Source organism: Allobosea sp. P4_E12 (assembly GCF_056401655.1).
The window spans coordinates 1-56,333 of record NZ_JBFUIY010000028.1; the positions used below are offsets into that span (position 1 = coordinate 1).

Below are 56,333 nucleotides of genomic sequence, written 5' to 3' on the forward strand. Positions count from 1 at the left end.
GCGATGTCGTCGGCCAGCGAGATCACCCGCGACGACTTGATGCCCGGCGCCGGCTCAAGCTCGTACAGCGTCACGACCGGGCCGGGACAGGCCTGGACGATCTCGCCGCGTATGTTGAAATCCTCGAGCACCCCTTCGAGCAATCCCGCATTCTGCTGCAGGGTCTCGGTCGAGACCGCCGCCTCGGGCTGCGTCTTCGGCTCGGCAAGATAGCTCAGCGGCGGCAGCTCGAAGACGCCCGTCTGCATGAGGGGTGCGGGCGCAGGCAGCGCCTTGCGTCGTCTTGCCTGACGATCGACACCGGCAGGTTCGTCGGCCTCGCCATTCCGGGTTGGCTCAGGCTCGCTTTCCAGCTTGGCTGCAGGCAGAACGGCTTGCGCCACGCGGGGCTCGGCATGCGAGCGGCTTTCGCCGGACGCCTGCACACCGGGCGCGATGTCGCTCTTGGACCATGCAGCGCCTCCGAGTTGGAGGTTGACCGTATAGGTTTGCGACCAGCTCAAGGCCGGAGCGGAACTGGGAATGACGTTCAGTGCTAGGTCGCTAACCGGAAGAGCAAGGACCGCATCAGCGTCCCCGCTCTCGACTGAGGATGGAGCGTCTTCGGCATAGTCCCGGTGCAGAGGCGTCGCTGGCTCCTCCCACGGCGCCTCAGGCGCGGGGCTGGACATGCCTTCGGCAGAGATCGACCCAAGATCCCAGAACGCATGGTCCGAGATATTCGCGTAGAGCTCGAGTGCGCCATCCGCCTCGCTCTCAGCGGGAACGATCTCCATGACTTCCCGTGCGGCTACTTCCGGCGTGGCTTCTTCGAAACTCACATGGTCTTCGTCCGCAGGCGGGATCGCATCGCATGGATCGATCTCGACCTTGGCCTCAACGACCGCGTCGACGTCCACCATGGGTGTCGTCGTAGCCTCCAGCCCACCCCACACCTTCCGCAGGAGATGGTCCGGCGTCCTTGTGTAGCGCACACGACTGGGCGCCGCGTCAGGGTCCGGCGCTCGGTGCACGGGAGTGATGACCGCGGAAACGGGCAGCTGAGCGCGCAGACCGTGAGGGACCTGCCTCGCGGCCCTCTCGTCAGAGCTGCCGGGCATGGATGTCGGGCAATGATCGTCGTTTCCGTCGATACGTTGCGGATAGAGTTTCAACTTACGCATCGACAGTTACGGCTACTATTTTGGAAGGGACGGTGGTGCTGAATGCGTATCGGGGCAGGGTTAACGCCTCGTGAAACTCAAGCCGGACGGAGCGAGCCACGCAACGCCACAGCTTCCCTCACCGTCGTTAGATACGGGGCCTGCCGCAGTGCTTGCCGAGGGGGCTGAGCGTCGGACGCGCCAAAGGGTCGCACTTTGAAAAACATGATTCAGCTTCATTCATGATTAACCAAGCGCGCGCTTAATCAAGATCGAACACAGTTAGGGTTTCCCAGCACTGAAGATCGGGACAGCAAGCCGACCCGCTTGCGGCTCATCGTGATGAGTCTGCGTGAGCGGGGTGGGTGTTGGCGCGCGTCGGAGGCGGGAAGAGTACCAGAGTATCCCGAGAGTACGACGCATGAGTTTTTCGTCCGGTCCGACTGCTGGCCTCGCCCCTCGTGCGCGCAATCGCCGACACAGGATCCGTTTCTCCCGAATTGCCTTCGTCGTCGCGACCCTGGGTCTGAGCGCGGCAGCCGGCTTCTGGGCACAGAAGGACGGTCAGCCGATCGTCTCTGCCGTGCGTGAGCTTGCCCCCATGCTGGAACCGATCTTGGTCGCTTCCAGCCGACGCTACGATCCGCTCCTTGATCCCGACTATTCGCTGGGGCCGGCTCCTCTCACCCTTGGCGAAAGCTCTCCCCTGGCCGCCGGCTTCCAATCCGCCGCGGCGCCCCCTGCCGACCCCGTCGAGCTGCCGGCTCCGGCCGTCGAACCGGAGATCGTTGCGCCGGTGCCGCAGCCGCAGGACGCGCCCAAGCTCGCTCAGATTACGCCGCTTCCGGTGCCGCGCCCGTCCGAGCTTCGCCTTCCCGCCGATCCGGAGGCTCCGCGCGTAGTCGAGCGCCAGACCACCCGGCGGACACGGACCGCCGCCGTCCCGCCCGCGCCGACGGCAGCAGATAACCGCTCGTTCTTCGAGAAGATCTTTGGGGTGCAGCGCTCGTCGGGGCCGGCTCTCGCCTATGCAGCGCCGGAGGACGACGTCGTCGACAGGAGCCGCGGCAGAAAGCTCAGCCCGACCTTGCCGGCTTCGGCGGGCGTCTCGGCCCAGGCGACGGCCATCTACGATATCTCGGCGCGCATGGTGTACATGCCAAATGGCGACCGGCTCGAGGCGCATTCTGGGCTCGGCGACAAGATGGACGACCCACGCTTCGCGCATGTGAGGATGCAGGGTGTCACGCCGCCGCATGTCTACGATCTGAAGGAGCGCGAGGCTCTTTTCCACGGTGTGCGGGCTATACGGCTCCACCCGGTCGGCGGCAGCGGCGCCATCCACGGACGCGCCGGCCTGTTGGCGCATACCTACCTCCTCGGACCGCGAGGGGATTCGAACGGATGCGTTTCGTTCAGGGACTACGACAAGTTCCTGCAGGCCTATCTCAGGGGTGAGGTCAAACGCCTGGTCGTCGTAGCCAGCATGTAGGCCGGACTTCGCGGCCCGCGTCCGAGGCCGCTTTTCCTCCACTGCGCAACGAATCCAATCGGTCGCTGCATTGCGCCGACCCAGGCTGGCCGCTTTTCCTGGAGCAGGGGGAAGCCTATCGGCATCAAGAACAGCGCTGGCCCTATGGGAGCATGTCCATAGGGCGCGAAGATTGAGCCGGGCTGAAGCCTCGCCGCGATAAGCTTGGCCAGCCTCTTCCCTGAAGCGAGAGCACGCCGAGGGTCAGCCCTCGGCGTCGGCCTTGGTCTTGGCCTTCGACTTCGGCGCAGCCTTGGCGGCCGTCTTGCCGGCAGCCTTCTTTGCCGGCGCTTTGGCTGGCGCCTTCGCCGCGCTTGGACGCTTCGTCTTGGCGGCTGCCTTCGCTCCGCCCTTCGCGCCTCCGGCTTCGGCCTTGGCGTTGACGAGTTCGACCGCCTGTTCGAGCGTCAGGCTCTCCTGCGTCATCGCCTTGGGCAGGGTCGCGTTGACCTTGCCCCAGTTGACATAGGGGCCGTATTTGCCGGCGCGCACGACGAGCTTGCCGCCAGCAGGATGCTCGCCGACCTCCCGTCCTGGCACCGCCGCTCCACGACCGAACCGTCCTCCGCCCGCACCGCTCTCCTTGGCGACGATAAGGTCGATGGCGCGGTTGCCGCCGAGCGCGAGGACATCGTCGTCCTTGTCGATATTGGCGTAGGTCTTGCCGTGCTGGACGTAGGGGCCGTAGCGACCGATGCCGACCAGGATCGGCTCGCCGCTCTCCGGATGCTTCGCGACTTCCTTGGGCAGCGCAAGCAATGCCAGCGCCTTGTCGAGATCGACGGCAGCCGCGCTCATGCCCTTGGGCAAGCTCTGGCGCTTCGGTTTCTCGCCCTCGCCGAGCTGGACATAGGGGCCGAAACGACCGTCACGCAGCGTCACATCCTGATCCGTGACCGGATCCTTGCCAAGGACCCGCACGCCGGGCGCGCCCTGGCCACCCTCGGCCGTGGCCTCGCCGTCATTGGCCGGAACGGTCAGCGGCCGGGTGTAGCGGCATTCCGGGTAGTTCGAGCAGCCGACGAAAGCGCCGAACTTGCCAAGCTTCAGCGAGAGCTGACCGGTGCCGCAGGTCGGGCAGGTGCGCGGATCGCCGCCATCGCCGCGCGCTGGGAAGATATGTTCTCCCAGCACACCGTTCAGCGCTTCCAGCACCTCGGTGACGCGCAGGTCCTTGGTGCCGGCGATGGCCTGGGTAAACTCTTCCCAGAACTCGCGCAGCAGCGCCTTCCAGTCGATCTCGGCATTTGAGACACGGTCGAGCTTCTCTTCCAGGCTGGCCGTGAAGTCGAACTCGACATAGCGTCCGAAGAAGCTCTCGAGGAAAGCGGTGACCAGCATGCCCTTGTCCTCGGGCACCAGCCGCTTCTTCTCGATGCGGACATATTCGCGGTCGCGCAGCGTGGCCAGCGTCGCGGCATAGGTCGAGGGTCGGCCGATGCCGAGCTCTTCCATGCGCTTGACCAGGCTCGCCTCGGAGAAGCGCGGCGGCGGCTCGGTGAAGTGCTGATCGGCGGCGATGGCGCGCTTTTCCAGCCCGTCACCCGCCTTCATCGGCGGCAGCTTCTTGCTGTCCTCATCCTCTTCGTCGTCGCGGCTCTCCTGATAGAGCGTCAGGAAGCCGTCGAAGAGCACGACCTGACCGGTGGCACGCAGCTCCAGATGACGCGAACCGACCTTGGCGGCGACGTCCACCGTCGTGCGCTCCAGCGAGGCCGATTCCATCTGGCTCGCGATGGTGCGCTTCCAGATCAACTCGTAGAGTTTGGCCTGTTCGGGCTCGAGATGGCGCACGACCATCGCTGGCAGCCGGCCGAGATCGGTCGGGCGGATGGCCTCGTGGGCTTCCTGCGCGTTCTTGGCCTTGACCGTGTATTTGCGGGGCGCGCTCGGCACATAGGCCGCACCGAACTCCTTGCCGATGACGCTGCGGGCAGCCGTGATGGCACTGCCGTCCATGTCGACGCCATCGGTTCGCATATAGGTGATGAGACCGACGGTCTCGCCGCCGATGTCGACGCCTTCATAGAGCCGCTGCGCAACCTGCATGGTGCGGGCGGGTGCCATGCCAAGCTTGCGCGAGGCTTCCTGCTGCAGCGTCGAAGTCTGGAAGGGCGGGTAGGGGTGGCGCTTGACCGGCTTGGCCTCGACCTGCGCCACGTTGAAGAGAGCTGTCTCCAGCGCCGCCTTGAATGCTTCGGCCTCCGCCCCGGTGCCGATGTCGAGCCGGGTGATCTTCTTGCCGTCGGCTCCGACCAGGCGAGCCTCGAAGGTCGCGCCGGTATCTGTCGCGAGCGTCGCAACCAGCGACCAGTATTCCCGGGCCCTGAAGGCTTCGATTTCGCGTTCGCGCTCGCAGACGAGGCGCAGGGCCACCGACTGGACGCGCCCGGCCGAGCGGGCACCGGGCAGCTTGCGCCAGAGCACCGGAGACAGGGTGAAGCCGACGAGATAGTCCAGCGCGCGGCGCGCCAGATAGGCGTCGACCAAGGCCTGATCGATCTGGCGCGGGTTGGCGAGGGCCTTCTGCACCGCATCCTTGGTCACGGCGTTGAAGGTGACGCGCTCGACCGGAATGCCCTTGATGGCGCGCTTCTGGTTCAGCGCTTCCAGCACGTGCCAGGAAATCGCCTCGCCCTCGCGATCCGGGTCGGTTGCGAGAATGATCTTCTCGGCACCCTTGGCCGCCTTGGCGATCTCCGCGACCTGCTTGGCGCCGCGCCCCTCGATTTCCCAGAGCATCTTGAAGTCGTCTTCGGGATCAACCGAGCCGTCCTTCGCGGGCAAGTCGCGAATATGCCCGAACGAGGCGATGACCTCGTAATCGGAGCCCAGGTACTTGTTGATCGTCTTGGCCTTGGCCGGCGACTCGACGACGAGGAGCTTCATGGCAGCTAAAGTCTCATGACAAAGGGGCAGGGCCAGCACGCATCGTGCCGGTCCGGCCTGGCTTGGCGCTGGGCGCCCGGGGTCAGGTTCGGAATTGCGCGCGAAAGTGGTTCAGCACGACAGCGCTGTCAAATAGGGATTGCTGCGCGAATGCAACAGTGGCGCGGCGATCAACTGTCGCTTTCCGGCCGTTCCCCGCGCGGTCGCTCCGGCCCGCCCTTGGACGAAGCGCTGGACAATGGCCATCTCGCCGCTTGCGCCGTCTTGAGTCTGTGCCTAAACAACCACCTTCAAATGACATCGCCAGCCCCGACCTATCCGCACCGCCACCTCCTCGGCATCGAGGGCCTGTCGCATCTGGATATCGAGGCTCTCCTCGATCGCGCCGAGGACTATGTCGCGCTTTCGCGACAGGTCGAGAAGAAGACGGCGACCCTGCGCGGCCGCACCCAGATCAATCTCTTCTTCGAGCCATCGACGCGCACGCAGGCCTCCTTCGAGCTTGCCGGCAAGCGCCTCGGCGCCGACGTGATGAACATGTCGGTAGCATCCTCTTCGGTGAAGAAGGGCGAGACGCTGATCGACACGGCCGCCACCCTGAACGCGATGCGCCCCGATATTCTGGTGGTGCGCCATCACGCCGCCGGTGCGGTCAACCTGCTCGCCCGCAAGGTCGACTGCTCTGTCGTCAATGCCGGCGACGGTGCGCATGAACACCCGACCCAGGCCCTGCTCGATGCGCTGACGATCCGCCGCAACAAGGGCCGGATCGCCGGGCTGACCGTCGCGATCTGCGGCGACATCGTGCATTCGCGGGTCGCCCGCTCCAACATCATCCTGCTCAATGCGCTTGGCGCAAAGGTCCGCCTGATCGCCCCCTCGACCCTGCTTCCGGTTGGCATCGAGCGTATGGGCGTCTCCGTCTTCACCGACATGAAGAAGGGACTGGAAGGGGCTGATATCGTGATGATGCTGCGTCTCCAGCTCGAGCGCATGCACGGCGCCTTCGTGCCGTCGCCGAAGGAGTATTTCCGCTATTTCGGCCTTGACCGCGACAAGCTCGCGCTGGCCAGCCCGGACGCGCTCGTAATGCATCCCGGCCCGATGAATCGCGGCGTCGAGATTTCCTCGGAAGTCGCTGACGGCGCTCAGTCCTTGATTCGCGAGCAGGTCGAGATGGGGGTCGCCGTCCGCATGGCGGTTCTGGATGCGCTGGCCCAGCATCTGCCCAATGGCTGAGCGCGGCCGAGCCATTCCCCGGCCGGTTGGAACACAACACTGAAGGCGAGACCGAGCGAGATCATGTCCGAAATGCGCGAGCTTGCGATCGTCAACGCCCAACTGGTCGATCCTGCATCGGGCCGGCAGGGGCCGGGTGCGCTTCTGCTGCGCGATGGTGCGATTGCGGAGATCGCCTGGGGCGCCGCTCCGGCGACGGGCGAGGGCGTGCAGCGGGTCGATGCGGGCGGCCTAATCCTCGCGCCAGGGCTGGTCGATCTGCGCGCCTTTCTCGGTGAACCGGGAGCGGAGTTCCGCGAAACGCTCGGCACGGGCTCGCAGGCCGCCGCGGCCGGCGGGGTCACCACGGTCGTCTGCAGGCCGGATACCGATCCGCCGATCGACGATCCCGCCATTATCGATTTCATCAAGCGCCGTGCCCGCGACAAGGCGGTCGTCAACGTGCTGCCGGCTGCTGCCCTGACCAAGGGGATCGAGGGCCGGGAGATCACCGAGTTCGGCCTGCTGCTCGAAGCAGGCGCAGTCGCCTTCACCGATGGCTCCCGGGCCGTGCGCAATCCGCAGGTCATGCGCCGCGCCATGATCTACGGCCGCGATTTCGATGCGCTGCTGATGAACCATCTCGAGGATCCGGACCTGCGCGGCGCCGGCGTGATGAACGAGGGTGAGTTCGCCAGCCGCAAGGGCCTGCCGGGCATTCCGATCGAAGCCGAGACCGTCATGCTGGAGCGGGATATCCGCCTGGCGCGGGCGACCGGCGCGCGCTACCACGCCGCGATGATCTCCTGCGCCGAATCCGTCGAACTCGTGCGCCGGGCCAAGGCCGATGGCGTGCGGATCACCTGCGGCGTCTCGATCAACAATCTGACGCTGAACGAGAACGACGTCGGCGACTACCGCACCTTCTGCAAGGTCTCGCCGCCACTGCGCCATGAGGACGAGCGGCTCGCCATGGTGGCCGCGCTGGCCGAGGGCGTGATCGATGTCGTCGTCTCCGACCATGACCCGCAGGATGTCGAGACCAAGCGCCAGCCCTTCGCCGAGGCCGCCAATGGCGCGCTCGGCATCGAGACGATGCTGTCGGCAGCGCTGCGCATGGTCCATGCAGGGCAGACCGATCTGCCGACACTGCTGGCGGCGCTTTCGACGCGCCCGGCCGCTCTGCTTGGATTGTCGTGCGGGCGCCTCTCGGTCGGAGCTCCGGCCGATCTGATCCTGCTCGATCCCGACGCGCCCTATGTCGTCGACAAGCGCAAGCTGAAATCGCGGGCCAAGAATTCGCCCTTCGACGAGGCGCGGCTCGATGGGTTGGTACGCACAACCTTCGTTGCCGGACGAGTGGTCTACGAGGCGGACGCAGTCTAAGCTCTTGCGGCGATGGCCTGGGGAAGCGGGGGCGGAATGCCTGAGATGATGAGTTTGGGCCTGCCCGGGTCTTCGGCACTGGCTGCCGTGGCCATCGGTTATCTGCTGGGCTCGATCCCTTTCGGTGTCGTTTTGACGCGCCTCAGCGGCGGACCTGATCTTCGCAGCATCGGCTCGGGCAATATCGGCGCCACCAATGTCCTGCGCACCGGCAACAAGAAGCTGGCGGCGCTGACCCTGGTGGGCGACATGCTCAAGGGCACGGCGGCCGTGCTCGTCGGGCTCTATCTGATCGGCGGCCGGGATGCTGCGCTCCTCGCCGGGCTCGGTGCCTTCCTCGGGCATCTCTTCCCGGTCTGGCTGCGCTTCAAGGGCGGCAAGGGCGTCGCCACCTATCTCGGCATTCTGATCGGGTTGAAATGGCCGATCGCGGTGACCTTCGCGGCAATCTGGCTTAGCGTCGCCTATCTCAGCCGCTATTCATCGCTTGCTGCGCTGCTCGCCAGCCTGCTGACGCCGCTGCTGCTCTGGTTCTGGGCGAACGAGCCGCGCATGGCCGTGCTGATGGCCGTTCTGACTGTGCTGCTCTGGTTCATGCATCGCGAGAACATTGCCAGGCTGCTGGACCGCAGCGAGGGCAAGATCGGCCAGAAGGGCTGATCAGGGATGGCTGGCATCGCACTCACCGATCGCCAGCGTCTCGACTGGCTCCGGCTCATCCGCAGCGAAAGCATCGGCCCACGCACCTTCCGCGCTCTGATGAATCGGTTTGGCGGTGCCGCGGCTGCGCTCGATGCGCTGCCAGAACTGGCACGGACCTCGGGCCGCAGCATCCGGATTTGCTCCGTTGCCGAGGCCGAACGCGAGATCGAAGCGCTGCGCCGGTGTGGCGGCCGACTGATCGCCCTCGGAGAGCCCGACTATCCGCGGCCGCTGCAGGCGATCGATTCCGCGCCGCCGCTCTTGCTCGTGCTTGGTCGCGGCGAGGTCCTGCTGCGCCCCTGCGTCGCGTTGGTCGGCTCGCGTAACGCCTCGGCGGCCGGCCTCAAATTCACCGCCAGGCTGGCGCAGGATCTCGGCGAGGCCGGTTTCGTCGTGGTGTCGGGGTTGGCGCGCGGCATCGATACCGCTGCCCATGGCGCGAGCCTGGGCACCGGCACGGTCGCCGTACTGGCAGGTGGGCTCGACGAAATCTATCCGCCCCAGAACGCTCAATTGTTCGAGCGACTGATCATGTCGGGAGCGGCGATCAGCGAAATGCCGATGGGGTGGGCCCCGCGCGGACGCGACTTTCCGCAGCGCAACCGCCTAGTTTCCGGGCTTGCGCTCGGCACTGTCGTCGTCGAGGCGGCACGCAAGTCTGGGTCGTTGATCACCGCCCGCTTCGCCAATGAACAGGGGCGCCAGGTCTTTGCCGTACCGGGCTCGCCGCTCGATCCGCGCGCCGAGGGCGGCAATCACCTGATCCGTGAAGGCGCGACGCTATGCGCAGAGGCCGCGCATGTCATCGAGGCGCTCGCACCGTTGCTGGGCCATGGCGGCGCCCTGCCGACAGGCCTCGCACAACCACGCGCGGGCTATGATCCGGAATCAGAATACCTCTGGGACGAACTCGATCTGCCGGAAATCTCCCCGGCGCCGAGGACGGTTCTGCCCCCTGCCATCGCCGGCTCCGATCTCGAACCACCGTCGGAAGCGGTAGGCGAAGCGGAAGGAGAAGGGGGAGGCGATGAGATCCGCGCGCGCGTCCTGGCCCTGCTTGGAGCAGCTCCCGTTTCCCTGGACGACCTGATCCGGGCCAGCGGCCGCTCCGCCCGCGATGTCGGCCGGCTGCTGATCGAGCTGGAACTCGACGGCACGATTCTGCGCCATCCCGGCGGCGCGCTTTCGCGCGTCATGCCCTGAGCGCGTCGGGACGGCCCGCCCGGCCATCAAACCTCGCGGAATCGGCCGTCAGTCGGAGGGCTTCCTTCCGTCGGAGAACGTCTTCAGTCGGATGGCTTGCCGAGCGTTCCGTGGCTCTCGATCTGGATCGTGGCCTCGATCCGGGCCATGTCGAGGAAGTAGACCAGCGTTTCGAGCTTGGCCGCCCGGGCCATCATGCGCAATTCCACACAAATGCTCTCGATGTACTCGGCAACTCCGAGTTGCTGGGTGGCGGAGCTCTCCAGGCTCACGGGAGTGGTCGAGAACGAAGCGGCCTCGAATGGCGTATGGGGAGGATTTCTGGTCTTGCGGCCTGGCCTCGGCCCTCGCGCAGTCATGGCAGCTTGCCCTTGAACGATGCGGCGCTGCGGTCGTGCAGCGACGCGATCTCAATGCGTAGAATGACCTAACGGAATAACGAATTCAATTTCTGCGTGCATCGGCAGGCGGGTCTGACGCGCGTCTGGAATCATCCCAGAAGCAGGACCGCCACCGGCAATGTCACGAGCGCCAGAAGGGTCTGCATCGTGGTGATCTCGGCCATCAACGGGGCGTCGCCACCCATGTCGCGCGCGAGGAAATAGGCCGCGGTAGCCGTCGGCACCGCAGCCGCGACCACCGTGATCGTCAGTGCGGTGCCGGTGACGCCGAACTGCCGCGCCAATATCCAGGCGACGAGCGGCATCACGACGAGCTTGAGCCCGATGGCAAGGCCATGGGCTAGTCGCGGTTGCTTCAAGCGATGGATCTCGAGCCCGGCGCCGACCACGAGCAGCCCGACACCCAGCGCCGCCCGGCCGAGGATATCGACATAGGTCGTGAGGGCCGCGGGCAGCATCCATTGCATCTGGTTGAGCAGAAGTCCGACGGCAGACGACCAGATGAAGGGATTCACTGCGATCGAGCGCGCCGTCTCTGCCGCGCTCATCGGGCGCCCGACGGCAAAGCGCGCCAAGACGAGGACGCAGAGCACGTTCAGCAGCGGGATCATCGAGGCCACCGCGATCGCCATCAACGTTGCCCCCTCACGGCCGTGCAGCCCGGCCGCCAGGGCCAGCGCGACGAAGGTGTTCCAGCGCACCGAGCCCTGCAGGACCGAGGTGAAGGCCGGGCCGTTGATTCCGACACGCGAAAGCAGGGGGCGAACGATCAGGAGGACGGTCGATACGCCGAGAATCGCGGTGACCAGGGTCAGCCCCATCGCCAGCACCGGCAACTGGCTCAGATCCGCGACGGCCAGGGTGTGAATGACGACTGCCGGGAACAGCACCTGATAGGTCAGCCGTTCGACCCCGGCCCAGTGGCTGGGGGAGACGAAACCGCGAGCCTTCAGGGCCCAGCCGGTCGCGAGCACCAGGAAGATCGCCACCAGGCTGTTGATGATCGGATTCATATCGGGACCTGGCTGCGACGGCCTTTGGCGCCGGCAGCGCGAATCCGAGGGCCGGAACAATCTGCCAAAGCTGACGTTGATGGAGGGGAAACTGTCATCGGAGGCGTTTCGTAACCCCTCTCACGACAGCCGGCCCCGAACAAGCGCGCGTCCCGCGCAGTCCGAGTTGCATCCGCCGCAATCCCGCCGTGATTGGTTCAGGCCGCATTCAAGCATGATGCCTGATCATGCGATCCAGGTTCAGGCGCGTGAATCGCAGGAGATATGACCCGTGTCTTCTCTCAGGAAATCCGCCATCGTGGCTTTGGCCACCGTCTCGGTCTCGGCCGCTGGATTCGTCCTGCCGGCGGCGGCCAGCGAGCCCCGCGCCGGCGTTGACGCAAGCCGCCTCGACAAGGCCGGCGCCGGATACAGCTACTATCGTGGACGGGGCTGGGGCTGTTGCAACCGTAACGTTGCCATCGCAGGCGCCGTTGGTGTTGGTCTTCTCGGCGCGGCTGCCATCGCAGCCAACCGGCCGGCCTATTCCGGGACCTACTACTACGATGATGGCTACGCCTACGGGGGATACGGCTACCAGCCGAGCTACTATCAGCCGAGTTACGGCTACCAGCCCGCCTATGTCTATGAGGAGCCCGTGGTTGTCTATCAGCGCCCGCGCTACCATGGCGGGTACTACGGCCCCGGTAACTATTATTCAGAGCGTGGCCCCTATGGTGGTTCCCGTAACGGAACCACCGATCCGGCGCGCGGCGGCAACTGATCGTCGGCCCGGGATTTGAGTTTTGAGGCGGACCGGCTTTGTGCGCGGTCATGGAGGACGAGAATGAGCGTTTACAGCAAGGCCCTGCTGGTCGGCCTTGGACTTGCGGCGTCGGCAGTGCTGTGGGCGGCTCCCGCCTCGGCGCAGTACTATGGCGGCAGTAACCGCGATCCTTATTACGAGCCCGGCCCGCGTTACGGGCGTGGCCCTGATCGCGGGTATGACCGCGGCTACGATCGCGGCCCACGCTATGACGACCGGCGCGGCCCACGCTACGACGACCGGCGCGGCTCCTATGATGGCGGCGGCTATGATCGCGGGCCGCGCAACAACAATCCGATGGCAGGCATGAGCCTCGAGGATCAGAAGCGCGCGATCAAGAACCACCGAGAGGCGCAAAAGAAGGCGATCAAGCGCGGCTACGTCATTCCGTAACCCGCCGCCCGGCAATGTCAGGATAGAGGCGCCGTCGCGGGAAACCGTGGCGGCGTTCGCATGTCAGGCCTCGTCGGTGTCCGGGGACTCCATGCGCATCAGGCGATCGAGCGCACCCTGCAGGATGTAGGCCGCAGCCATCTTGTCGACCACCTCGGCGCGCTTGGCTCTCGAGGCGTCCGCCGAGAGCAAGGTGCGCGTCACGGCCAGCGTCGACATGCGCTCATCCCAGAATGCGATCGGCAAGGCGGTGAGGGGGGCGAGGTTGCGGACGAAGGCCCGTGTCGACTGGACGCGCGGCCCTTCCGTGCCATCCATGTTGAGCGGCAGGCCGATGACCAGCCCTGCGACGTCGAATTTCGCGGCGATCTTCAGCAGGGCTGCTGCGTCGAGCCCGAATTTGACCCGCTTGATCGTCTCCAGCGGCGTTGCGATCTGGCGCTCCACATCGGACAGCGCGAGGCCGATCGTCTTGGTGCCGAGGTCGAGGCCGAGCAGCCGCGCGTGATCGGGCAGATTCAGGAAGGTTTCGAGAGGAACCAGATTGGCTGACATCAGGGCCGGGTAGCACGCGCCGCCCGTACTGGCGAGCGGCGCGTGGGGGATGGCGTCTAGTTCACGTTCTGCGGGGTCACGCCGGCGGCCTTGAGTGAGGTCGCCCATTTGCTGATCTCGCTGCCAAAGCGCTTGGCATGGGCGTCGCGGCTCCATTCAGCTTCCGGAAAGGCGCTGGTGCCGACCGATTTGAAGCGCTCCAGGACGACGGGGTCCTTGAGAGCGGCCTTCAGCGCGCCGTTCAGCTTGTCGAGCGCCGCTGCCGGAGTTGCCTTCGGCGCGTAGAGCCCGTGCCAGATCGTCATCTCCAGATCGGTGCCGGCCTCGCGCGCGGTCGGCGTGTTCGGCAGCACGCCGAGGCGCTCGGTCGAGGTCACCGCATAGGCACGGACCTTGTCGCCCTGGACCTGCGGCACCGCGGTGGTCGACTGGTCGCAGAGCACGTCGACCTGCCCGGCGACGAGATCGTTCATCGCAGGACCTGTGCCGCGATAGGCAACCTGTGTGAACTTCGCGCCGAGCGCCTGCGAGAGCAGGACCGCGCAGAGATGGGCGTTCGAGCCGATCCCGGCATGGGCGATGGTCAGCTTGTCGGCCTGCAGCTTGGCGAAGGGGAAGAACGCCTTGGCGTCCACTGGCGGCAATGCGAGCTTGCCGGCCACGACCATGGGCCCGGTATTCACCAGCCCGACGGGCGCGAAAGCGGTCTGCGTGTCGTATCCGAGATTGTTGTAGAGCGAAGGCGCGGCCGCGAGCGCGAGATGGTGGATCAGCAGAGTGTGGCCGTCGGCGTCGGATGCGGCGAGGCGCTTGGCGCCGGCCGTGCCGCCGGCACCGGCGATGTTCTCGACCACCACCTGCTGGCCGAGCGTGCGACCCATATGGTCGGCAAGCAACCGCGCGATCACGTCGCTCGGTCCGCCCGCCGCAAAGGGCACGATCAATGTCAGTGGCTTGGTTGGAAATCCCTGCGCCGCCGCGGGCGAGGCAAGTCCTAGCGCCAGCAACCCCGCGAGTGCGAGGCGTCTCGTCGTCTTGGCAATCATTCATTTCCTCCGGTCGTGACGAACCGCTCTCCGGCGGCTTGGTATGGAACGGGTATGCCGCCCGCGCCTCAGCGCAGGTCGGAAAGGTAATGAGCCTCCTCGGTCAGACAGAGGCTGAGGCGTCGTTCGACGGGCATGCCGTCAAGCGCCAGAGCCACGCGGTCGATCTGCAAGGCGGGCCGGCCGGCTTCGACACCGAGCGCAGCTGCATCCACCGGGGACAGGGCGACGGCCTTCAGCTTCTCCCGCGCATGCGCGATCGTCACGCCGTAGCGCGCCGCGAACAGGCTGTAGAGATTGTTGGGCACCGGTCCATGCTCCAGCCCCGGGAACAGATGTTGCGGCAGGGTCAGCGTCTCGACGATCAGCGGCGCCGCATCGAGCGAGCGCATCCGGCGGATGCGAATGACCGGCGCCTTGTCGTCGAGATCCAGCGCAGCTTGCTCGGCTGCGTCAGCCAGTCCGGTCGCGATGCTCAGCACGGCGCTGTCGGGAAAGCGCCGCTCGCCATGGTCGGGCACCAGCTTGAAGAACTGGAACAGGATGCGGCGCTCGTCGTGCTCGGCCACGAAGGTGCCGCGCCCCTGTCGGCGAACGACGAGATTTTCGGAAGCCAGTTCGTCCAGCGCCTTGCGCACCGTGCCCTGGCTGACGCCGATCTCGGCAGCGAGTTGCCCTTCGCTCGGCAGACCTTCGCCCGGCGCCCAGACGCCATCGACGAGCCGGCGAACGAGGATCGCCTTCACCTGGCGATAGAGCGGCCGAAAGCCCAGCGGCTCAGCCGTGTCGACCGCGCCGCGCCGCTCTGCATTTTCGAGCTTGTGCACACTCATATGTCTTATATAAGACTTCACCGAGCGCAGGTCGAGCCCGATTTTCGCACGGGCCAGAGCGAACCTTCGCAAGCTTGAAGGAGGCGTTACATGAGCAAGCCCCATCTCCTGGTGCATGAGCAGAAGGACACCGTCGGTGTCGTCGTCGTCGAGGGCCTGAAGGCCGGGACGGACATGCTCTGCGTCGTCACCCACGACAATTCGGATTTTCGCCTGGCCGCGAAGATGGACATCCCGATCGGCCACAAGGTCGCGCTCAAGGACATCAAGAAGGGCGACACGATCTGGAAATACGGCCAGGACATCGGCAAGGCCGTCGCCGATATCGGCAAGGGCGAGCATCTCCACGTGCACAACGCCAAGACCAAGCGCTGGTGATCGGCACGTTCGCCGCCTGACCTGTTCCGGGGCTCCCGCCAGGGTCGAGCCCGTCAAGAAAACGAAGGAAACGCCATGTCGATCGTCGCCAATTTCGATCTCGTGAAGGGCAAGCTCGGACGCATCAAGGGCCGCAAGATCGAAGCGCCCGAGTTCAAGGCGCCGATGGTGAAGCGCCCGACCGGCCGCAGTCTCGATTCGTTCCATGGCTGGCGCCGGGAGAATGGCCGCGTCGGCGTGCGCAACCACGTCCTGCTGCTGCCGCTCGACGACCTCTCCAATGCCGCCTGCGAGGCGGTCGCCAATAATATCAAGGGCACGCTCGCGATTCCGCATGCCTATGGCCGCCTGCAGTTCGGCGAGGATCTCGAGGTCCATTTCCGCACCCTGATCGGCACGGGATCCAACCCCAATGTAGCCGCCGTCATCGTCATCGGCATCGAGGATGGCTGGACCAAGCGGGTCGTTGACGGCATCGCCAAGACCGGCAAGCCGGTCGTCGGCTTCGGCATCGAGGGCCATGGCGACATCGCCACGATCGCCAAGGCGTCCTATGTCGCCAAGGAGTTCGTGCAGTGGGCGACCGAGCTGCAGCGCGAGAAATGCGGCATCGAGGAGCTCTGGGTCTCGACCAAATGCGGTGAATCCGACACCACGACCGGGCTCTCCTCCTGCCCGACCGTCGGCAACATGTACGACAAATGGATTCCGCGCGGCGTCTATGGCGTCTTCGGCGAGACCTCCGAGATCACCGGTGCGGAGCATCTCTGCAAGGCCCGCGCCGCGACACCGGAGGTCGGCGAGCGCTGGTACAAGATGTGGAAGGCCTACCAGGACGACGTGATCGAGGCCCACAAGACCGACGACCTCTCCGACAGCCAGCCGACCAAGGGCAACATCGCCGGCGGCCTGACCACGATCGAGGAAAAGGCGCTCGGCAATCTCGAGAAGATCGGCCGGGAGTGCAAGTTCATCGACATCCTCGAGCCGGCGGAAGCGCCGGCCAAGGGCCCCGGCCTCTACTACATGGACACCTCCTCGGCCGCGGCGGAATGCGTGACCCTGATGGCGGCCGGCGGCTATGTCGTGCACACATTCCCGACGGGGCAGGGCAACGTCATCGGCAATCCGATCGTCCCGGTCATCAAGATCACCGGCAATCCCAAGACGATGCGCACCATGCCGGAGCATATCGATGTCGACGTCTCCGGCATCCTGCGCCGCGACCTGACGATTTCGCAGGCCGGCGATGCGCTCATCCAGAATATCGTGCGCACCGCCAATGGGCGTATGACCGCGGCCGAAGCACTGGGGCATCGCGAGTTTTCGATGACCAAGCTCTATCGCTCGGCCTGACCGGACACTAAACCGGCGGGCGGGCGCTATGCCGCCCGCCCTCCACCTGCCGAAGACCGGCAGAGCAAGCCGGAGCAGAGTTCTTGTCCGTCGCCTCATCCTCTCCGCTGAGCGCCTGGCGCCCCCTTCTCGACGGGATCGTGCTCTCGACCGCTGTTGCCATTGCGTCGGTCCTGGCTGAGCCGGTCCTGAAGACCTGGCTCGGCGGCAAGATCGGCATCCCTGCAGTTGTCATCGCCCTGCTGATCGGCATGGCCTTGCATCCGCTGGCGAATACCGTTCGGTTCCAGGCTGGCATGGTCTTCTGCGTCAAGAAGATGCTGCGCTGGGCTATAGCGCTGCTCGGCCTGCGCATCGCGCTCGGCGACATCATCGCGCTCGGCCTGTCGACCGCTTTGCTGGTCGTGTTCTCGATGATCGTGACAGTCATCTCCGGCTTCTGGCTGGCCCGCCTGCTCGGGCGCGAACACGGTTTTGGCGCGCTTGCCGGGGTTGCGACCGCGGTTTGCGGCGCCTCTGCGGCGCTGGCGACGGCGAGCGTGCTTCCGGATTATCGCGGCAAGGCCGCCGATGTCGCCTTCACGGTCATCGCCATGAATGCGCTCGCGACGATCGCGATGCTGGCCTACCCGCTGATCTGCGTCTGGCTCGGCCTGAGCCCGACCCAAACCGGCGTCATGCTGGGGGCCTCGATTCACGACGTCGCGCAGGTCGTCGGCGCCGGCCAGTCTGTTTCCGACGATGCGGCCAATGCTGCCGTCATCGTCAAGCTGTTCCGCGTCTTCCTGCTGCTGCCCGCGGTGCTGCTCGTCGGCTGGTGGATGGCGCGCGAAGGCGGCCATCCCAGTGATGCCAAGGTGCCGGTCCCGGTTTTCGCCTTCGTCTTCCTGGCGCTTTGCCTGGTCAACAGCGCGTTTGCGACGCAGCCCACGCTGGCCGGATTCTATGAGCCGGTGCGCGCGGCCTTGCTGGAGGCCTCGCGCTGGGGGCTTCTGATCGCGATCGCCGCGCTCGGGCTCGGCACCTCGATCGGCTCGATGGTGCGGCTGGGCTGGCGGCATCTTGTCGTCGTCACCGGGACCAGCCTCGTCATTCTCGGGCTCGTCCTCGGCGGCCTGACAGCATTGGGTTGAGCAGCCACGCAAGGCGGGAGAGCCATGACCGATATCGTCATCACCGAATTCATGGATGAGGCGGCGGTCGCAAGCCTCAGCGCCCGCTACGCGGTTCATCACGACCCTGAACTCTTCGGCAAGCCGGACGAACTCGCCCGGCTGGTCGCCGACATCCCGGCCCTCATCGTCCGCAACCAGACGCAGGTGAGAGGGGCGTTGCTGGCAGGCGCGAAGAATTTGACGGTCATCGGCCGGCTTGGCGTCGGCCTCGACAATATCGACATGGAAGCCTGCGCCGGCCGCGGCATCAAGGTTTTCCCGGCGACCGGGGCGAACAGCCTCTCGGTCGTCGAATATGTCATCGGCACGGCGATGACCCTGTTGCGCGGCGCCTATTTCGCCAATGCAGCCATGCTGGCTGGCGAATTTCCAAAGACAAAGCTGATCGGCCGCGAGATCGCCGGCAAGCGCATGGGGCTCGTCGGCTTTGGCGCCATCGCGCGTGACGCTGCGGCGCATGCCCGCTTGCTCGGGATGAGCATCGCCGCCTACGACCCCTATGTTCCAGCCGGTGATCCGGTCTGGAGCAATGTCGAGCGGCTGGAGCTCGATGCCCTGCTTGCGACCTCGGATGTAATCAGCCTGCATCTGCCGCTGACCTCGGAGACCAAGGGGCTAATCGGAAGCGCGTCCTTCGCGCGCATGAAGCCGGACGCGATCCTGATCAACGCCTCGCGTGGCGGAGTCATGGACGAGGCCGCGCTGGTCGAGGCCCTGAAGAGCGGCAGGCTCGCCGGTGCGGCGCTCGACGTCTTCGAGGAGGAGCCGCTGCGCGGCGGCGCCAAGCTCTTCGCCGGCACGCCGAACCTGATCCTGACGCCGCATATCGCCGGCAATACCGTCGAATCGAACGGGCGCGTTTCCGGCCTCGTCGCGGAGCGCGTCATCGCCGCGCTGGAGGGGCGGACATGACCTGCCTTTCTCTGGAGGAGGCCGAAGCCAGAATTGCGGCGCTGTTCGCCGCTGCGGGGACTTCAGCGGCCAATGCCGCCTCCGTTGCCTGGGCCTTGGTGATGGCCGAGGCCGACGGCTTGAAGGGCCACGGCCTTTCGCGTGTGCCGACCTATCTGGCCATGCTGAAATCGGGAAAGATCGATGGCCAGGCCGTGCCGATCGCCCGGCGACCGAAGCCCGGCGTGCTCGCCATCGACGCCGCCCATGGCTTTGCCTATCCCGCGATCGATCTTGCGGTCAGCGAGCTGCCCGAACTCGCACGCGCCCAGGGCGTCGTCGCGGCACCGATCAGGCGCTCGAACCATTGCGGCGCTGCGGGACTGCATGTCGAGCGCCTGGCCGAGCAGGGGCTCGTCGCCTTGCTCTTCGCCAATACGCCGGGCGCGATGGCGCCCTGGGGCGGCTCGAAGCCGGTCTTCGGCACCAATCCCATTGCCTTTGCCGCACCGCTCGCCGGGCGCGAGCCGGTCGTCATCGACATGGCGCTGAGCAAGGTCGCGCGCGGGCCGATCGTCGCCGCCAGACAGAAGGGCGAGCCCATCCCCGAAGGCTGGGCGCTCGATGCGGATGGCAAGCCGACAACCGACCCGGCCGCCGCGATTGCCGGCACCATGGTGCCGCTCGGCGACGCCAAGGGCGCGACCTTGGCGATGATGGTGGAGATCCTCGCCGCGGCACTGGTCGGCACGCATTTCGCCTTCCAGGCGTCCTCCTTCATCGACGACAAGGGCGGTCCACCCGATACCGGCCAGCTCATCCTCGCGATCGATCCCGCCAGCATGGGCGGCAATTGGTTCGCCGAACGCATGAAGCTGCTGGCCCACGCGATAGAGGACCAGCCAGGCACGCGCCTGCCGGGGACGAGGCGCTTGAATCTGCGTGCGAAGGCCCGCGCTGAAGGGATTCTGATCCCTGAGGAAATCCTCTCCGCCTAAAGCATCGGCCCGCAGAGTGGATTGCGGTTTTCGGGAAAGCCGATGCAAAGACAAGAGTCTATATCAACGAACCGGCTCGCATCCGGTCCGATGATCCGACTTTCTGTGTCGGCATCGGCCTGAAGTCCGCAATCCACTCTGCGGGCCGATGCCGTGAAGCTAGATCTCAGACGAAGTCGAACCGATCGACATCGACCAGCCCCTTGTCGGTGATCTTCAGGTGCGGGATCACCGGCAAGGTCAGGAAGGCGACCTGCAGGAATGGCTCGGCCAGCACGACGCCGAGCGCTTTCGCTTCCGTTCGCAAGCCCTCCAGGCCGTGCCGCACGACCTCGAAAGGCCGGTCGCTCATCAAGCCGGCAACCGGCAGCGCCAGCTCCGCCTTGACCACGCCACCATCCGCGACGGCGAACCCGCCGCCGATCTCGATCAGCCGGTTGGCGGCAGCCGCCATCGAGGCTTCGTCGACGCCGACGACGCAGAGATTATGGCTGTCATGGCCGACGGAAGAGGCGATGGCGCCGTGTTTCATGCCAAAGCCGTGGACGAAGCCGGTCGCGATGCCGTTCGTCTTGCCATGCCGTTCAATCACCGTGACCTTGACCGCGTCCTGCGTGAGGTCGGGCAGGGCCTCTCCATCCCGGGCGGGCAGGGACATCGCCAGCCGCTCGGTGATGATGCGGCCCGGCACGACGCCGATGACGGGGGTGTCGCCGGACCGGGCCGCGACCTTGAAATCTCCCGGCTCCAGTCTGCGGCACCGGACACTGCCGAGGCCGACCGGCGGAATGGGCTTGCGATCCGCGAAGAGGGCACCCTCGACGAGCCGGCCTCCCGCAAAGACAGACTTCACCTGGCAGGTCGCGAGATCATCCACGAGCACGATGTCGGCGCGCTTGCCGGGGCCGATGAAGCCGCGATCGAACAGGCCGAAATTCCGTGCAGCCGAGAGCGTCGCGACGCGATAGGTCGCAAGCACATCCGCCCCGGCGGCGATCGCAGTGCGGATCATGTGGTCGAGATGGCCTTCCTCGGCGATGTCGAGCGGGTTGCGATCATCTGTGCAGAACGCGAGGAAGGGGGAGGCGTCGCGGGTGATCAGCGGGATCAGGGCATGCAGGTCCTTTGACACCGAGCCCTCGCGGATCAGGATCGCCATGCCCTTGGCGAGTTTTTCGCGCGCCTCCTCGGCCGTGGTCGTTTCATGATCGGTGCGGATGCCGGCCGAGAGGTAGCCGTTCAGGTCCATTCCACGGACCAGCGGGGCGTGGCCATCGATATGCCGGTGAGAGAAGGCTTCGAGCTTGGCGAGGCAGCCGGGATCGCGGTGAAGCACGCCCGGGAAGTTCATGAACTCGGCGAGCCCGATCACCTTGGGATGGTCCATCAGCGGCGTCAGGTCGCCCGCCTCCAGTCGGGCCCCTGCTGTTTCCAGATGCGTCGCCGGCACACAGCTCGAGAGCTGCACGCGCAAATCCATGCGCATCGCCTCGGCGCAGCGCAGGAAATAGCTGATACCCTCGACGCCAAGGACATTGGCGATCTCGTGCGGGTCGCAGATCGCGGTCGTGACCCCGTGCGGCAGCACGCAGCGCTCGAACTCGAACGGCGTCACCAGCGACGATTCGACATGAAGATGCGTGTCGATGAAGCCGGGCACCGCGATCAGCCCCCGGGCATCAAAGCTCGCGATGCCCTCATAACGGCCATAGGTGCCGACGATCGTTCCACCGCAGAGCGCGATATCGGTCTCGACCAGGGCGCCGGTGACGAGATCGAACAGCCTGGCGCCGCGAATGACGAGATCGGCCGGCTCGTCGCCACGGCCCTGGGCAATGCGGCGGGAAAGGGTTGCGGCGTCGGTCATGGCGAGGGTTCCATTTGGTCCAGGCGTGGCAGCGTGCACGTCGCCCGATGCAAAGTCGACTTGGACGGCGCGCGTTGCCGGCCTAGATAGGCTGTCTTGCCCGTCAGCCTAAGGGGTTCCGCCATGAAGCTCACCTGGTTCGGCCATTCGGCCTTCCGCCTCGATCTCCCCGGCGCTTCGCTGTTGATCGATCCGTTCTTCACCGGCAATCCGGCCTTCGAGGGTAATGCCGCCGAGGCATCGAAGGGCGTCAGCCATATCGTGATCACCCATGGCCATGGCGACCATATCGGCGACACGCTTGCCATCGCCGAGGCCAATCACGCGACCGTCGTCACCAATTTCGACCTGTGCATGTACCTTGCCTCGAAGAGCCTGAAGAAGTTCGAGCCGATGAATACCGGCGGCACGGTCGATCTCGGCTCCTTCCAGACCACCCTGGTCAGGGCAGATCACTCGGCCGGCCTGGTCGAGGCCGGTGTCGCTTTCCCGCTCGGCAGCGCCAATGGCGTGGTCATCAAGGCCCCGGGCGAGAAGACGCTCTGGCATATGGGCGACACCGACATCTTCCCGGGCATGGCGCTGATCAGCGAACTGAATGCCGTCGACATCTGCATCTGTCCGATCGGCGACCGCTTCACCATGGGCGCGAAGACCGCGGCGCTGGCCATGACCCGCTTCGTCAAGCCGAAGGTCGCGATCCCCTGCCATTACGGCTCCTTCCCGATCATCGCCCAGAATGCCGACGAGTTCGTCGCGGCGTTGAAGGGCAGCGATGTTCGGGCCCTCGTGCCCGGGAAGGGCGAGGCGGTCGAGATCTGACGCAAGGCCGCGTCATCCGGGATCGGCAACGAAGCGCGCTATTCCCGTCTCCATCCAGCTTCGGTCCATGACGATGGATCCCGGCGTTCTGGCCGGGATTCCGACGACCCGTCAGTATTGACTTATCCTTTTGCCGCCGACGCGCTATAGCGCGGGCAAATCAGTTTCGGCTTGTTCAGCCACAGTTTCAGGAGCCTGCCATGTCGGTCGATCTCGCCACCGTGAAGCGCGTCGCGCATCTGGCGCGCATTGCCGTGCCCGAGGCCGATCTGCCCAAGCTGCAAGGCGAGCTCAACGCCATTCTCGGCTTCGTCGAGCAGTTGGACGAGGTCGATGTCAGCGGCGTCGAGCCGATGACATCGGTCACGCCGATGGCGATGACGCAACGCCAGGATGTCGTCACGGATGGCGAGATCGCCGATCGGATCGTCGCCAATGCGCCGGTCTCCGAGGACAATTTCTTCATGGTGCCGAAGGTGGTCGAATAGGCGCTGATCCGCCCGTTCTATCTCCCCGGAAGCGCCAGGCGCGCGCTCCGCGGGCTCCTCCCAGTTCAATTTGCCGGAAACCACTGACGTGACCGACCTGACCCGCCTGACGCTGACCGAGGCCCGCGACGGCCTCAAGGCAAAGACCTTTTCCGCGACTGACCTCGCCAAGGCGCATATCGCCGCCATCGAGAAGGCCCGCGCGCTCAACGCCTTCGTGCTGGAGACGCCGGACCACGCGCTGAAGCAGGCCGCGGCCTCCGATGCCAGGCTGGCGAAGGGCGAGGGCGGCCCGCTCGAAGGCCTGCCGCTCGGCATCAAGGACCTCTTCGCCACCGAGGGCGTGCGCACCACCGCCTGCTCGAAGATCCTTGGCGAGTTCGTGCCAGCCTATGAATCGACCGTGACGAGCCAGCTCTGGCGCGACGGCGCGGTGATGCTCGGCAAGCTCAACAATGACGAGTTCGCCATGGGCTCGTCGAACGAGACCAGCGCCTTCGGCAATGTCGTCAATCCCTGGCGCCGCAGCGGCTCGAATGTCGGAGCAGGTGGCTCCGGCGCAATCGAGGGCAACCATCTGGTTCCGGGCGGCTCGTCGGGCGGCTCGGCCGCCGCCGTCGCCGCCGACCTCTGCCTGGCCGCCACCGCGACGGATACCGGCGGCTCGATCCGCCAGCCGGCGGCCTTCACCGGGACAGTCGGCATCAAGCCGACCTATGGCCGCTGCTCACGCTGGGGCACGGTCGCTTTCGCTTCCTCGCTCGACCAGGCCGGTCCGATCGGCAAGACGGTGCGCGACAGCGCCGTGATGCTGCGCTCGATGGCCGGGTACGATGCCAAGGACACGACCTCCGCGAACCTCGCCGTGCCGGACTACGAGGCCGCGGTCGGCCGCTCGGTGAAGGGCATGAAGATCGGCATTCCCAAGGAATACCGGCTCGACGGCATGTCGCCCGAGATCGAGGCTCTCTGGCAGCAGGGCATCGCCTGGCTGAAGGCAGCCGGTGCCGAGATCGTCAACATCTCGCTGCCCCACACGAAATACGCTCTGCCCGCCTATTACATCGTCGCGCCGGCGGAAGCCTCCTCCAACCTCGCCCGCTATGACGGCGTGCGCTACGGCCTGCGCGTGCCGGGCCGCGACATCGTCGAGATGTACGAGAAGACCCGCGCCGAAGGCTTTGGCGCCGAGGTCAAGCGCCGCATCATGATCGGCACCTATGTGCTCTCGGCCGGCTATTACGACGCCTATTATCTCAAGGCCCAGAAGGTCCGCACGCTGATCAAGCGCGATTTCGAGTTGGCCTATGCCGACGGAATCGACGCCGTGCTGACGCCGGCGACGCCCTCGGCGGCCTTCGGCATCGGCGAGAAGGGCTCGTCTGATCCGGTCGAGATGTATCTCAACGACGTCTTCACGGTCACGGTGAACATGGCCGGCCTGCCGGGCATCGCGGTGCCCGCCGGACAGGATGCGCAGGGCCTGCCGCTTGGCCTGCAGCTGATCGGCCGCCCCTTCGACGAGGAGACGCTGTTCTCGCTCGGCCAGGTCATCGAGGACGCGGCTGGCCGCTTCACGGTTGGCGAGAAGTGGTGGGCGTAAGCGCCTGAGCGCGGCGCCAATCCCGGGAGCCTCCAGGCAGGAGCCCGGGATTCGTCACCTGGATCTTCGAAGTTTCCGGATCGTTTCCGGCTCTGCATCACCTTGCGGTTTGTCCGGCATGGCGCGGACAGATTTCCGCTGGACCATGCTTTGGGTCTAGGCTGGCGGCATGATCTTCAGCCGCGCCATCGCCTGGGCCTGTCTCACTTTCCTGCAAGGGGCGCTGGCCTTCGTCGCCGCGCTCCTGCTTCTCCTGATCATCGTGCAGCAGGTGAGGGGCGATGCCGGTGCGCAGCCCCTCGCGAACCTGATCGCGGCTGCGGTGGCGGCTGGCGTCGCCTTCGCGTGCCGGCTCCTGGCTCGAAAGTTCGCCTAAAAGAGAAACCCCGCCTTGCCGGATCGGCAAGGCGGGGTTTCGTTGTTCAGCAGGCTTCAGTGGGCTGCCGGATGGGCATCCTTGCCGGCGGTCGGCTCGCCCTTCTTCTTCCGGCTCAGCACAGAAGCGAGCCAGCGCACCACCACATAGAAGACCGGGGTGAACAGCAGGCCGAACAGCGTCACGCCGATCATGCCGGAGAACACCGCGACGCCGAGAACCTGGCGCATTTCGGCACCGGCACCGACGGAGATCGTCAGGGGCAGCACGCCAAGGATGAAGGCGAGCGACGTCATCAGGATCGGTCGCAACCGGGTCCTGGCCGCTGCGATCGCAGCCTCGCGCCGGCTCATACCCTCGTCCTCGGCCTGCTTGGCGAATTCGACGATCAGGATCGCGTTCTTCGCAGCAAGGCCGACGAGCACGACGAGACCGATATCGACGAGCACGTTGCGATCGAAGTCCTTGTAACCGACGCCGACCATCGCCGCGAGAATACACATCGGCACGATCAGGATGACGGCGAGCGGCAAGGTCCAGCTCTCGTACAGTGCCGCCAGCAGCAGGAAGACGAAGACGACGGCGAGGCCGAAGGCGATGATCGCAGTGTTGCCGGCAAGCTTCTCCTGCAATGCGATCTCGGTCCATTCGAAACCGAACCCGGCCGGCAGAACCTGCTGCGCGATCTTCTCCACCTCCGCGATGCCCTGGCCGGTCGAATAACCGCGCGCCATCGAAAGCTGGACCTCGGCCGCCGGATAGAGGTTGTAGCGCGGCACGCGATAGGCGCCGGTCGTGTCGGAGAAGGTCGCGACCGAGCCGATCGGCACCATCTCGCCGTCGACATTGCGCGTCTTCAACGCCGCGACGTCGCGGATGTCGAGCCGGTAGGGATTGTCGGCCTGCGCCGTCACCCGGAAGGTGCGGCCCAGGATATTGAAATCGTTGACATAGGCCGACCCCATATAGACCGACAGGGTCTCGAACACCCGGGTCACGGGCACACCGAGCATTTCAGCCTTGGTCCGGTCGATATCGGCGTAGATCTGTGGCGTCCTGGTCGAGAACAGCGTGAACGGCTGCTGGATTCCCGGAGCCTGGCCCGCGGTTCCAGCCACTGCCCAGGTCGCGCCCTCAAGCGCCGGCAGGCCGCGCCCGCCGCGATCCTGGACATAGCCCTTGAGACCACCGCCGTTGCCGATTCCGGGAACGGCAGGAGGCTCGATCACCAGGGCGAAGGCCTCGCCGATCTGGCCCAGCTGGCTGCGCAGATCGTTGAGGATGCCCTGGGTCGTGAGGCCCGCCTTGGCCCTTTCCCTGAAGTCGGTGAGGGTGACGAAGGCGACGCCGGCATTGGGCGCCAGGGTGAAGGTTGCGCCATCAAGGCCGGCGAAGGCGACGATATGGGCGACGCCAGGCCGCGACAGCAGCATGTCGGTCGCCTTGCGGATGACCTCGTCGGTCCGCGGCAGCGACGAGCCCGGAGGCAGCTGCACGACGGCGATGAAGTAGCCGCGGTCGAGCTGCGGGACGAGGCCCGTCGGAATCGCCGCCAGGCGCTGGCCGGCGACCGCGATCAGGGCGGCATAGACCAGCAGCATCAGGACGCCGACGCGGATCAGGCGCGAGGTCGCCGCGCCGTATGCGCGCGAGAGCCAGTCGAAGGCCATGTTGAAATATTTGAAGAACCAACGCAGCGGCGCACCGATTGCCGCGAAGAAACCCTTCGGCTCCTCATGGCTGTGCGGCTTCAGCAGGATAGCCGACAGCGCCGGTGACAAGGTCAGCGAAACGAAGCACGAGATCGCCGTTGAGGCTGCGATCGTGACTGCGAACTGCTGGTAGAACGTGCCCTGCAGACCAGTGATGAAGGCGGTCGGGATGAACACGGCGCACAGCACGAGCGCAATCGCGAGCAGGGCGCCGCCGACCTCGTCCATGGTCTTGTGCGCTGCGTCCTTGGCGCTCATGCCTTGCGCCAGATAGCGCTCGACATTCTCGACCACGACGATCGCGTCGTCGACGACGATACCGATGGCCAGCACCAGCGCCAGCAGCGAGATCGTGTTGAAGGAGATACCGACCGCGCTCATCACCAGGAAGGTGCCGACCAGCGAAACCGGGATCGCGATGATCGGGATGATCGCCGCACGCCAGGTCTGCAGGAACAGGATCACGACGAAGACGACGAGCACGATCGCCTCGAGCAGCGTCGTCACCACGGCGGAGACGGATTCAGCGATGAACTCCGTCGGGTTGTAGACGATCTTGTACTCGACCCCGGCCGGGAAGTTCTTCGACAACCCGTCCATTGTCTTGATGAGCGCTTCGGATGCCGACAACGCATTCGAGCCCGGACGCTGGAACACGCCGATCGCGACGGCTTCCTTGTTGTCGAGATAGGAGTTCGACAGATAGTCCTGCGCGCCGAGCTCGACGCGGGCCACGTCGCGGACGCGGATCGTGCCGCCATCCGCGTCCGAGCGGACGACGATGTTGTAGAACTCGTCGATGCTGGTGAGGCGTCCCTGCGTATTGACCGAAAGCTGGAAGGCGCCATCCGACTTCGCCGGCGGCTGGTTGATTGCTCCGGCGGCGACCTGGATGTTGGCGGCGCGGATCGCGGCGATGACATCCCCGGCCGTCAGATTGCGCGCCGCGACCTTGGCGGGATCGAGCCAGACACGCATCGAGTAGTCGCGCGCGCCGAAGACCTGCACGTCGCCGACGCCTTCGACGCGGGTCAGCACGTCCTTCACGTTCAGCGTCGTGTAATTCGAGACGTATTGCTGGTCGCGCGAGCCGTCGGGCGACAGCATGTGGATGACCATCAGGAAGTCGGGCGAGGCCTTGCGGACCTGCAGGCCGAGCGTACGGACGTCCTGCGGCAGGCGCGGTTCGGCCGCCGAGACCCGGTTCTGCACCAGCACCTGCGCCTGGTCGACATCCGTGCCGGCCTTGAAGACGACGCTGATCGTAACACGCCCGTCACCGGTCGATTGCGACGAGATATAGAGCATATCGTCGACGCCGTTGACCTCCTGCTCGATCGGCGCTGCGACGGTCGAGGCGACGACCTCGGCCGATGCGCCCGGATAGGTCGCGGTGATCGTGACGGTCGGCGGCGCGATCTCGGGATATTCCGCGATCGGCAGGCTGCGCTGCGCGATGGCGCCGGCGATCGTCAGCAGGATCGAGAGAACGGTCGCGAAGATCGGCCGGTCGATGAAGAAATGCGCAAAGCGGAACATGCTGGGGTCCTGGCCGGGAGGGCAGGGCGGGCGGCCGATGCCGTCCGCTTCCGGTGATGGCGGCGTAAGCCGTCAGTTGGTTGCGGCGACCTTGATCTCGCCGGCCTGCGGTGTGACGGTCGCGCCCGGCCGCACCATCGGGCTGGCGAGCCCGTTGATGATGACCTTGTCGTCCTTCTCCAGGCCCTTGGTGATCACGCGCAACCCGTCCGCGATCTGACCGAGCACCACCGGCTTGGGCACGACCTTGTTGTCGGCGCCGACCGTCAGCACGATCTTGCTGGCCTGGTCCGAGACGATGACGGCGTCGGGAACGAGCAATGCGTCGACCTGGCCAGCATAGATGCGCACGCGCCCAAAGGTGCCGGGCGTCAGGAACTGATCCTTGTTCTCGAATACGGCGCGGCTGCGAATCGTACCTGAGCGGGCATTGAAGGCGTTGTCGACGAAGTCGATCTTGCCCTGGCGCTTCCAGCTCGTCTCGTCGGCGAGCCTGACCTGTGCGGTCGGAGCGCTTTCACGGTTCGTCAGCCCGCGCTGTTCGCCGGCGAGCCTGGAATAGCGGAGGTAGTCGGCTTCCGACGTATCGAACACGAAATTGATCGGATCGGTAGCGACGATCGTCGTCAGCAGCGTCGCACCCGACTGGCCGCCCGCGACGAGGTTGCCCGCATCGACGCGCTTGTTCGAGATCCGGCCGGACAGGGGGGCGCGAACCTGCGTCCATTCCAGATTGAGCTCGGCGGTCTTGAGATTGGCCTCGGCCGCCTGCTGGGACGCGACGGCACCGTTCAAGTTGGCGCGGCGCTGGTCAATGTCGCGAACCGTGATCGTCCGGTTCTGCGTCAGAGCCTCGGCGCGCTCGACCTCGTTCTGGGCGAGCTCGACCTGGGCCTTGGCGCGCGCGACTTCAGCGCGTGCCGCATCGACGGCAAGCTGATACGGGCGCTGGTCGATTGTGAAGAGCAGATCGCCCTTGTTCACCCGATCGCCGTCGCGGAAATGGATGCTGTCGAGGAACCCGGAGACGCGGGCCCTGATCTCGACCTGCTCGCGCGCTTCGAAGCGGCCTGTGTACTCGTCCCAGTTGGTCACGCGCTTGGCGAGCGGCGCTGCAGTCTGGACCGGCGGAGCCGGTGGGGCGCCCTGGGCGAGGGCCGTGGCGGCGGACGTCGCGAGCAGCACCGCGAAGGTGGCAAGAGTCCGACCCGTTGAGCGGCGGATTCGCATGGAAAAACTCCGGATAGCGGGGCCGGCGCAACCACTCTCGGTTTCCGGGCCGCGCGCAAGAAAGGTTGCGTGCTGACGATTGTCAAGTTCCGTCACTCGACAGCACCGTCGAATGACGACAGATTAGCAACATTCCGGCCAGGGGGTGACAGGATGGCAACAGACGCTTGCCGCCCGGGCGCCAAGGTTCTACCGAAGACGCGACCTGACCAGAGTTGGAAGACCGATATGAACGCGCATGCCCGCCCTGCCGACCCGAAGAAGCTGATCAAGGGTGCAACCGGCGATTGGGAAATCATCATCGGCATGGAAATCCATGCCCAGGTCACCTCCAACGCGAAACTTTTCTCAGGCGCCTCCACCGCCTTCGGGGGCGAGCCGAACGAGCATGTCAGCCTAGTCGACGCGGCCATGCCCGGCATGCTGCCGGTGATCAATGCCGAATGCGTGCGTCAGGCAGTTCGTACCGGCCTAGGGTTGAACGCGCGCATCAACAACCGGTCCGTGTTCGATCGCAAGAACTATTTTTATCCCGACCTGCCGCAGGGCTACCAGATCAGCCAGTACAAGAGCCCGATCGTCGGCGAAGGTGAGATCGTCGTCGATCTCTCGCCGACCGAGCAGATCAGCGTCGGCATCGAGCGCCTCCATCTGGAGCAGGATGCCGGCAAGTCGATCCATGATCAGCATCCGACGATGAGCTTCGTCGATCTCAACCGCTCCGGCGTCGCGCTGATGGAGATCGTCTCGCGCCCCGACCTGCGCTCGGCCGACGAGGCCAAGGCCTTTGTCACCAAGCTGCGCACCATCCTGCGCTATCTCGGCACCTGCGATGGTGACATGGAGAAGGGCAACCTGCGCGCTGACGTCAACGTCTCGGTGCGCCGCCCCGGCGAGCCCCTCGGCACGCGCTGCGAGATCAAGAACGTCAACTCGATCCGCTTCATCGGCCAGGCGGTCGATGTCGAGGCGCGCCGCCAGGTCGGCATCCTCGAGGATGGCGGCAAGATCGACCAGGAAACGCGGCTCTATGATCCCGGCAAGGGCGAGACCCGTTCGATGCGTTCCAAGGAGGAGGCGCATGATTATCGCTATTTCCCGGACCCGGACCTGCTGCCGCTCGAATTCGACGATGCCTTCGTCGAACATCTGAAGGCAGCGCTGCCGGAACTGCCCGACGCCAAGAAGGCGCGCTTCATCGCCGAATACGGCCTGACGCCCTATGATGCCTCCGTGCTCGTCGCCGAGCGCGAGCAGGCGGATTACTTCGAGGCTGTCGCCAAGGGCCGCGACGGCAAGGCCGCCGCCAACTGGGTGATCAACGAGTTGTTCGGCCGCCTGAACAAGGAAGGCAAGGATGTGACCGCCTCGCCGGTCTCTGCCGCCCAGCTCGGCGGCCTCGTCGATCTGCTTGGCGAGAGCGTCATTTCGGGCAAGATCGCCAAGGATCTGTTCGAGATACTCTGGTCCGAAGGGGGCGATCCGCGCGAGATCGTAGAGACGCGCGGCATGAAGCAGGTGACCGACACTGGAGCGATCGAGAAGGCGGTCGACGAGATCATCGCCGGCAATCCCGACAAGGTCGAGCAGGTCAAGCTGAAGCCGACCATGCTTGGCTGGTTCGTCGGCCAGGCCATGAAGGCGTCGGGCGGAAAGGCCAATCCGCAGGCGCTGAACGAGATCCTGAAGAAGAAGCTGGGTATCGAGTGACGCCAGACAGGCTCATCATCCGCGACGCGGTTGCGGCCGATCTCCCGGCCGTCCGCTCGCTGTTGGTCGAGACCTGGCATGCGACCTATGACGGCATTTATGGCTGGCAGCGTGTCGCCGAGATCACCAATGCCTGGCATTCGCTGGAGAATCTGAGCGCCCAGCTCGGTCGCGACGGCGAAGCCTTTCTCGTTGCTCTGGTCGATGACCAGATCGTTGCGACCTCGTCCGCCCGCCGCGAGCGCGACCGGGCGGCGCTGCTGACGCGGCTCTATGTCCTGCCGACCTATCAGGGCGTCGGGATCGGCCGCACCCTGCTGCACGTCACGCTCGCCCATTTCCCCCTGGCGCCGGTTGCGCGCCTGGAAGTCGAGCTGCAGAACGAGCCCGCGATCGCATTCTACGAGCGGATGGGCTTCTTCCTGCAGCGCTCGGCCCGCTTCGACGGCCGCGATGACACGCCCAACACCTTGCTGATGGCAAAGCGCCTGTTTGCCGAGTGACGGCAGCCGGCGGAGCCCGTCAGCGTGCCGCATGGGCCGGCATGCCGAGTTCCGTTTCAGAAAGGGCTTTGCTAACACCGCGCCAACCGCGGGGCTGTCCAGCGGTCCGGAGGCCTGGCCATGAGCAAGAGCAAGATCGATCCGTCCGAGATTTCCATTCGCCAGGCCCGGCGCGACGATGTCCAGCGTGTCGCCAGCCTGATCGTGCTTGGCTCCGCGACACAGGAAGTGACGGAACAGGACGCCGCAGCTGAAGCCGCGCACCCGGACTATGAGCGGGCCTTCGACGAGGTTCTGGCGAGTCCCGACACCACACTTTTCGTCGCCGAGCGCGCCGGAGAGGTCGTCGGCACCTTCCAGGTCACGCTCATTCCGGGTTTCGCCGCACGAGGGCGCAAGCGTGCGAAGTTCGAGAGTGTCCACGTTGCGCCGGAAACGCGGGGAATGGGGATCGGCGCAGTGATGATGACCCACGGGCTCGCCTTCGCAAAGGAGAAGGGAGCGGGGCTGGTCGAGCTGACCTCGCACAAGGCTCGCACCGACGCCCATCGCTTCTATCGCAATCTTGGCTTCGACCAGAGCCACGAAGGCTTCAAGAAGCCGGTCTGAAGGCCGCAGAGCCGTCCAGGCCGATCGCGGGCGGCTTACCATGCCCGGACATGACCAACCTGCTTGCCAAGCAGGTCGGCAACCCTACCGACGGCCTGCCGGGCGGCCTACATCAGATCCCGGCTCAATCGCGACAGGAAAGCTGTGATGCTCGCACGTTCGTCAAAGCCGATCGATCTCTACTACTGGCCGACGCCCAACGGCTGGAAAATCACCATCATGCTCGAGGAGTGCGGGCTCCCTTACAACCTCATCCCCGTGAATATCGGCAAGGGCGATCAGTTCAAGCCCGACTTCCTGGAGATCTCGCCGAATAATCGCATGCCGGCGATCGTCGATCATGATGGGCCCGGCGGAGAGCCGATCTCGGTCTTCGAGTCCGGTGCGATCCTGCAATATCTCGGCCGCAAGACCGGACAATACTACCCTGCCGATGAGCGTGGCCGCGTCGCGGTCGATGAATGGCTGTTCTGGCAGATGGGCGGCTTTGGGCCGATGCTCGGCCAGACCCATCATTTCCGCATCTACGCGCCCGAGAAGCTGCCTTACGCCATCGATCGCTACACCAACGAGGCCAACCGGCTCTATGGCGTGCTCAATCGCCGTCTCGAGGGCCGCGACTATATCTGCGGCGCTTACTCGATTGCCGACATGGCCTGCATCGGCTGGGCCAGAGGCTGGGAGAAGCAAGGGCAGGACATCAGGCAGTTCCCGAATGTCGGGCGCTGGCTGGAAACGATGCAGGCCCGCCCGGCCGTGCAGCGCGGCCTCGCGATCGGCGCTGAACTGCGCAATCCGGCCGGCATCAGCACGCCGGAAGAGAAGGCCGTTCTGTTCGGGCAGCGGGCCCGCTGAGCTGATCCATTGGCGATGGTCGACCTTGGGTTGACCGTCACCCTCCCGCCACGCTCGGCGCGCGCCGGGCTGGCGGCCCAGATGCCGGTTGCTGACGGCGCTGACCGGACAGCGCCCTAAGCTCGTCGCGTCAGTTCGCCCGAGTCCATTTCACCGAGCGGCAGATGATACCGCCGAGCACGCAGCCCGAGGTGGTCAGCGCATCTCCGGACAAGGACATCGTGCCGGAATAGGTCTTGCCATCCTCCGGATTGAAGGCGCTGCCGCTCCATTTGCCGGCGCCGGTCGGCTTCATGTCGTAGAAGATGCGCTGGCCGACCTTGGCGGGGCCGTTCGTGTCCTTCAGCCAGGCCAGTGTGCCGCACATCGCCTCGCCGCATTTGGCAAAGCGCACCCGCGAGGCCCCGCTATCGCGCAGCCAGGTGCCGCTGACATCCTGTGCCAGGGCGGAGCCGGTGCCGGCGAGTGCCAGCGTCGCGAATCCGAGCAGAGCGGCCCTGGCCGAGGTCTTGTGAAAGCGCATGCGATCCTCCCGTTTCGACCAGCTATGGCTGCATGGTTCAGATATGAACTATATCCGAGCCGGCTTTCGCTTCAAGCTGGAGACGCGTCGGGCTTGATGGACGGCTCCCGCCGGACCGACACGGAGCAGGACATGCAAACGAAGCCGGCCGGGCAGCCTTGTAGGGCGGGGAGGCGGCAGCTATAAGCCGCCGCATTCTCCAGATTGTCCCTAAGGAACCAACGATGGCTGTCCAGCGTACCTTTTCCATTCTCAAGCCCGACGCGACGCGGCGCAACCTGACCGGCGCGGTCAACGCGGTGATCGAGAAGGCTGGCCTGCGCATCGTCGCGCAGAAGCGCATTCAGATGACCAAGGGCCAGGCCGAGACCTTCTATGCCGTCCACAAGGAACGGCCCTTCTTCGGCGAGCTGGTCGAGTTCATGACGTCCGGCCCGGTCGTCGTTCAGGTCCTGGAAGGCGAGAACGCCATCGCCACCTATCGCGACGTGATGGGCGCCACCAACCCGGCGAATGCCGCCGAGGGCACGATCCGCAAGCTCTTCGCCGAGTCGGTTGGTGAGAACACCGCTCACGGTTCGGATGCGCCGGAGACCGCCGCCATCGAGATCGCGCAGTTCTTCGCCGGCAACGAGATCGTCGGCTGACGCGGCGCGACTGCTGATCGTCTTCGAACGGCGGAGCCAGTGGCTCCGCCGTTTTCGTTCGGGGAACTATTTGAAGCCGAGATCGAAGGCGTAGCTGGCGGAGACGCCGACAGTCAGCGAATCCCGTGAGCCGAACGGCTTGACGATCGGCGATCTGGTCGCATCGCCGACGAGGTGCTTGTATTCGAGATAGGCAGTCGTCTGCAGCTTCTCGGACCAGTTATAGGTCACCTGCGCGATCGCGCCGATCGAGTTGATCCCAGCATTGTAACGCTGCAGCAGGCCGCCTCTGCCCGCGTAATTGCCGCCGAAATAGGTCCGGACATAGTCGGCCCCGACGACGCTCATGCGCGGGCCGGCGCCGATCGTCCAGGCCCCGATCTTCTGGAAGGCGTCGATCTTGAATTCGGCGACAAGCGCGTCATGCGTGATCACGCCGCGGCGCAGGTCGACGCGGCCGCGCAGCCAGGAGGTCGGGTAGAATTCGACAAAACCGCCGAGCTCGGCGCCGAACTTGACGTCCGGCATGCCGATCAGCGCAGGGTTGGTGCTCGCCTTGCGCTCCCAGAGCAGGTTGCCGGAGAAGCCGACGCGCCAGGCCTTGCCGGAGAAGAATCCGATGCTGATCGCATCGTCTTCCGATGACCACCAGGTGCTCTTGGTGCCACGCGCCAGGTTCACGATCGCCCGCGGCCGGAAGACATAGTCGTTCGAACCGGAATAGTCCGGCGTGTAGCGCAGGCCGCCTCCCAGGGTCAGGTGCCAGTTCTGGACGGATTCGGGGGAGGTGAGGGTGGTGTAATCGCTGGACTGGGCTTGAGCTGAGCCGGCAGGCGACAGGCAGAGACTGGCCGCAAGGCCGGTCAGAAACGCAACGCAACGCATTATCGAACTCCGGCGCAACGGCGCCTTGGCAAGCGGAAGTTCCGACAATCTGAAGCGTTATCGTTAATCCCGGGTTGACGCCGCCGGCATTGACCGCAAAAGCCCGGCGCGTCACCAGTAGCGGGCTGAAGGATCATCCATGACCGAACTGCCCCGCATCACGCATCTGCCGTCAGTCTGCCCGCATGACTGCCCATCGGCCTGTTCGCTGGAAGTCGAGGTGATCGACGGGCGCAGCATCGGGCGGGTGCGCGGCAGCAAGCGCCAGAGCTACACCGACGGCGTGATCTGCGCGAAGGTGGCGCGGTATTCCGAGCGCATCCATCATCCGGACCGGCTGCTGCACCCCTTGCGCCGCACCGGACCGAAGGGCTCCGGGCAGTTCGAGCGTATCTCCTGGGATGAGGCGCTGGACGAAACCGCACGCCGCTTCCTCGCGATCGAGGCCGAGCACGGCGCCGACGCCGTCTGGCCCTATTACTATGCCGGCACGATGGGGCTGGTGATGCGTGACGGCATCAACCGGCTGCGCAACGTCAAGCGCTACTCCGGCCAGTATTCGACGATCTGCACCACGATGGCCTGGACCGGGTTCATCGCCGGCACGGGCCGGCTCGCCGGTCCCGATCCGCGCGAGATGGCGAAATCGGACTGCGTAGTGATCTGGGGCACGAACGCCGTGCACACCCAGGTCAATGTCATGCATCACGCGATCAAGGCGCGGAAGGAGCGCGGCGCCAAGATCGTCGCCATCGACATCTACCACAACCCGACGCTGGCCCAGGCCGATCTCGCGTTGGTGCTGCGCCCGGGTACCGATGGCGCGCTCGCCTGCGCCGTCATGCATGTCCTCTTCCGCGACGGCCATGCCGACCGCGACTATCTCGCGCGCTACACTGATGCGCCCGCCGAACTCGAGGAGCATCTCGCCAGCCGCACGCCGGAATGGGCGGCTGCGATCACCGGACTCGACGTCGCCGCGATCGAGGAATTCGCGACCCTGGTCGGCACCCGCAAACGCAGCTTCTTTCGCCTCGGCTATGGCTTCGCACGCCAGCGCAACGGTGCGGTGAACATGCATGCGGCGCTCTGCGTCCCGACGGTGACAGGCGCCTGGCAGTACGAAGGCGGCGGCGCCTTTCATTCGAACAGCGGCATCTACCAGTGGCGCAAGAGCCTGATCGAAGGGCTGGATGTCCGGGATCCCCGCATCCGCCAGCTCGACCAGTCGCAGATCGGCAGGGTTTTGACTGGCGACGCCGAGGCCTTGCGCCAGGGCGGGCCCGTGAAGGCGCTCTTCATCCAGAACACCAATCCCGTCTCGGTTGCGCCCGAGCAGGAACTGGTCAAGCAGGGCTTTGCCCGCGACGACCTGTTCACGGTCGTGCACGAGCAGTTCATGACCGAGACCGCAGCCATGGCCGACATCGTGCTGCCGGCGACGCAGTTCATGGAGCATGACGACCTCTACCAGGGCGGCGGGCATCAGCACATCATGTGGGGCGGCAAGCTCGTCGAGCCGCCTGGCGAGTGCCGCTCGAACCACGAGGTGATCTGTGCGCTTGCCGAGCGCCTGGGCGCCGAACATCGCGGGTTCGCGATGACGCCGCGCGAGATCGTCGACTGGACGCTGCGCGAGACCGGCCGCGGCACGCTGGACGAGCTGATCGCGGCTGATTTCCACGACATCCAGCCGGGGTTCGATCGCGCGCATTACGTCGACGGTTTCGGCTATCGCGACGGCAAGTTCCGCTTCAAGCCGGACTGGCCGAAGGTGCCCAACGCCAATGACGGCCCGGTCGGCCCCTACAGCCAGATGCCGGGTCTTCCCGATCATTGGGGCGTAATCGAGAACACGGACGAGACGCATCCCTTCCGCCTCGCGACCAGCCCCGCCCGCAGCTTCCTCAACTCGACCTTCACCGAGACACCAAGCTCGCAGAAGAAGGAGGGCGGACCGAGCTTGATGATGCATCCGCAGGACGCGGAAGGGCTCGGCATTTCCGATGGCGGCGAAGTCGTTATCGGCAACCGGCGCGGCAGCGTGCATCTGACGGCGAAGTTCTTCTCCGGCGTGGTGCGCGGCGTCGTCATTGCCGAATCGATCTGGCCGAATGCGGCGCACAAGCATGGGCGCGGCATCAACACCATCACCGGCGCCGATGCGGTCGCTCCCTTCGGCGGGGYCGCCTTCCACGACAACAAAGTGTGGATCAAGAAGGCGTGACTGATCGGCCACTTGACCTTTACGGAGGGCTGTGACCATTCCGCCGCGCGCGGGCGAGGCATGGATGATGCTTGCCCCGGCATGGGCATGTCTCGAAGGAACTGCGGAATCATGAAGATGCGGCGGATAGGTGCGGTCGTTCTGGCCGGTGGGTTCCTGATGATGGCTGCGGTTTCGGCCCAGGCCGCGAGCGGCACGAGCGCCTTGCCGCCGCCCGATCCGACCGCCAAGAACCTGACGCCCTACATGATCCAGCTTCGGGCCTTCGATGCCTGCCTGGTCACCCAGTCGCAGCTGATCGGCACGACGCGTGAAGCCGTCCACACGCCTTGCAGCTGCTATGCCAAGGGCACCGTCAACGCGATGACCAAGGACGAGATCCAGGCCTTCCGCGAAACCGGCTATTTCAACGACAGCGCCCGCGCCAAGGGCTACGATTTCATCGATCGCTGCAAGCTCAGGCGGCCGAGCTGATCAGCTTCCGGTCGGCGAAATAGCGCGCCCCGATCCGCGCCGCATAGGCGACGAGATTGGGGTGGCTTTCGATCAGGCCGCGTATCGGCGACTCGAAGAGCGTGCACAGCCCCGAGGCCAGGAAGGCGCCAAGCGTGGCGTCCGCGCCGCAAGGCTCGCTGCCCATCAGATAGGGCCGCTCGCCCAGAATCGCGGCGGCGGCTCCCAGCGCATGCCGGGCGAGTTCCGCCTGTTCAACCGGGCTGTGGCGCCCGGTGCCCTGGCCCTTGAGCGTGCGCTGCACCTGGCGTTTGACCATCGCGGCAACCAGCGGTCGCAACGGCGCCGGCACGACTCTGAAGAACTGAAGCGGCCCCCGGTTGAAATTGCTGTCATTGGCCCAGCGCTCGCTGACCACGAACCAGTAGAGATGATCCTCCAACATCTTCTCGACGGCCCAGGCGATGCCGCGCTGTTCCGGCGTCAGGCCCTTGTCGAAGTCGATGCCGTATTTCCGCTCCAGATGCAGTCTGATGAAGGTGCTGTCGGCGACGATCTCGCCAGCGTCGATGATCAGCGGCAGCTTGCCCTTGGGCGCCCGCCTCATATTGCCGATCTTGCGCTCATGCGGGAGGCCGGACATCTGCAGGAGGATGTCCGCCTTCATGCAGAAAGGGCTCGGGTCCGGCAGGCCGAACCCGGGTCCGAAGACCTGTAGCGTGATCATGCGAAATCCTCCCATTGGCAGAGGCAAGGCGTTGGTTTTCTGCTGACAGACTGCTGACAACTCTTGTCAGCAGAGCTAGAGCATTCTCCTGCCCAACCTGATGCTTGGGAATTCCTCGTCATGCAACGTGCCGAACGTCTGCTCGATCTGATCCAGGGCCTGCGCCGACGTCGCAGGCCGGTGACGGCCGATACCCTCGCCGCCGAACTCGATGTCTCGGTGCGGACGATCTACCGCGATATCGGCGCATTGATGCGCCAGGGCGTGCCGGTGCGCGGCGAGGCCGGCATCGGCTATGTGCTTGACGCTGGCTTCGATCTGCCGCCGCTGATGCTCTCGCCGGACGAGATCGAGGCGGTTCTCGTCGGCATGCGCTGGCTTGGTGAGCGTGCCGACCCGGTGCTGGCACGCGCGGCGGAAGACGTCGTCAGCAAGGTCGCAGCCGTCCTGCCGCCGCATCTACGACCGATCCTGCTCGATGGCGCCCTGTTCGCGCCGGCCTATCGCTGCGACCAGCCGGTCGATCAGATCGATGCCGCCGGCATCAGGGCTGCGATCCGCCAGGGCCGCAAGCTCGCGATCCGGTATCGCGACGAGGCCGGTCAGGAGACCGACCGGATGATCTGGCCGATCGGCATGACATTCTACGAGCGGGTGCGGATCGTCATCGCCTGGTGCGAGCTGCGGCAGGCCTTCCGGCATTTTCGCACGGACCGCATCACCGATCTCGTCCCGCGCGAAGAGCGCTATCCGGCAAGACGGGCCGATCTGTTCCGTCGCTGGGAGAAGGAAGAGGAACAGGCGGCACAGGCCCGATCCTGCCCGATCGATCAGCCGCGCACGACCTCGCCCCCCGCCAGCGTGGCCCTGCCGGAGGCAACCTCCGCCAGCGCCCGCTGATAGAGCGCGTGTTCGACGCCGAGCACGCGGTGCGCCAGGGCATCCTCATCGTCGCCGGCGAGCACGGGAACCCGGGTCTGTGCGATCACCGGCCCGGCATCGAGCTCCGGCACGACGAAATGCACGCTGCAGCCATGCTCCCTGACCCCGGCTTCGAGAGCCTGGCGATGAGTATGCGTGCCCTTGAACAGGGGAAGCAGCGAGGGGTGGATATTGAGCAGCCGTCCTTCCCAGCGCCTGACGAACCAGGGCGTCAGGATGCGCATGAAGCCGGCGAGCGCGATGAGCTCGATCTGATTGACGCGCAGGACATCGTCCATGGCGCGCTCGAAAGCCTCACGATCCCGACCGAAGGAGCGGTGATCGACGGTTGCGACGGGCACCCCGGCAGCCGCAGCCCGGGCCAGGCCACCGGCCTCGGGCACGTTCGAGAGCACGAGAGCGATCTCGGCCGGATAGTCGCCGGCCTGCGCCGCCTCGATCAGCGCGGCCATGTTGGAACCGCGCCCCGAGATCAGGATCGCGGTGCGACGACGCGCCGGCTGAATCACAGGCTGAGCGTCCCGCGATAGCTCACCGGCTCTTCGCCGGCCGCGACCGGGACGATTTCGCCAAGCCGCACCGGCGCTTCGCCGGCGTCCCTCAGGGCGGCCTCGACCTCACCGGCCTTGCCGGCTTCAGCGGTGACGATCATGCCGATGCCGCAATTGAAGGTGCGAAGCATCTCGCGCTCGGCAACACCGCCGACCTTGGCAAGCCAGCCGAAGACCGGCGGAACCGGAATGGCCGCAAGATCGAGCGCAACGCCGAGCCCTTCGGGCAGCACGCGCGGAATATTGTCGGGGAAGCCGCCCCCGGTGATGTGGGCAAGCGCCTTGATGCCCGCCGTCGCCTTCAGCGCGGCCAGCAGCGGCTTTACATAGATGCGTGTCGGCACGAGCAGCGCTTCGGCGAGGCTGGTCTCAGGTGCGAAGGGGGCGGGAGCCTCCCAGCTCTGTCCCGACAGAGCGACAATGCGCCGGACCAGCGAGTAGCCGTTGGAATGGACGCCGGAGGAGGGCAGGCCGAAGACCACGTCGCCGGGCACGAGATCCGCACGCGGCAGCAGTGCCCCGCGCTCGGCGGCGCCGACCGCGAAGCCCGCGAGGTCATAATCCTTCTCGGCATACATGCCGGGCATCTCGGCAGTTTCGCCGCCGATCAGCGCGCAGCCGGCTTGCCGGCAGCCATCGGCGATGCCGCGCACGATCTCGACGCCGACCTGCGGATCGAGCTTGCCGGTAGCGTAATAGTCGAGGAAAAGCAGCGGCTCGGCGCCCTGCACGATCAGGTCGTTGACGCACATCGCGACGAGGTCGATGCCGATCGTCGAATGCCGCCCGCTTTCGATCGCGATCTTGACCTTCGTGCCGACGCCGTCATTGGCGGCGACCAGGATCGGGTCATTGAAGCCCGCAGCCTTCAGATCGAAGAGGCCGGCGAAGCCTCCGATCTCCGCATCGGCACCGGGGCGGCGCGTGGCACGCACCAGCGGCTTGATGGCATCGACCATCGCGTTGCCGGCATCGATGTCGACGCCCGCCTGCGCATAGGTCAGTCCGTTCGCTCCTGGCTTGCTCATGGTCCTCGGCTTCCATTCCGTTCGCGCGAGCGATAGGCAAGCCAGCCGCGCCTTGCAAGCCGCTATGACGGATTCGGCCTTGCCGGTGCACCGTTTCGGGCTCTAGCCTCGCACAGGACAGCGCTGCGAATCCGGAAGAGCATGACCCTTCCCAACCTCATCACCATCGGCCGGCTGTTTCTGGTGCCGCTCGTCGTGGTGATGATCACCAATGGACGCTGGGAGACGGCCTTCATCCTCTTCGTGGCGGCCGGCGTCTCGGACGCGGTCGATGGATTCATCGCCAAGCGCTTCGGCATGACCAGCGAGCTCGGCGCCTATCTCGACCCCGTCGCGGACAAGGCGTTGATCGTCTCGATCTACATCACGCTTGCGCTGGTCGGGGCTATCCCGGTCTGGCTGGTCGTCCTGGTGGTCTCGCGCGACCTGATGATCGTCTCCGCCGTGATCCTGTCCTGGGTGATGGAAAAACCCGTCGAGATCGCTCCTTTCGTGGTCAGCAAGCTCAACACGGCCGCACAGCTCATTTTCGCCGCGCTGATGCTCGGGAGCAAGGCCTTCGGGGTCGATCCCGGGCCGGCGATCGATGTCGGCCAGCTCCTGGTCGCCGTATTGACGCTGGGATCAATGGCGGCCTATCTCGCGTTCTGGCTGCGCCATATGGCGGCCTGACCTGCGGCGAGCGGGCGCGATTGCGTCCGTTTCAGTGCTGCGGCTTGGAACTTGCTTCGTGTTCACCCATCTTCGTGGACGCGGTCGATGATCTCGCATCGCGGAATCCGCCGGGGACTGCCTGTTCATGTCGTTGCAACGCCAAATCGGTTTCTGGCTGATCTCGCTCGCAGTCTTCGTGCTGTGCCTGGTCTTGCTGCGCGACGTGCTGCTGCCATTCATCGCGGCGCTGGCGCTGGCCTATCTGCTCGACCCCCTTGCGGATCGGCTCGAGCGGCTCGGAATGAGCCGTCTGGCCGCGACGATTGTCATCCTGATCGTCTTCCTTCTGATCTTCGTGCTGTCGCTCGTGCTGCTCATGCCCTTGCTCGGCCAGCAGCTCGCCGGCTTCGTTGCGCGGATGCCCGAGGTCGCTGCCAAGCTGCAAACGCTGATCCTGGAGCGGGGGGCGCCGCTCCTCGAGAAGCTGGGTGGTGGCAAGCTTGCCCAGGATGCCCAGAATTCACTCGGAAATCTCGTCGGCGAAGCAACCAAATGGGTCGGCAGTGTCCTGCAATCGCTCTGGTCCGGGGGGACCGCGATCATCGGCGTGTTCTCGCTGCTGGTTCTGACCCCCGTCATCGCCTTCTATCTGCTGGTCGACTGGGACCGCATGTGCGCGACCGTCGACAGCTGGTTGCCGCTCGACCATCGCGACACCATCCGCGGCCTGCTGAGCGAGATGGATAAGGCGATCGCCGGCTTCCTGCGCGGCCAGGCGCTGCTCTGCATCCTGCTCGGGACCTTCTATGCCGTCGGATTGAGCATCGTCGGCGTCAACTTCGGCGCGCTCATCGGCATCATCAGCGGCTTCCTCTCCTTCATCCCCTATGTCGGCTCGCTGACGGGCCTCGTGCTGTCGGTCGGCGTCGCGATCGTGCAGTTCTGGCCGGAGTGGACTTGGCCGTTGGTGACGCTCGGCGTCTTTGCCGCCGGTCAGTTCATCGAAGGCAACATCCTGCAGCCGAAGCTCGTCGGCGACTCGATCGGCGTGCATCCGGTCTGGCTGATGTTCGCGCTGCTTGCCTTCGGCTCTCTCTTCGGCTTCGTCGGGCTCCTGCTTGCGGTTCCCTTGGCGGCAGTCATCGGGGTCTTGAGCCGTTTCGCGCTTCGGCAGTATCTGGCGAGCAACATCTATCATGGCGGCGATGTTTCGAAGTCCGCCGAAGCCCGCAAGCGTCTCGGAGCCGATGTCTGACCATACAAGCCGCCCGCGTCAGCTCGCCTTCGACCTGCCCGTCGACAGCCGCCACGGCGTCGAGGATTTCCTGATCGGCCCGTCCAACGAAGCCGCCTATGGGATGATCGAGGCCTGGCCGCACTGGCCCGAGGCCTGGCTGCGCCTGGTTGGCCCGGAAGGGGCGGGAAAGACCCATCTCGCGGCGATCTGGGCCAAGGCGGCCCATGCCTGGGTCATGCCCGTCTCCGAGGTGACCGAGGAGAACGTGCCGCACCTGATCTCCGGAGGGGCGCTCGTCGTCGAGGATTGCGACAGAGGGCCTCGCGACGAAGCCGCCCTGTTCCACCTCTTGAACGCGATCAAGGCGAAGCGCGGCTCGCTGCTGCTGACCGCACGCGCAGCTCCCGATCAATGGGGCGTACGTATTCCCGACCTGTTGTCGCGCCTGCGGCTGGCGCCCCATGCGACGATCGCGCCGCCGGACGATGCGCTGCTGCGGGCGCTGCTGGTCAAGCTCTTCATCGACCGGCAGCTCATCGTCGATGCCGGCATCATCGAAGCGCTGACGCTGCGGATGGAGCGCTCGTTTGCCGCGGCGCGTGCACTGGTCGACGCGCTCGACAGGCTTTCGCTGGAACGCGGGCGGCGCGTCACGCGCGCCCTGGCCGGCGAGGTCCTGGCGGACCTCTTTCCGGATGATGCGAACTGAACAGGCAGCGCAGCCAGGCAGGTTGGAAGGAGAGCGGTATGGCCGACGGACGTGAGATCCGGCTGTTTTCCTACGGCACATTGCGCCAGAGGAACGTCCAGCTCGCCACATTCGGCCGAGAGCTCGAAGGCCGTGACGACGCCCTTGTCGGCTTCGCCCGCACAATGGTCGAGATCACCGATCCGGAGGTGATCGCCACCAGCCGCGAGACGCATCATCCGATCGTGACCCGGTCCGGCAATCCTGCCGACGAAGTGGCCGGAACCGTCTTCAACATCACAGCCGCGGAGCTCGCCGCGGCCGATTCCTACGAGGTCTCGGATTAGCGCCGGATTGCGGTGTGGCTCAGATCCGGGACCGAGGCGTTCGTCTATGTCCGGGCTGCGGACGCGTCCTGAATCGAACGTTCAGGCCGCGCCTTCCGAAGCCGACTTGGCCGACGGCCCAACGAGGCGTGCATGCATGGCCTCGATCAGAAGTTCATGCGCACGGGCTGCGATCGCGTCGAGCGAGGGCGTCCGCACGAACATCGCGGCCGCCTTCTCGCTGAGCTCCTCGCGGCTCGGCAGGACCGGCAGATGCCATTGCGCAACGGCGTCCTGGGCCTGCTGCTGCATTTCGGCCAGCCGGTCACCCGCACGTTGCTGCAGTTCGGCGAGCGCTTCGCGCAAATCGGCGAGCGTCATCGTCGGCAGATGCAGCTCCGACAGGGCAGGGCTCGCCGCATAGGCTTCCCGGAAGGCGCTGACGACGCGGTCCAGCGGCACCGAAGCCGCAAGCCGCTCGGCAGAGCGTTCGATGACGCGCGGCGGCAGGGCCTGCGAACGATCGACGACGGCCTGCGGCGGCGCCTTCAGGTCCCAGACCGCGCCGATCTTCGAGAGACCGAGGATCACGTAATAGGTCGGGTCCCACTGCCACCAGCGGAAGCCCTGACGCACGCTGTACTGATAGGCGTGGTGGTTGTTGTGCCAGCCTTCGCCCATGGTGATGATCGCCAGCCACCAGTTGTTGCGGCTCTCGTCGCCGGTCACATAGTCCTTGTCGCCATGCACATGCGCGAGCGAGTTGATGCAGAATGTCGCGTGATAGACCGCAACCGTCGACCAGAAGAAGCCAACGATCAGGCCGGCCCAGCCGCCGATCGCGAAGCAGAGGCCGGCAAGCAGGATCGCGGGCGCCAGCTCGAAACGGTGCAAAAGGCGCAATTCGGGGAACTTCGTCAGGTCCTGAATCGTTGAATCGTCGAAGGTGCTGTGATCGCGGCTGAAGATCCAGCCGACATGCGAATAGGCGAAGGATGTCATGACCGGCGAATGCACGTCATGCTCGGTATCGGCATAGCGATGATGGTGACGGTGCTTGGAGGCCCACCAGAGCACGCTCTTCTGCGCCGTCGATTGGGCCAGCAGCGCGAGCAGGAACTGCCCGAAGCGGCTGGTCTTGTAGGAGCGATGTGAGAAATAGCGGTGATAGCCACCGGTGACCGCGAACATCCGCAACCAGTACAGCCCGATCGCGAGCCAGACCGAGGTCCAGGTCACACCGCTCCAGAGCGCCCCGAAACAGGCGAGATGCGCCAGCACGAAGGGAACGGCGGATGGGTAGACGATGTCGCCATCATCATGAGGGGCAGTGCTGTCGCTCAAGAATGCTCTCTGTGGGGTTCGCGCGGATTCGCCGCTTCGGTGCGGCACGGGCCGCATGTCCAGCGGCACCAAACAGGACGAGCCGGCGCCGCGCAAGTAGGCCACTCGCCGCAGCATGGCAAGGAAACCACGTGGGAAGGCAATTGGTTCGAGGCAACGCAGGAATAGCACTCGCCCGTCATCGAAGCGTCACGCTAGGATGGCTTCAAGTTTGACAGGCGGGCGATCTCGGCCCGGCTTGCGTTCGAGACGAGGGCGAAACTCATGAATATCGAACCGACAAACGTGAAGGCCGCGGACATCGCGCCTCAGGTCGGTCCCATCGGTCTGCGCCATTCGCCGGCCCGCTTCGTCAATCGCGAGCTGTCCTGGCTGCAGTTCAACCGTCGGGTGATGGAGGAGGCGTCGAACCGCAACCATCCTCTGCTGGAGCAGCTCCGCTTCCTCTCGATCTCTGCCAATAATCTCGACGAGTTCTTCATGGTCCGCGTCTCGGGCCTGCGCGAGCAGCTCAAGGCGGGTGTCGTCACGCCCAGCCAGGATGGATTGACCCCGGCCGAGCAGCTGATCGAAATCGCCAAGGCGACGGCCGATCTTACCGCCGACCAGCAGGCGCGCTGGGTCGAACTCAAGCGCGAGCTGGACGATAATCGGATCGTGCTGCTGGGGCCGAAGGACATCGGTGCGCAGCACCGCACCTGGCTCGAGGACCACTTCCTCCATCTCGTCTTCCCCGTGCTGACGCCATTGGCGATCGACCCGGCGCATCCCTTTCCCTTCATCCCCAACCTTGGCTTCACGCTGGCGCTGGCGCTGGAGCGGATCAGCGATGGCCGGCAGCTCGACGCGCTGATCCGGGTTCCCGGGAAGATCGACCGCTTCATCGAGCTGCCCGATCTGGCACGCGACGGCGTGCACCGCTTCATCACGCTGGAAGACACCGTCTCGCTCTTCATCGGCAAGCTCTTCCCTGGCTACGACGTCAAGGGAACCGGCTCGTTTCGCGTCATTCGCGACTCCGACCTCGATATCGAGGAGGAGGCCGAGGATCTGGTCCGCGTCTTCGAGACGATGCTGAAGCAGCGCCGCCGTGGCGTCGTCATCCGTCTCGAGGTCAGCGACGGCATGCCGCCGCATCTGCACCGGCTGATCGTGCGCGAACTGAAGGTCGATCCCGACGAGATCGTCCAGGTCGATGGTATGATCGGGCTGAACGAGCTCTCGCAGCTGGTCGGCGTCGACCGGCCGGACCTCAAGTTCAAGCCGTACAACGCCCGCTTCCCCGAGCGCATTCGCGAGCATGGCGGCGATTGCTTCGCCGCGATCCGCCAGAAGGACCTGCTCGTCCACCACCCCTATGAAAGCTTCGACGTCGTCGTGCAGTTCCTGCAGCAGGCGGCGCATGACCCCAACGTCGTCGCCATCAAGCAGACGCTCTACCGCACCTCATCGAACTCGCCGATCGTCAGGGCGCTGGCCGAGGCTGCCGAGGCGGGCAAGTCGGTGACGGCCCTGGTCGAGCTCAAGGCGCGCTTCGACGAGGAGGCGAATATTCGCTGGGCCAAGGATCTGGAGCGCGCGGGCGTGCAGGTCGTCTATGGCTTCATCGAGCTGAAGACCCACGCCAAGCTCTCGATGGTGGTGCGGCGCGAGGCCGGCCAACTCGTCAGCTACTGCCATATCGCGACCGGCAATTATCACCCGATCACGGCGCGCATCTACACCGACGTCTCCTTCTTCACCGCCGATCCGGTGATGGGGCAGGACGTCGCGCGCGTCTTCAACTTCATCACCGGCTATGCGGAGCCGGCCGAGCTGGAGCAGATGTCCGTCTCACCGGTGGGGCTGAAACAGCGCCTGCTGTCCGACATCGCCGAGGAGATTGCCCATGTGAAGGCAGGCCGCAAGGGTGCGATCTGGGGCAAGTGCAACTCGCTGGTCGACCCCGAGATCATCGACGCGCTCTATGATGCGAGCCAGGCCGGTGTGGAGATCGACTTCGTCGTGCGCGGCATCTGCTGCCTGAGACCCGGAATTCCGGGGCTGTCGGAGAACATCCGGGTCAAGTCGATTGTCGGACGCTTCCTCGAGCACACCCGGATCTATGCCTTCGGCGCCGGCTTCGGCCTGCCCTCGGCCAAGGCCAAGCTCTATATTTCCTCGGCCGATCTGATGCCGCGGAATCTCGATCGGCGCGTCGAGGCATTAACCCCGATCCAGAATCCGACGGTGCACCAGCAATTGCTGGAGCAGATCATGCTGGCGAATTTCCTCGACAACGAGCAAAGCTGGACCATCTTGCCCGATGGTGGCTCAAGACGCATTGTCCCGCCGCCGAGCGACGAGTCGTTCAACGCCCACAAATATTTCATGACCAATCCGAGTTTGTCCGGACGTGGAAAATCGCTCTCCAATTCAAGCCCCCGCAGCCTTGCGCGCCGGACCGGCAGAAAGGCTTGACCCGGCGTTGATCCCGGGGCGGCTGAGCCTCGGCGAGACGCTCGCCATCGTCGATATCGGCTCGAACTCGGTGCGTCTCGTCGTCTACGAGATGCTGTCGCGTTCGCCGGCGCAGGTCTTCAACGAGAAGGAGATGGCCGGCCTCGGCCGTCAGGTCGCGACAACCGGGCGGCTTGCCGATGACGCCATCGAGAAGGCGCTTGGCGCGCTCGTGCGCTTCCGCATTCTCTGCGAGGCGATGCATGTCCGCGATATCCGGGTCATCGCGACGGCTGCGGCACGCGACGCCGCCAATGGACCTGCGTTCATTGCGCTTGCCGAGCGGGCGATCGGCCAGCCGATCGAGCTGATCTCCGGGGGGCGTGAAGCCTATTTGTCGGCTCTCGGCGTGATCTCGGGCTTTGACGCACCGCGTGGCGTCGTCGGCGACCTTGGCGGCGGCTCGCTTGAGCTTGCCGCCGTCGACAACGACCGGGTGGGCGAGGGGGCCAGCCTGCCGATTGGCGTGCTGGCGCTGCTCGACCGCTCGAAAGGCTCGGTCAAGCTCGCCGAGAAGATCGTCCGCGAGGCACTCGACAACCTGCCGCAGCTCGCCGCGATGCGCGGACGCGATTTCTACGCCGTCGGTGGCACCTGGCGTGCGCTCGCAACGTTGCATCAGCGCCAGTCGGTCTATCCGCTGAGCGTGATGCACGCCTACACCGTGCCGGCGCGGGACGTGACGGAATTCGCCAAGCTGGTCGAGCGGGCCGACAGCGCCGTGCTGGAATCGATCGAAGCAGTGTCCTCGGCGCGCCGGCCGCTCCTGGCCTATGGCGCACTGGTGCTCGACCAGTTGATCAAGCGCGGCCGTCCCAGGTCTGTTGTGATTTCGGCCAACGGTGTCCGCGAGGGACTGTTGCACGAACAGCTCCCCGACGAGGAGCGCAGGATCGATCCGCTGCTTCAGGGGGCACAGGACTACAACCAGCTCAGGGCCCGCGACCCGCGGCATGCGATCGACCTGATTGCCTGGGTCGCAAAGCTCTTCGCCAGCGCTGGCATGCATGAGGATGCGGCAAGCCGCCGCTTGCAGGACGTCGCCTGCCTGCTCTCGGATATCGGCTGGCGCGCCCATCCGGACTATCGCGGCGAGCAGAGCCTCAATGTCATTGCCCATGCCGCCTTCAACGGCGTGGATCACCCCGGCCGCGCCTTCCTGGCGCTCGCCGTGTTCCATCGCTATGCCGGCGCCAAGAGCGACACGCCGGTGGCATCCGAGCTGCGGCGCCTCCTGACACCCCGGCAGCTCGAACGCGCGCTGCTGCTCGCGGCGACGTTCCGCGTGGCCTATCTGCTTTCGGCGGGCATGCCCGATATCCTGACCCGCATTTCGCTGACCTGCGTCGACCGCCGGCTCGTGCTGCGCTTCCCGGCAGACCTTAAGGCGCTGTCGAGCGAACGGGTCACCGGGCGGCTGAAGCAGCTCGCCCGCCTGCTCGGCCGCGAGCACGAGGTCGCGGCGGGCTAAGGCATCGGCCGGAAAGAGGGTTCGATCATCGGGCCCGATGCGATACCGGGTCCGGGGACCTAACGCCTGCTGACATCGACCTCGGTCGCCGAGCGTACATCGACATCGACAATCGCGAGGTCGGGGCGATCGATGGCCGGATAGGCGCGCGTCTCGCCTGGCCGTTGCACGAAGACCAGGCTGGCGAGGGCAGGGTGGCTCGCCAGTTTCGAACGTGCCAAGGCTGGCTCCATGGCGCCGGGAAGCACCAGATGTGCCTTTCTGCCTCCTTCGAGGCAGGCATGCAGGTCGCCGAGGCTGAACAGGCCAAGCGGCAGCAGCTCGACACCTGTCAGGATCGCCATACCGGGCCCGGAGGCGAGCGCGGCGAGGTCCCCGCCGACCAGCGTGGTGATGATCCGTGACGAGGCCAGCGGTTTCAGCAGGCGCGAAATCTCCAGCGCCTTGCTCAGCAATGCGCGTTCCGAGATGGCCTGCGGTCCCGCAAAGCTCCTGCTGTCGACGACCTGGAGGGCCGGGCGTTCCGTCGATTCCGGCAGGGGGTGGCGCACGCCATTCGCAATCAGGGTATCGAGCGGAGCGACGCCGTCGGGAATGTCACGGCCGAAACCGCCGACGAAGCGCGTTCCGAAGGCACGCATGGCAAGTGTCCGCAGCATCAGCAATGGGCGAACGTGCCCGATGCGGCCGGCGCCGAGGGCCATCACCGCCCCCGATGCCTCGATCAACCGGAGCAGATCCAGCTCATTGGCGTGCAGCGGCAACATCAGCGGCGAGAGGCCGGAGCGCAAGGCGGCCAGAATGGAAACCAGTGCCTCGGGCCCCAGCGGTGCAAGGATCGCGACGCTCGCGCCGGGCTGGGCATGATTGGTGCTCAGAAGCCCGGCGAGGCGCGAAACCCGGTCGTCCAGGTCCACGAAACTGAGGGAGCGCGGCTGCTCGTCGCTCCAGCTGCGGCGTCCGGGGGGATCGCGCAGCGCCGCCTCGTAGCCGCGGCTGCGCACCAGGGCCTTCAGCAAAGTATCGAGATCGAGGCCGTCTAGCAGGGCAGCAGCGTCGTCGTAGTCAGCCCGCATCGACGATCCTTCAGTTCGCCGGAGCGGGCGGCGCCGGGACGCGGGCCAGAACTTCGGTGGACAGGAAATAGGCCGGCCTGCGGGCCGGCAGCACGACATCGCGTGAACGAGCGAGCCAGGTCTCGGGCAAATAATAGAGCGGCACGACATAGAACCCGGAGATCAGCAGCCGGTCGAGCGTGCGCACCGAGGCAACGAAATCGGCGCGTTCGCGGGCGGAGAGCAGCGTTTTCAATACCGCGTCGACGGCCGGCGATTTCACGCCTGCATAGTTCAACGAGCCCTTGCGCTCGGCATTGCTCGAATCCCAGCGCCCGACCTGCTCGTTGCCGGGAGAGGCCGAGGCCGGCCATGTCCACTGGATCATGTCGAAATCGAAGGTGGAAAGGCGGCGCCAATACTGCACGTCGTCGATCAACCTGACCGTGACGGCGATGCCGAGCCTGGTCAGCGACTTCGCATAGTTCAGCGCAAGCCGCTCCTGCGGCCGGCTGGTGACGGTGATCTCGAAGCTCAGCGCCTCGCCGTTCTTGCTCTGGCGCAGCACGCCGTCCTGAAGTGCGTAACCAGCGCTCTGCAGCAGATCGAGCGCCTTGCGCGCCTGATCGCGGTCACGGCCGGAACCGTCGGTCGCCGAGGGCATCCAGGTTCCCGCGAGAACGTCCTCCCGGACGGCCCCGGGGAAGCCTGCGAGCAGTGCCTTCTCGCGCGCATCCGCCGCCACTCCGAGCGCGGAGAGCTCCGAATCCGCGAAGAAGCTGCCGGCCCGTCGATAGACGCCATGGAACAGATTGCGGTTGGCCCATTCGAAGTCGAACAGGATGCCGAGCGCCTCGCGCACCCTGACATCGGCGAAGACCGTGCGGCGCGTGTTGAAGACGAAGCCCGTCATGCCCTTCGGCGCCTCGAAGCGCAGCGCCTCCCGGACGATGCGGCCATCGCGCACGGCGGGAACATCATAGCCCGTCATCCAGCGTGTCGGGTCCCCTTCGAGACGGATATCGTAGAGGCCGGCTTTGAACGCTTCGAAGAGCGTATTGGCGTCTCGATAGAAATCGTAGCGGATCTCGTCGGCATTGAAGAGACCGCGGGTCAGCGGATGATCCTCGGCCCAGAAGCCGCTGCGGCGCTTCAAGGTCAGTGCCTCGCCCGGCTTCACGTCACTCACGAGATAGGGACCGGAGCCGAGAGCGGGCTTGAAGCTGGTCTCTGCGAAGGTTTCCGCATTGGTCGCGTGCTTGGCGAAGATCGGCATGGCGCCGATCACCAGCGGCAATTCGCGATTGGAGCCGTCGCCGAGCTCGAACTCGATCCGGCGCAGCGTGGGCACTGCGACCTTGGTCACGCGCCCGAGACTGGAGCGGTGGAACGGCTTGCCCTTGGTCCTCAGCATGTCGAAGGTGAAGCGCACATCTTCGGCAGTGACTGGCTGGCCATCCGAAAAGGTGGCCCGCGGATCGATCTCGAAGGCGAGCCGCGTGCGGTCGTCATTGAGCTCGATCTTGCTCGCCAGCAGGCCATAGGACGTGAAGGGCTCGTCAGCCGAGCGGAAGAGCAAGCTCTGCTGCACATAGCGGGGCACGGCGTCCGGGGCGACGCCGAGCACCACGAGCGGATTCAGGCTGTCGAAGGTGCCCTGCAGGCCAAAAATGATTCGCCCCCCCTTGGGAGCGGCCGGATCGGCATAGGGCAAATGCGCAAAGCCCTTCGCCAGGGCGGGCTCGCCATGCATGGCGATGGCATGATCGACCGATGGCGATTCGGCGCGCGCAACCGCGCCCGCCGCCAGAACGGCGGCAAGAATTGCGAAGATATGCCGTACCGCAACGCCAATCGCTGCAGCCGGCGCAAGATATGAACCCATTGCCTGACCTGATTCCCAGCGGCAAGAATAACACGGCTTGCCGGCCGTCACGTAAGCTGTTCAGACTGGAAACCTGCAGCAGAACTCGCTAAACGCAGCGCGAGGTGTCATTCAAACGCCGCAATCGCAACCGATGTGCACGGCCTTCCAGGGGCTGGCGCGCGTAAGCGATTGAGCCCGTCGACAATGATGCGCGCGGCTTGCGAAGTCGTGTTTCGAGATTCGCCTGGTAAGGAAAACCATATGACCGCTTCGTTCAGCCCGTCTCAGCGCCTGTCCGCCCGAGCGTTCGGCCTGGCCATGAGCGCCGTGATCGGCCTCAGCCCGGTCGCCGCCTTCGCTCAGCAGCAGCGTCCCGCCCAGCGCCCGGCCCAGCCACCGGCTCAGCAGCAGCCCGCGCAGCCGCCGGCCGGACAAGCTCAGCAGGGTGGTCCCACCGTCGTTCAGGTCAAGCCGGAGCCGTCTCAGACCAGCTGGACCAAGGTTTGCGGCAAGGATCAGGCCGCCAACAAGGAAATCTGCTACACGACGCGCGATTTCGTCTCGGATCAGGGCCAGCCGGTGCTTGCGGTTGCCGTCTATGACGTCAAGGGCGACGCGACCCGGATTGTGCGCTTCCTGATGCCGCTCGGCCTGATGCTGCAGCCTGGTGTCCGCTTCGGCGTAGACGCGGCGCAGCCGGTGCCCGGCCGTTACGCCATCTGCTTCCCGAACGGCTGCTTCGCCGAGGCGCAGGTGAAGGACGATGTCATCAACGCGATGAAGAAGGGCAATACGCTCAATATCAGCGTGCAGAATCAGACCGGCCGCGAGGTGACCTTCTCGATTCCGCTTGCCGATTTCGGCAAGGGCTTCGATGGCGCCCCGATCGACCCGAAGGTGCTGGAAGAACAGCAGAAGCAACTGCAGGACGAATTGTCCAAGCGCCAGGAAGAGCTGCGCCAGCGTCTTGGCGGCGGCGGAGCCAATGCGGCTCCGGGCGCTCCGGCGGCTCCCGGCGCGACTCCCGCTCCCGGCGCTCCGGCTGCTCCCAAGCCCTGATCGGGTTGCCGTTCGCACAAACAGAAAAGGCCGGCCCCTCGGGGCCGGCCTTTTTCATGGGCCTTCTGCGTTTGCATCAGCTTTCCCGAGAGCCGGAACCCACTTTTCGGGCGGGCACTCCAATGGCGTCGGGCGGCGGGATCAGTTCAGGTCGGCCTTGTCGATGAGATAGCGGCCCTTGCGGTCGCGCCTGAAGAACTCCTTGGCCTGCGGATGGCGGATCGGCCGGCCGGATTCGTCGATCACGAGATTTTGCTCGGAAACATAGGCGACATATTCCGTCTCCTCGTTCTCCGCGAAGAGATGGTAGAATGGTTGGTCCTTCGACGGGCGCAGGTTCTCCGGGATCGCCAGCCACCATTCCTCCGTATTGGAGAAGGTGGGGTCGACGTCGAAAATCACCCCTCGGAACGGATAGACACGGTGTTTCACCACCTGCCCGATCCGGAATTTCGCTGAACGCGCTTCCATGTCTCGCCTTGATCCGTCCTCAAGCCGGCAGGCTCTCATACTGCCGGCTAACGTCGCCATCTCGCGCATGCGGTAGGATTGCGTCGCAAATAGGTCAAGATCAACGGCTGAAAGTCGCTAGTTCGGCGGCAATCCATAGCGCTCGGCGAGAGCCGGATCGCGAGCGGCAACCTGGTGGGCCAGATCGACGATGACCTTGGCCTGTTTCCAGGTGGCGTCGTCCTGCATCTTGCCGTCGATCATGACCGCGCCCGAGCCGTCGGGCATGGCTTCCAGGATGCGTCGGGCGAACGCGACCTCTCCGGGATCCGGGCTGAAGACGCGCTTGGCGATCTCGATCTGCGAGGGATGCAAGGTCCAGGCGCCGGCGCAACCGAGCAGGAAGGCGTTGCGGAACTGGGCTTCGCAGGCGGCTGCATCCGAGAAGTCGCCGAAAGGGCCGTAAAAGGGCTTCAACCCGGCCGACGCGCAGGCGTCGACCATCTTCGCCAGCGTATAATGCCAGAGATCCTGCTGAGCGACGGCGCGAGCGCCGCCTTCGGGGGAGGGGTCGGCGATCACCTTGTACTCGGGGTGCCCGCCGCCGACGCGCGTCGTCTTCATGGCGCGCGAAGCGGCCAGATCGGCTGGGCCAAGGCTCATGCCGTGCATGCGGGGGGAGGCCGTGGCGATGGCCTCGACATTCTTCACGCCTTCGGCTGTTTCAAGAATGGCATGGATCAGGATCGGCTTGCGGAGCTGATGCCGCGCTTCGAACTGGGCGAGCAGCTGATCGACATAATGGATGTCCCAGGGCCCCTCGACCTTTGGCACCATTACGACATCGAGCTTGCCGCCGACCTCGGACATGATCGTGCTGATATCATCGAGAAACCAGGGCGAGTTCAGGGCGTTGACCCGCGTCCATAGGCCGGTCGCGCCGAAATCGACGGACTTGGCCATCATGATGAATCCGTCGCGCGCAGCCGTCTTGGCGTCGACCGGGATCGCATCCTCGAGATTGCCGAGCACGATATCGACCTGACCGGCGAGTTCCCCGACCTTGGCGCGGATCTTTTCAAGATGTGGCGGCACGAAATGGATCATGCGCTCCAGTTTCAGCGGCAGCTCCCGCAAGGGCTCCGGCGCGCCGATGGCGAGCGGGCGGAAGAACTGGCGCGGCGTCTTGGTTGGCATGGTGGGCTCCATGGTGCGTTGCAGCGAATGTGCCGGACCATGCAGCGCCCGTCCATTGGGTTTTCGCAGCGCGCCGGGCGTCGAACTGAGAATGATAGCCTAGGATGAAATTCCAGCGCGCGCGTCAGACAATATTCCTAGGCATTCATGCCTGTTGCATTGCCGGGCTGCGAGCGATGCGCTGCGCGGCTTTGCCGTTGGCCCTCGACCCGCTACACCGCCGCGATGCGCCTGCCTGTTACCCGGGAGGTGCACCCGCCCGAGGTTCCAGCGCGTATGGCCGAACTTGCCAGCCTGTTCAATCTGGTCGCGCCGTTCTTCGGCCTGATCGTCCTTGGCTTCGCTGTCGGGCGCTACAAGCGGCTCCCGGAAGAGGGGCTGGCGTGGATGCAGTACTTCCTGATCTACATCGCCCTCCCGGCGCTGTTCTACCGCCTGATTGCCGACAAGCCGCTGAGCGAGCTCTCGAACTGGGGCTTTGTCGGCGCCACGACGCTCGCCACCTTCTGCGTCTTCTCGCTCTCCTTCCTCATCGGCTTGAAATCCACGCACGGGCATATGCCCCAGGCGGTGATGCAGGCGGTCGCCGGCTCCTACTCGAATATCGGCTATATGGGCCCACCGTTGATCCTGGCCGCGCTCGGGCCGGTCGCGAGCGCGCCGGTGGCGCTGATCTTTGTCTTCGACAATATTCTGCTGTTCTCGCTGGTGCCCTTCCTGATGGCCCTGGCCGGCGTCGAGAAGAAGGGCTTTCTCGCGACAGCCGGCGAGGTGCTCTGGAAGGTGGTGACGCACCCCTTCAATCTCGCGACCCTGGCCGGCGTGATCGCGAGCTACACCAAGCTCGAATTGCCGACTGCGCTCGACAAGATGACGCTCTGGCTGTCGCAGGCGGCGGCTCCCTGCGCGCTGTTCCTGCTCGGCGTCACGGTGGCGCTGCGGCCGATGAGGTCGATGCCCGCGGAAGTGCCGGCCCTGGTCGCGGTCAAGCTCGTCCTCCACCCGCTGCTGGTCTGGGTGCTGCTCTCGGCGCTCGGAAATTTCGCCGACCCCTGGGTCTATGCGGCGGTGATCATGGCGGCGCTGCCGCCGGCCCTGAACATCTTCGTGATCTCGACGCAGTACAAGGTCGGCGTCGAGCGCGCCTCGGCCTGCATCCTCGTCGGCACCATCGTCTCGATGGTGACGCTGACGGGCTTCCTGTGGCTGGTGAAGACGGGCAGGATGGCGGCAGACCTGTTTCCCTGACGGCTGCCCTGCGCCCGTCCAATCCC

At 65.6% G+C, this 56,333-nt stretch carries 52 protein-coding genes; 32 read left to right on the forward strand and 20 right to left on the reverse strand.

Annotation, left to right across the window (positions count from 1 at the left end; genetic code table 11):
• A partial coding sequence (locus AC1DW9_RS27210; RefSeq protein WP_476855237.1) for a DNA translocase FtsK occupies positions 1-902 on the reverse strand: 902 nt, incomplete at its 3' end.
• A gap of 661 nt (positions 903-1,563) precedes the next feature.
• On the opposite strand from AC1DW9_RS27210, the gene AC1DW9_RS27215 reads away from it, so the two are divergent.
• A complete protein-coding gene (locus AC1DW9_RS27215) occupies positions 1,564-2,634 on the forward strand; it encodes a DUF2778 domain-containing protein (protein WP_441507622.1) in 1,071 nt (356 codons plus the stop codon).
• 243 nt (positions 2,635-2,877) lie between these two features.
• Here AC1DW9_RS27215 and topA read toward each other — a convergent pair whose 3' ends face one another.
• Positions 2,878-5,562 (reverse strand): type I DNA topoisomerase, encoded by a 2,685-nt coding sequence (topA, locus tag AC1DW9_RS27220; protein ID WP_441507623.1) that lies wholly within the window; start codon positions 5,560-5,562, stop codon positions 2,878-2,880.
• A gap of 294 nt (positions 5,563-5,856) precedes the next feature.
• Between topA and AC1DW9_RS27225 the strand changes: the two genes are divergently transcribed.
• The 4 genes from AC1DW9_RS27225 (at position 5,857) to dprA (ending at position 10,071) form a co-directional block, all read left to right on the forward strand.
• A complete protein-coding gene (locus AC1DW9_RS27225; protein WP_069880943.1) occupies positions 5,857-6,801 on the forward strand; it encodes an aspartate carbamoyltransferase catalytic subunit in 945 nt (314 codons plus the stop codon).
• Positions 6,802-6,873: 72 nt separating this feature from the next.
• Complete coding sequence (pyrC, locus tag AC1DW9_RS27230; protein WP_441507668.1) at positions 6,874-8,166, forward strand: dihydroorotase; 1,293 nt, start codon at positions 6,874-6,876, stop codon at positions 8,164-8,166.
• A gap of 48 nt (positions 8,167-8,214) precedes the next feature.
• Complete coding sequence (gene plsY, locus AC1DW9_RS27235) at positions 8,215-8,826, forward strand: glycerol-3-phosphate 1-O-acyltransferase PlsY (RefSeq protein WP_441507669.1); 612 nt, start codon at positions 8,215-8,217, stop codon at positions 8,824-8,826.
• 15 nt (positions 8,827-8,841) lie between these two features.
• The gene (gene dprA, locus AC1DW9_RS27240) at positions 8,842-10,071 is read left to right on the forward strand and encodes a DNA-processing protein DprA (RefSeq protein WP_441507670.1); all 1,230 of its coding nucleotides are present in this window, start codon (positions 8,842-8,844) and stop codon (positions 10,069-10,071) included.
• An 83-nt stretch (positions 10,072-10,154) separates the two neighbouring features.
• Here the strand turns inward: dprA and AC1DW9_RS27245 are convergent, their stop codons facing one another.
• Both AC1DW9_RS27245 and AC1DW9_RS27250 read right to left on the reverse strand, forming a co-directional pair.
• Positions 10,155-10,343: a hypothetical protein gene (locus tag AC1DW9_RS27245; protein WP_441507624.1), complete on the reverse strand. Its 189-nt coding sequence runs from the start codon at positions 10,341-10,343 to the stop codon at positions 10,155-10,157.
• A 218-nt stretch (positions 10,344-10,561) separates the two neighbouring features.
• Positions 10,562-11,485, reverse strand: coding sequence for an AEC family transporter (locus AC1DW9_RS27250; protein ID WP_441507625.1), 924 nt, complete (start codon positions 11,483-11,485; stop codon positions 10,562-10,564).
• A gap of 271 nt (positions 11,486-11,756) precedes the next feature.
• Here AC1DW9_RS27250 and AC1DW9_RS27255 point away from each other — a divergent pair, with 271 nt between their 5' ends.
• Together AC1DW9_RS27255 and AC1DW9_RS27260 are read left to right on the forward strand one after the other, a co-directional pair.
• The gene (locus tag AC1DW9_RS27255) at positions 11,757-12,248 is read left to right on the forward strand and encodes a hypothetical protein (protein ID WP_441507626.1); all 492 of its coding nucleotides are present in this window, start codon (positions 11,757-11,759) and stop codon (positions 12,246-12,248) included.
• 63 nt (positions 12,249-12,311) lie between these two features.
• On the forward strand, positions 12,312-12,683 hold the full coding sequence (locus AC1DW9_RS27260; RefSeq protein WP_441491574.1) for a hypothetical protein: 372 nt from the start codon (positions 12,312-12,314) through the stop codon (positions 12,681-12,683).
• 63 nt (positions 12,684-12,746) lie between these two features.
• On the opposite strand, the gene ruvX is transcribed toward AC1DW9_RS27260, so the two are convergent.
• The 3 genes from ruvX to AC1DW9_RS27275 form a co-directional block, all read right to left on the reverse strand.
• Positions 12,747-13,238, reverse strand: a complete 492-nt coding sequence (ruvX, locus tag AC1DW9_RS27265; RefSeq protein WP_476776614.1) for a Holliday junction resolvase RuvX — start codon at positions 13,236-13,238, stop codon at positions 12,747-12,749.
• A gap of 56 nt (positions 13,239-13,294) precedes the next feature.
• Complete coding sequence (locus tag AC1DW9_RS27270; RefSeq protein WP_441491576.1) at positions 13,295-14,284, reverse strand: tripartite tricarboxylate transporter substrate-binding protein; 990 nt, start codon at positions 14,282-14,284, stop codon at positions 13,295-13,297.
• 68 nt (positions 14,285-14,352) lie between these two features.
• Entirely contained in the window at positions 14,353-15,117 is a 765-nt protein-coding gene (locus tag AC1DW9_RS27275) for a GntR family transcriptional regulator (protein ID WP_476769745.1), read from the reverse strand.
• 90 nt (positions 15,118-15,207) lie between these two features.
• Here AC1DW9_RS27275 and AC1DW9_RS27280 point away from each other — a divergent pair, with 90 nt between their 5' ends.
• From AC1DW9_RS27280 to AC1DW9_RS27300, 5 genes are all read left to right on the forward strand, one after another.
• Positions 15,208-15,495 carry a UxaA family hydrolase gene (locus tag AC1DW9_RS27280; RefSeq protein ID WP_043234293.1) on the forward strand — a complete coding sequence of 96 codons (288 nt, stop codon included), beginning with the start codon at positions 15,208-15,210 and terminating at the stop codon, positions 15,493-15,495.
• Between the two features lie 165 nt (positions 15,496-15,660).
• Complete coding sequence (locus AC1DW9_RS27285) at positions 15,661-16,851, forward strand: UxaA family hydrolase (RefSeq protein WP_441507671.1); 1,191 nt, start codon at positions 15,661-15,663, stop codon at positions 16,849-16,851.
• An 83-nt stretch (positions 16,852-16,934) separates the two neighbouring features.
• On the forward strand, positions 16,935-17,984 hold the full coding sequence (locus tag AC1DW9_RS27290; protein WP_441491578.1) for a YeiH family protein: 1,050 nt from the start codon (positions 16,935-16,937) through the stop codon (positions 17,982-17,984).
• Positions 17,985-18,008: 24 nt separating this feature from the next.
• The gene (locus AC1DW9_RS27295) at positions 18,009-18,938 is read left to right on the forward strand and encodes a hydroxyacid dehydrogenase (protein WP_441491579.1); all 930 of its coding nucleotides are present in this window, start codon (positions 18,009-18,011) and stop codon (positions 18,936-18,938) included.
• Positions 18,935-19,915, forward strand: a complete 981-nt coding sequence (locus tag AC1DW9_RS27300; protein WP_476776613.1) for an Ldh family oxidoreductase — start codon at positions 18,935-18,937, stop codon at positions 19,913-19,915. Before AC1DW9_RS27295 ends, AC1DW9_RS27300 begins: the two co-directional genes overlap by 4 nt.
• Positions 19,916-20,081: 166 nt before the next feature.
• On the opposite strand, the gene ade is transcribed toward AC1DW9_RS27300, so the two are convergent.
• Positions 20,082-21,782 (reverse strand): adenine deaminase, encoded by a 1,701-nt coding sequence (ade, locus tag AC1DW9_RS27305; protein WP_476776612.1) that lies wholly within the window; start codon positions 21,780-21,782, stop codon positions 20,082-20,084.
• 123 nt (positions 21,783-21,905) lie between these two features.
• On the opposite strand from ade, the gene AC1DW9_RS27310 reads away from it, so the two are divergent.
• The 4 genes from AC1DW9_RS27310 to AC1DW9_RS27325 all read left to right on the forward strand — a co-directional run bounded on the left by AC1DW9_RS27310 (position 21,906) and on the right by AC1DW9_RS27325 (position 25,071).
• Positions 21,906-22,604 carry a metal-dependent hydrolase gene (locus AC1DW9_RS27310; RefSeq protein WP_441507631.1) on the forward strand — a complete coding sequence of 233 codons (699 nt, stop codon included), beginning with the start codon at positions 21,906-21,908 and terminating at the stop codon, positions 22,602-22,604.
• A gap of 200 nt (positions 22,605-22,804) precedes the next feature.
• Entirely contained in the window at positions 22,805-23,092 is a 288-nt protein-coding gene (gene gatC / locus AC1DW9_RS27315) for an Asp-tRNA(Asn)/Glu-tRNA(Gln) amidotransferase subunit GatC (protein ID WP_113512524.1), read from the forward strand.
• 88 nt (positions 23,093-23,180) lie between these two features.
• Entirely contained in the window at positions 23,181-24,695 is a 1,515-nt protein-coding gene (gene gatA / locus AC1DW9_RS27320; RefSeq protein WP_441507632.1) for an Asp-tRNA(Asn)/Glu-tRNA(Gln) amidotransferase subunit GatA, read from the forward strand.
• Between the two features lie 169 nt (positions 24,696-24,864).
• The gene (locus AC1DW9_RS27325; protein WP_441507633.1) at positions 24,865-25,071 is read left to right on the forward strand and encodes a hypothetical protein; all 207 of its coding nucleotides are present in this window, start codon (positions 24,865-24,867) and stop codon (positions 25,069-25,071) included.
• A gap of 56 nt (positions 25,072-25,127) precedes the next feature.
• On the opposite strand, the gene AC1DW9_RS27330 is transcribed toward AC1DW9_RS27325, so the two are convergent.
• Both AC1DW9_RS27330 and AC1DW9_RS27335 read right to left on the reverse strand, forming a co-directional pair.
• Positions 25,128-28,322, reverse strand: coding sequence for an efflux RND transporter permease subunit (locus tag AC1DW9_RS27330; protein ID WP_441507634.1), 3,195 nt, complete (start codon positions 28,320-28,322; stop codon positions 25,128-25,130).
• 72 nt (positions 28,323-28,394) lie between these two features.
• Positions 28,395-29,552 (reverse strand): efflux RND transporter periplasmic adaptor subunit, encoded by a 1,158-nt coding sequence (locus AC1DW9_RS27335; RefSeq protein WP_441507635.1) that lies wholly within the window; start codon positions 29,550-29,552, stop codon positions 28,395-28,397.
• 228 nt (positions 29,553-29,780) lie between these two features.
• Between AC1DW9_RS27335 and gatB the strand changes: the two genes are divergently transcribed.
• From gatB to AC1DW9_RS27355, 4 genes are all read left to right on the forward strand, one after another.
• A complete protein-coding gene (gatB, locus tag AC1DW9_RS27340) occupies positions 29,781-31,262 on the forward strand; it encodes an Asp-tRNA(Asn)/Glu-tRNA(Gln) amidotransferase subunit GatB (RefSeq protein WP_441491731.1) in 1,482 nt (493 codons plus the stop codon).
• The gene (locus tag AC1DW9_RS27345) at positions 31,259-31,765 is read left to right on the forward strand and encodes a GNAT family N-acetyltransferase (RefSeq protein WP_441491730.1); all 507 of its coding nucleotides are present in this window, start codon (positions 31,259-31,261) and stop codon (positions 31,763-31,765) included. The genes gatB and AC1DW9_RS27345 overlap by 4 nt, the downstream gene beginning before the upstream one ends.
• A gap of 120 nt (positions 31,766-31,885) precedes the next feature.
• A complete protein-coding gene (locus AC1DW9_RS27350; RefSeq protein WP_441491729.1) occupies positions 31,886-32,374 on the forward strand; it encodes a GNAT family N-acetyltransferase in 489 nt (162 codons plus the stop codon).
• Positions 32,375-32,521: 147 nt separating this feature from the next.
• The gene (locus tag AC1DW9_RS27355) at positions 32,522-33,229 is read left to right on the forward strand and encodes a glutathione S-transferase N-terminal domain-containing protein (protein ID WP_441507636.1); all 708 of its coding nucleotides are present in this window, start codon (positions 32,522-32,524) and stop codon (positions 33,227-33,229) included.
• A gap of 130 nt (positions 33,230-33,359) precedes the next feature.
• On the opposite strand, the gene AC1DW9_RS27360 is transcribed toward AC1DW9_RS27355, so the two are convergent.
• Entirely contained in the window at positions 33,360-33,752 is a 393-nt protein-coding gene (locus tag AC1DW9_RS27360; protein WP_441507637.1) for a DUF2147 domain-containing protein, read from the reverse strand.
• 224 nt (positions 33,753-33,976) lie between these two features.
• Here AC1DW9_RS27360 and ndk point away from each other — a divergent pair, with 224 nt between their 5' ends.
• A complete protein-coding gene (ndk, locus tag AC1DW9_RS27365) occupies positions 33,977-34,399 on the forward strand; it encodes a nucleoside-diphosphate kinase (RefSeq protein WP_441491726.1) in 423 nt (140 codons plus the stop codon).
• 66 nt (positions 34,400-34,465) lie between these two features.
• Here the strand turns inward: ndk and AC1DW9_RS27370 are convergent, their stop codons facing one another.
• The gene (locus AC1DW9_RS27370; protein WP_441507638.1) at positions 34,466-35,284 is read right to left on the reverse strand and encodes a MipA/OmpV family protein; all 819 of its coding nucleotides are present in this window, start codon (positions 35,282-35,284) and stop codon (positions 34,466-34,468) included.
• A 139-nt stretch (positions 35,285-35,423) separates the two neighbouring features.
• On the opposite strand from AC1DW9_RS27370, the gene AC1DW9_RS27375 reads away from it, so the two are divergent.
• The gene (locus AC1DW9_RS27375; RefSeq protein WP_476855238.1) at positions 35,424-37,511 is read left to right on the forward strand and encodes a molybdopterin-containing oxidoreductase family protein; all 2,088 of its coding nucleotides are present in this window, start codon (positions 35,424-35,426) and stop codon (positions 37,509-37,511) included.
• A gap of 111 nt (positions 37,512-37,622) precedes the next feature.
• Complete coding sequence (locus tag AC1DW9_RS27380; protein ID WP_441507640.1) at positions 37,623-37,985, forward strand: hypothetical protein; 363 nt, start codon at positions 37,623-37,625, stop codon at positions 37,983-37,985.
• On the opposite strand, the gene AC1DW9_RS27385 is transcribed toward AC1DW9_RS27380, so the two are convergent.
• Complete coding sequence (locus AC1DW9_RS27385) at positions 37,969-38,691, reverse strand: glutathione S-transferase family protein (RefSeq protein WP_441507641.1); 723 nt, start codon at positions 38,689-38,691, stop codon at positions 37,969-37,971. The two genes, AC1DW9_RS27380 and AC1DW9_RS27385, sit on opposite strands and share 17 nt — an antisense overlap.
• Before the next feature lie 120 nt (positions 38,692-38,811).
• On the opposite strand from AC1DW9_RS27385, the gene AC1DW9_RS27390 reads away from it, so the two are divergent.
• Entirely contained in the window at positions 38,812-39,591 is a 780-nt protein-coding gene (locus AC1DW9_RS27390; RefSeq protein ID WP_441507642.1) for a helix-turn-helix transcriptional regulator, read from the forward strand.
• On the opposite strand, the gene purN is transcribed toward AC1DW9_RS27390, so the two are convergent.
• Together purN and purM are read right to left on the reverse strand one after the other, a co-directional pair.
• Positions 39,522-40,085, reverse strand: coding sequence for a phosphoribosylglycinamide formyltransferase (purN, locus tag AC1DW9_RS27395; RefSeq protein WP_441507672.1), 564 nt, complete (start codon positions 40,083-40,085; stop codon positions 39,522-39,524). The genes AC1DW9_RS27390 and purN overlap by 70 nt on opposite strands.
• Positions 40,086-40,138: 53 nt before the next feature.
• The gene (gene purM, locus AC1DW9_RS27400) at positions 40,139-41,212 is read right to left on the reverse strand and encodes a phosphoribosylformylglycinamidine cyclo-ligase (RefSeq protein WP_476776610.1); all 1,074 of its coding nucleotides are present in this window, start codon (positions 41,210-41,212) and stop codon (positions 40,139-40,141) included.
• A gap of 141 nt (positions 41,213-41,353) precedes the next feature.
• Here purM and AC1DW9_RS27405 point away from each other — a divergent pair, with 141 nt between their 5' ends.
• The 4 genes from AC1DW9_RS27405 to AC1DW9_RS27420 all read left to right on the forward strand — a co-directional run bounded on the left by AC1DW9_RS27405 (position 41,354) and on the right by AC1DW9_RS27420 (position 44,138).
• Positions 41,354-41,884, forward strand: a complete 531-nt coding sequence (locus AC1DW9_RS27405) for a CDP-alcohol phosphatidyltransferase family protein (RefSeq protein WP_441507644.1) — start codon at positions 41,354-41,356, stop codon at positions 41,882-41,884.
• 127 nt (positions 41,885-42,011) lie between these two features.
• Positions 42,012-43,121, forward strand: coding sequence for an AI-2E family transporter (locus AC1DW9_RS27410; protein ID WP_441491719.1), 1,110 nt, complete (start codon positions 42,012-42,014; stop codon positions 43,119-43,121).
• Entirely contained in the window at positions 43,114-43,812 is a 699-nt protein-coding gene (locus AC1DW9_RS27415) for a P-loop NTPase family protein (protein ID WP_476768664.1), read from the forward strand. The genes AC1DW9_RS27410 and AC1DW9_RS27415 overlap by 8 nt, the downstream gene beginning before the upstream one ends.
• A 38-nt stretch (positions 43,813-43,850) precedes the next feature.
• On the forward strand, positions 43,851-44,138 hold the full coding sequence (locus AC1DW9_RS27420; RefSeq protein ID WP_476768665.1) for a gamma-glutamylcyclotransferase family protein: 288 nt from the start codon (positions 43,851-43,853) through the stop codon (positions 44,136-44,138).
• A gap of 81 nt (positions 44,139-44,219) precedes the next feature.
• Here the strand turns inward: AC1DW9_RS27420 and AC1DW9_RS27425 are convergent, their stop codons facing one another.
• Positions 44,220-45,461, reverse strand: a complete 1,242-nt coding sequence (locus AC1DW9_RS27425) for an acyl-CoA desaturase (protein ID WP_476776609.1) — start codon at positions 45,459-45,461, stop codon at positions 44,220-44,222.
• A 264-nt stretch (positions 45,462-45,725) separates the two neighbouring features.
• On the opposite strand from AC1DW9_RS27425, the gene AC1DW9_RS27430 reads away from it, so the two are divergent.
• A complete protein-coding gene (locus AC1DW9_RS27430; RefSeq protein ID WP_441507649.1) occupies positions 45,726-47,921 on the forward strand; it encodes an RNA degradosome polyphosphate kinase in 2,196 nt (731 codons plus the stop codon).
• Between the two features lie 7 nt (positions 47,922-47,928).
• Positions 47,929-49,431: an exopolyphosphatase gene (gene ppx / locus AC1DW9_RS27435; RefSeq protein ID WP_441491714.1), complete on the forward strand. Its 1,503-nt coding sequence runs from the start codon at positions 47,929-47,931 to the stop codon at positions 49,429-49,431.
• Positions 49,432-49,490: 59 nt separating this feature from the next.
• Here the strand turns inward: ppx and AC1DW9_RS27440 are convergent, their stop codons facing one another.
• Positions 49,491-50,507 (reverse strand): AMP-binding protein, encoded by a 1,017-nt coding sequence (locus tag AC1DW9_RS27440; protein WP_441507650.1) that lies wholly within the window; start codon positions 50,505-50,507, stop codon positions 49,491-49,493.
• Between the two features lie 10 nt (positions 50,508-50,517).
• A complete protein-coding gene (locus AC1DW9_RS27445; protein WP_441507651.1) occupies positions 50,518-52,371 on the reverse strand; it encodes an extracellular solute-binding protein in 1,854 nt (617 codons plus the stop codon).
• A gap of 243 nt (positions 52,372-52,614) precedes the next feature.
• Here AC1DW9_RS27445 and AC1DW9_RS27450 point away from each other — a divergent pair, with 243 nt between their 5' ends.
• Complete coding sequence (locus AC1DW9_RS27450; RefSeq protein WP_476776608.1) at positions 52,615-53,412, forward strand: invasion associated locus B family protein; 798 nt, start codon at positions 52,615-52,617, stop codon at positions 53,410-53,412.
• Between the two features lie 141 nt (positions 53,413-53,553).
• On the opposite strand, the gene hspQ is transcribed toward AC1DW9_RS27450, so the two are convergent.
• A complete protein-coding gene (gene hspQ, locus AC1DW9_RS27455) occupies positions 53,554-53,883 on the reverse strand; it encodes a heat shock protein HspQ (RefSeq protein ID WP_043242591.1) in 330 nt (109 codons plus the stop codon).
• Between the two features lie 117 nt (positions 53,884-54,000).
• Positions 54,001-55,059, reverse strand: coding sequence for an HpcH/HpaI aldolase/citrate lyase family protein (locus tag AC1DW9_RS27460; RefSeq protein ID WP_441507652.1), 1,059 nt, complete (start codon positions 55,057-55,059; stop codon positions 54,001-54,003).
• A gap of 276 nt (positions 55,060-55,335) precedes the next feature.
• Here AC1DW9_RS27460 and AC1DW9_RS27465 point away from each other — a divergent pair, with 276 nt between their 5' ends.
• Positions 55,336-56,307, forward strand: coding sequence for an AEC family transporter (locus AC1DW9_RS27465; protein WP_441491709.1), 972 nt, complete (start codon positions 55,336-55,338; stop codon positions 56,305-56,307).
• Positions 56,308-56,333 lie beyond the last annotated feature (26 nt).

Bases quoted from the DNA above. Each gene is read 5' to 3' on its own strand.
- plsY (WP_441507669.1), top strand. From the start codon at position 8,215: ATGAGTTTGGGCCTGCCCGGGTCTTCGGCACTGGCTGCCGTGGCCATC.
- AC1DW9_RS27450 (WP_476776608.1), top strand. From the start codon at position 52,615: ATGACCGCTTCGTTCAGCCCGTCTCAGCGCCTGTCCGCCCGAGCGTTC.
- AC1DW9_RS27415 (WP_476768664.1), top strand. From the start codon at position 43,114: ATGTCTGACCATACAAGCCGCCCGCGTCAGCTCGCCTTCGACCTGCCC.
- purN (WP_441507672.1), bottom strand. From the start codon at position 40,085: ATGGCCGCGCTGATCGAGGCGGCGCAGGCCGGCGACTATCCGGCCGAG.
- AC1DW9_RS27335 (WP_441507635.1), bottom strand. From the start codon at position 29,552: ATGCGAATCCGCCGCTCAACGGGTCGGACTCTTGCCACCTTCGCGGTG.
- AC1DW9_RS27225 (WP_069880943.1), top strand. From the start codon at position 5,857: ATGACATCGCCAGCCCCGACCTATCCGCACCGCCACCTCCTCGGCATC.
- purM (WP_476776610.1), bottom strand. From the start codon at position 41,212: ATGAGCAAGCCAGGAGCGAACGGACTGACCTATGCGCAGGCGGGCGTC.
- AC1DW9_RS27360 (WP_441507637.1), bottom strand. From the start codon at position 33,752: ATGCGCTTTCACAAGACCTCGGCCAGGGCCGCTCTGCTCGGATTCGCG.
- AC1DW9_RS27385 (WP_441507641.1), bottom strand. From the start codon at position 38,691: ATGATCACGCTACAGGTCTTCGGACCCGGGTTCGGCCTGCCGGACCCG.
- AC1DW9_RS27445 (WP_441507651.1), bottom strand. From the start codon at position 52,371: ATGGGTTCATATCTTGCGCCGGCTGCAGCGATTGGCGTTGCGGTACGG.
- gatB (WP_441491731.1), top strand. From the start codon at position 29,781: ATGAACGCGCATGCCCGCCCTGCCGACCCGAAGAAGCTGATCAAGGGT.
- AC1DW9_RS27300 (WP_476776613.1), top strand. From the start codon at position 18,935: ATGACCTGCCTTTCTCTGGAGGAGGCCGAAGCCAGAATTGCGGCGCTG.
- AC1DW9_RS27280 (WP_043234293.1), top strand. From the start codon at position 15,208: ATGAGCAAGCCCCATCTCCTGGTGCATGAGCAGAAGGACACCGTCGGT.
- AC1DW9_RS27295 (WP_441491579.1), top strand. From the start codon at position 18,009: ATGACCGATATCGTCATCACCGAATTCATGGATGAGGCGGCGGTCGCA.
- AC1DW9_RS27310 (WP_441507631.1), top strand. From the start codon at position 21,906: ATGAAGCTCACCTGGTTCGGCCATTCGGCCTTCCGCCTCGATCTCCCC.
- AC1DW9_RS27410 (WP_441491719.1), top strand. From the start codon at position 42,012: ATGTCGTTGCAACGCCAAATCGGTTTCTGGCTGATCTCGCTCGCAGTC.
- AC1DW9_RS27370 (WP_441507638.1), bottom strand. From the start codon at position 35,284: ATGCGTTGCGTTGCGTTTCTGACCGGCCTTGCGGCCAGTCTCTGCCTG.
- AC1DW9_RS27440 (WP_441507650.1), bottom strand. From the start codon at position 50,507: ATGCGGGCTGACTACGACGACGCTGCTGCCCTGCTAGACGGCCTCGAT.
- AC1DW9_RS27380 (WP_441507640.1), top strand. From the start codon at position 37,623: ATGAAGATGCGGCGGATAGGTGCGGTCGTTCTGGCCGGTGGGTTCCTG.
- topA (WP_441507623.1), bottom strand. From the start codon at position 5,562: ATGAAGCTCCTCGTCGTCGAGTCGCCGGCCAAGGCCAAGACGATCAAC.
- AC1DW9_RS27460 (WP_441507652.1), bottom strand. From the start codon at position 55,059: ATGCCAACCAAGACGCCGCGCCAGTTCTTCCGCCCGCTCGCCATCGGC.
- AC1DW9_RS27330 (WP_441507634.1), bottom strand. From the start codon at position 28,322: ATGTTCCGCTTTGCGCATTTCTTCATCGACCGGCCGATCTTCGCGACC.
- AC1DW9_RS27390 (WP_441507642.1), top strand. From the start codon at position 38,812: ATGCAACGTGCCGAACGTCTGCTCGATCTGATCCAGGGCCTGCGCCGA.
- AC1DW9_RS27420 (WP_476768665.1), top strand. From the start codon at position 43,851: ATGGCCGACGGACGTGAGATCCGGCTGTTTTCCTACGGCACATTGCGC.
- ndk (WP_441491726.1), top strand. From the start codon at position 33,977: ATGGCTGTCCAGCGTACCTTTTCCATTCTCAAGCCCGACGCGACGCGG.
- AC1DW9_RS27270 (WP_441491576.1), bottom strand. From the start codon at position 14,284: ATGATTGCCAAGACGACGAGACGCCTCGCACTCGCGGGGTTGCTGGCG.
- AC1DW9_RS27250 (WP_441507625.1), bottom strand. From the start codon at position 11,485: ATGAATCCGATCATCAACAGCCTGGTGGCGATCTTCCTGGTGCTCGCG.
- AC1DW9_RS27465 (WP_441491709.1), top strand. From the start codon at position 55,336: ATGGCCGAACTTGCCAGCCTGTTCAATCTGGTCGCGCCGTTCTTCGGC.
- ruvX (WP_476776614.1), bottom strand. From the start codon at position 13,238: ATGTCAGCCAATCTGGTTCCTCTCGAAACCTTCCTGAATCTGCCCGAT.
- AC1DW9_RS27275 (WP_476769745.1), bottom strand. From the start codon at position 15,117: ATGAGTGTGCACAAGCTCGAAAATGCAGAGCGGCGCGGCGCGGTCGAC.
- pyrC (WP_441507668.1), top strand. From the start codon at position 6,874: ATGCGCGAGCTTGCGATCGTCAACGCCCAACTGGTCGATCCTGCATCG.
- AC1DW9_RS27350 (WP_441491729.1), top strand. From the start codon at position 31,886: ATGAGCAAGAGCAAGATCGATCCGTCCGAGATTTCCATTCGCCAGGCC.
- ade (WP_476776612.1), bottom strand. From the start codon at position 21,782: ATGACCGACGCCGCAACCCTTTCCCGCCGCATTGCCCAGGGCCGTGGC.
- AC1DW9_RS27430 (WP_441507649.1), top strand. From the start codon at position 45,726: ATGAATATCGAACCGACAAACGTGAAGGCCGCGGACATCGCGCCTCAG.
- AC1DW9_RS27325 (WP_441507633.1), top strand. From the start codon at position 24,865: ATGATCTTCAGCCGCGCCATCGCCTGGGCCTGTCTCACTTTCCTGCAA.
- AC1DW9_RS27405 (WP_441507644.1), top strand. From the start codon at position 41,354: ATGACCCTTCCCAACCTCATCACCATCGGCCGGCTGTTTCTGGTGCCG.
- AC1DW9_RS27285 (WP_441507671.1), top strand. From the start codon at position 15,661: ATGGTGAAGCGCCCGACCGGCCGCAGTCTCGATTCGTTCCATGGCTGG.
- gatC (WP_113512524.1), top strand. From the start codon at position 22,805: ATGTCGGTCGATCTCGCCACCGTGAAGCGCGTCGCGCATCTGGCGCGC.
- AC1DW9_RS27215 (WP_441507622.1), top strand. From the start codon at position 1,564: ATGAGTTTTTCGTCCGGTCCGACTGCTGGCCTCGCCCCTCGTGCGCGC.
- hspQ (WP_043242591.1), bottom strand. From the start codon at position 53,883: ATGGAAGCGCGTTCAGCGAAATTCCGGATCGGGCAGGTGGTGAAACAC.
- AC1DW9_RS27260 (WP_441491574.1), top strand. From the start codon at position 12,312: ATGAGCGTTTACAGCAAGGCCCTGCTGGTCGGCCTTGGACTTGCGGCG.
- AC1DW9_RS27355 (WP_441507636.1), top strand. From the start codon at position 32,522: ATGCTCGCACGTTCGTCAAAGCCGATCGATCTCTACTACTGGCCGACG.